At 35.1% G+C, this 57,671-nt stretch carries 55 protein-coding genes and 2 tRNA genes (1 of these 57 cut by a window edge); 30 read left to right on the top strand and 27 right to left on the bottom strand.

The window, feature by feature from the left end; genetic code table 11:
* Positions 1 to 76 precede the first annotated feature (76 nt).
* Together ACXX8U_RS10355 and ACXX8U_RS10350 are read right to left on the bottom strand one after the other, a co-directional pair.
* Positions 77 to 1,042 (bottom strand): energy transducer TonB, encoded by a 966-nt coding sequence (locus tag ACXX8U_RS10355; RefSeq protein ID WP_458565780.1) that lies wholly within the window; start codon positions 1,040 to 1,042, stop codon positions 77 to 79.
* A 1-nt stretch (position 1,043) separates the two neighbouring features.
* Positions 1,044 to 1,499 carry an XrtF-associated fRMsr-like GAF protein gene (locus ACXX8U_RS10350; RefSeq protein WP_458565779.1) on the bottom strand — a complete coding sequence of 152 codons (456 nt, stop codon included), beginning with the start codon at positions 1,497 to 1,499 and terminating at the stop codon, positions 1,044 to 1,046.
* Between the two features lie 76 nt (positions 1,500 to 1,575).
* Between ACXX8U_RS10350 and xrtF the strand changes: the two genes are divergently transcribed.
* The 3 genes from xrtF to ACXX8U_RS10335 all read left to right on the top strand — a co-directional run bounded on the left by xrtF (position 1,576) and on the right by ACXX8U_RS10335 (position 3,349).
* Complete coding sequence (xrtF, locus tag ACXX8U_RS10345) at positions 1,576 to 2,112, top strand: exosortase family protein XrtF (RefSeq protein ID WP_458565778.1); 537 nt, start codon at positions 1,576 to 1,578, stop codon at positions 2,110 to 2,112.
* The gene (locus tag ACXX8U_RS10340; protein ID WP_458565777.1) at positions 2,102 to 2,545 is read left to right on the top strand and encodes an exosortase F system-associated membrane protein; all 444 of its coding nucleotides are present in this window, start codon (positions 2,102 to 2,104) and stop codon (positions 2,543 to 2,545) included. Before xrtF ends, ACXX8U_RS10340 begins: the two co-directional genes overlap by 11 nt.
* A 129-nt stretch (positions 2,546 to 2,674) precedes the next feature.
* Entirely contained in the window at positions 2,675 to 3,349 is a 675-nt protein-coding gene (locus ACXX8U_RS10335; RefSeq protein WP_210787759.1) for a DedA family protein, read from the top strand.
* Positions 3,350 to 3,418: 69 nt separating this feature from the next.
* On the opposite strand, the gene groL is transcribed toward ACXX8U_RS10335, so the two are convergent.
* The 7 genes from groL to miaB form a co-directional block, all read right to left on the bottom strand.
* Positions 3,419 to 5,050 (bottom strand): chaperonin GroEL, encoded by a 1,632-nt coding sequence (groL, locus tag ACXX8U_RS10330; protein ID WP_458565776.1) that lies wholly within the window; start codon positions 5,048 to 5,050, stop codon positions 3,419 to 3,421.
* Positions 5,051 to 5,129: 79 nt separating this feature from the next.
* Positions 5,130 to 5,405, bottom strand: coding sequence for a co-chaperone GroES (locus tag ACXX8U_RS10325; RefSeq protein WP_007137725.1), 276 nt, complete (start codon positions 5,403 to 5,405; stop codon positions 5,130 to 5,132).
* 138 nt (positions 5,406 to 5,543) lie between these two features.
* Positions 5,544 to 5,882, bottom strand: a complete 339-nt coding sequence (secG, locus tag ACXX8U_RS10320) for a preprotein translocase subunit SecG (RefSeq protein WP_458565775.1) — start codon at positions 5,880 to 5,882, stop codon at positions 5,544 to 5,546.
* Between the two features lie 3 nt (positions 5,883 to 5,885).
* Positions 5,886 to 6,737: a tetratricopeptide repeat protein gene (locus ACXX8U_RS10315; protein WP_458565774.1), complete on the bottom strand. Its 852-nt coding sequence runs from the start codon at positions 6,735 to 6,737 to the stop codon at positions 5,886 to 5,888.
* A gap of 72 nt (positions 6,738 to 6,809) precedes the next feature.
* On the bottom strand, positions 6,810 to 7,313 hold the full coding sequence (locus ACXX8U_RS10310; RefSeq protein WP_458565773.1) for an LptE family protein: 504 nt from the start codon (positions 7,311 to 7,313) through the stop codon (positions 6,810 to 6,812).
* A gap of 37 nt (positions 7,314 to 7,350) precedes the next feature.
* Positions 7,351 to 8,607, bottom strand: a complete 1,257-nt coding sequence (locus ACXX8U_RS10305; RefSeq protein WP_458565772.1) for a sigma-54 interaction domain-containing protein — start codon at positions 8,605 to 8,607, stop codon at positions 7,351 to 7,353.
* An 81-nt stretch (positions 8,608 to 8,688) separates the two neighbouring features.
* Positions 8,689 to 10,134: a tRNA (N6-isopentenyl adenosine(37)-C2)-methylthiotransferase MiaB gene (gene miaB / locus ACXX8U_RS10300; RefSeq protein WP_458565771.1), complete on the bottom strand. Its 1,446-nt coding sequence runs from the start codon at positions 10,132 to 10,134 to the stop codon at positions 8,689 to 8,691.
* A gap of 459 nt (positions 10,135 to 10,593) precedes the next feature.
* Here miaB and topA point away from each other — a divergent pair, with 459 nt between their 5' ends.
* The 7 genes from topA to ACXX8U_RS10265 all read left to right on the top strand — a co-directional run bounded on the left by topA (position 10,594) and on the right by ACXX8U_RS10265 (position 20,154).
* A complete protein-coding gene (topA, locus tag ACXX8U_RS10295; protein WP_458565770.1) occupies positions 10,594 to 13,122 on the top strand; it encodes a type I DNA topoisomerase in 2,529 nt (842 codons plus the stop codon).
* 3 nt (positions 13,123 to 13,125) lie between these two features.
* The gene (locus tag ACXX8U_RS10290; RefSeq protein ID WP_458565769.1) at positions 13,126 to 14,277 is read left to right on the top strand and encodes a formimidoylglutamase; all 1,152 of its coding nucleotides are present in this window, start codon (positions 13,126 to 13,128) and stop codon (positions 14,275 to 14,277) included.
* Positions 14,278 to 14,404: 127 nt separating this feature from the next.
* Complete coding sequence (porK, locus tag ACXX8U_RS10285) at positions 14,405 to 15,811, top strand: T9SS ring complex lipoprotein PorK/GldK (protein ID WP_458565768.1); 1,407 nt, start codon at positions 14,405 to 14,407, stop codon at positions 15,809 to 15,811.
* A gap of 36 nt (positions 15,812 to 15,847) precedes the next feature.
* Positions 15,848 to 16,495 carry a type IX secretion system motor protein PorL/GldL gene (gene porL, locus ACXX8U_RS10280; RefSeq protein WP_458565767.1) on the top strand — a complete coding sequence of 216 codons (648 nt, stop codon included), beginning with the start codon at positions 15,848 to 15,850 and terminating at the stop codon, positions 16,493 to 16,495.
* A 44-nt stretch (positions 16,496 to 16,539) separates the two neighbouring features.
* Complete coding sequence (gene porM / locus ACXX8U_RS10275) at positions 16,540 to 18,081, top strand: type IX secretion system motor protein PorM/GldM (RefSeq protein ID WP_458565766.1); 1,542 nt, start codon at positions 16,540 to 16,542, stop codon at positions 18,079 to 18,081.
* A 47-nt stretch (positions 18,082 to 18,128) separates the two neighbouring features.
* Positions 18,129 to 19,019, top strand: a complete 891-nt coding sequence (gene porN, locus ACXX8U_RS10270) for a type IX secretion system ring subunit PorN/GldN (RefSeq protein ID WP_458565765.1) — start codon at positions 18,129 to 18,131, stop codon at positions 19,017 to 19,019.
* An 85-nt stretch (positions 19,020 to 19,104) separates the two neighbouring features.
* Positions 19,105 to 20,154: an NAD(P)/FAD-dependent oxidoreductase gene (locus ACXX8U_RS10265; RefSeq protein WP_458565764.1), complete on the top strand. Its 1,050-nt coding sequence runs from the start codon at positions 19,105 to 19,107 to the stop codon at positions 20,152 to 20,154.
* A 4-nt stretch (positions 20,155 to 20,158) separates the two neighbouring features.
* Here the strand turns inward: ACXX8U_RS10265 and ACXX8U_RS10260 are convergent, their stop codons facing one another.
* Positions 20,159 to 20,542, bottom strand: coding sequence for a DUF983 domain-containing protein (locus ACXX8U_RS10260; RefSeq protein ID WP_166133386.1), 384 nt, complete (start codon positions 20,540 to 20,542; stop codon positions 20,159 to 20,161).
* 85 nt (positions 20,543 to 20,627) lie between these two features.
* Here ACXX8U_RS10260 and ACXX8U_RS10255 point away from each other — a divergent pair, with 85 nt between their 5' ends.
* Positions 20,628 to 22,535, top strand: coding sequence for an ABC-F family ATP-binding cassette domain-containing protein (locus ACXX8U_RS10255; protein WP_458565763.1), 1,908 nt, complete (start codon positions 20,628 to 20,630; stop codon positions 22,533 to 22,535).
* Between the two features lie 31 nt (positions 22,536 to 22,566).
* On the opposite strand, the gene ACXX8U_RS10250 is transcribed toward ACXX8U_RS10255, so the two are convergent.
* Positions 22,567 to 23,535, bottom strand: a complete 969-nt coding sequence (locus tag ACXX8U_RS10250) for an App1 family protein phosphatidate phosphatase (RefSeq protein WP_458565762.1) — start codon at positions 23,533 to 23,535, stop codon at positions 22,567 to 22,569.
* Between the two features lie 54 nt (positions 23,536 to 23,589).
* On the opposite strand from ACXX8U_RS10250, the gene ACXX8U_RS10245 reads away from it, so the two are divergent.
* Positions 23,590 to 24,483 (top strand): diacylglycerol/lipid kinase family protein, encoded by an 894-nt coding sequence (locus tag ACXX8U_RS10245; protein ID WP_458565761.1) that lies wholly within the window; start codon positions 23,590 to 23,592, stop codon positions 24,481 to 24,483.
* On the opposite strand, the gene ACXX8U_RS10240 is transcribed toward ACXX8U_RS10245, so the two are convergent.
* Entirely contained in the window at positions 24,476 to 25,624 is a 1,149-nt protein-coding gene (locus ACXX8U_RS10240; protein ID WP_458565760.1) for an 8-amino-7-oxononanoate synthase, read from the bottom strand. The two genes, ACXX8U_RS10245 and ACXX8U_RS10240, sit on opposite strands and share 8 nt — an antisense overlap.
* Before the next feature lie 98 nt (positions 25,625 to 25,722).
* Between ACXX8U_RS10240 and ACXX8U_RS10235 the strand changes: the two genes are divergently transcribed.
* On the top strand, positions 25,723 to 26,001 hold the full coding sequence (locus tag ACXX8U_RS10235; protein WP_458565759.1) for a 4a-hydroxytetrahydrobiopterin dehydratase: 279 nt from the start codon (positions 25,723 to 25,725) through the stop codon (positions 25,999 to 26,001).
* A 40-nt stretch (positions 26,002 to 26,041) separates the two neighbouring features.
* On the opposite strand, the gene ACXX8U_RS10230 is transcribed toward ACXX8U_RS10235, so the two are convergent.
* A complete protein-coding gene (locus ACXX8U_RS10230) occupies positions 26,042 to 26,524 on the bottom strand; it encodes a DUF1761 domain-containing protein (protein WP_458565758.1) in 483 nt (160 codons plus the stop codon).
* Positions 26,525 to 26,700: 176 nt separating this feature from the next.
* Here ACXX8U_RS10230 and ACXX8U_RS10225 point away from each other — a divergent pair, with 176 nt between their 5' ends.
* The 6 genes from ACXX8U_RS10225 to ACXX8U_RS10200 all read left to right on the top strand — a co-directional run bounded on the left by ACXX8U_RS10225 (position 26,701) and on the right by ACXX8U_RS10200 (position 35,595).
* Positions 26,701 to 27,555, top strand: a complete 855-nt coding sequence (locus tag ACXX8U_RS10225) for a leucine-rich repeat domain-containing protein (RefSeq protein WP_458565757.1) — start codon at positions 26,701 to 26,703, stop codon at positions 27,553 to 27,555.
* Between the two features lie 306 nt (positions 27,556 to 27,861).
* The gene (locus ACXX8U_RS10220) at positions 27,862 to 28,896 is read left to right on the top strand and encodes a LacI family DNA-binding transcriptional regulator (RefSeq protein WP_458565756.1); all 1,035 of its coding nucleotides are present in this window, start codon (positions 27,862 to 27,864) and stop codon (positions 28,894 to 28,896) included.
* Positions 28,897 to 29,863: 967 nt separating this feature from the next.
* Positions 29,864 to 30,379, top strand: coding sequence for a cupin domain-containing protein (locus tag ACXX8U_RS10215; protein WP_458565755.1), 516 nt, complete (start codon positions 29,864 to 29,866; stop codon positions 30,377 to 30,379).
* Positions 30,380 to 31,162: 783 nt separating this feature from the next.
* Positions 31,163 to 33,469 (top strand): GH92 family glycosyl hydrolase, encoded by a 2,307-nt coding sequence (locus ACXX8U_RS10210; protein WP_458565754.1) that lies wholly within the window; start codon positions 31,163 to 31,165, stop codon positions 33,467 to 33,469.
* A 193-nt stretch (positions 33,470 to 33,662) separates the two neighbouring features.
* Entirely contained in the window at positions 33,663 to 34,514 is an 852-nt protein-coding gene (locus tag ACXX8U_RS10205) for an alpha/beta hydrolase (protein ID WP_458565753.1), read from the top strand.
* An 886-nt stretch (positions 34,515 to 35,400) separates the two neighbouring features.
* On the top strand, positions 35,401 to 35,595 hold the full coding sequence (locus ACXX8U_RS10200) for a hypothetical protein (RefSeq protein ID WP_458565752.1): 195 nt from the start codon (positions 35,401 to 35,403) through the stop codon (positions 35,593 to 35,595).
* A gap of 414 nt (positions 35,596 to 36,009) precedes the next feature.
* On the opposite strand, the gene ACXX8U_RS10195 is transcribed toward ACXX8U_RS10200, so the two are convergent.
* The 6 genes from ACXX8U_RS10195 to ACXX8U_RS10170 form a co-directional block, all read right to left on the bottom strand.
* Positions 36,010 to 36,579, bottom strand: a complete 570-nt coding sequence (locus ACXX8U_RS10195; protein WP_458565751.1) for a hypothetical protein — start codon at positions 36,577 to 36,579, stop codon at positions 36,010 to 36,012.
* On the bottom strand, positions 36,566 to 37,060 hold the full coding sequence (locus ACXX8U_RS10190; protein WP_458565750.1) for an RNA polymerase sigma factor: 495 nt from the start codon (positions 37,058 to 37,060) through the stop codon (positions 36,566 to 36,568). Before ACXX8U_RS10190 ends, ACXX8U_RS10195 begins: the two co-directional genes overlap by 14 nt.
* A gap of 1 nt (position 37,061) precedes the next feature.
* Positions 37,062 to 37,898 carry an alpha/beta fold hydrolase gene (locus ACXX8U_RS10185; protein WP_458565749.1) on the bottom strand — a complete coding sequence of 279 codons (837 nt, stop codon included), beginning with the start codon at positions 37,896 to 37,898 and terminating at the stop codon, positions 37,062 to 37,064.
* Between the two features lie 521 nt (positions 37,899 to 38,419).
* On the bottom strand, positions 38,420 to 38,671 hold the full coding sequence (locus tag ACXX8U_RS10180) for a GIY-YIG nuclease family protein (RefSeq protein WP_236362830.1): 252 nt from the start codon (positions 38,669 to 38,671) through the stop codon (positions 38,420 to 38,422).
* Between the two features lie 192 nt (positions 38,672 to 38,863).
* Positions 38,864 to 38,936 (bottom strand) — tRNA-Met (locus ACXX8U_RS10175).
* A gap of 226 nt (positions 38,937 to 39,162) precedes the next feature.
* A tRNA-Met gene (locus ACXX8U_RS10170) sits at positions 39,163 to 39,235 on the bottom strand.
* Between the two features lie 201 nt (positions 39,236 to 39,436).
* On the opposite strand from ACXX8U_RS10170, the gene era reads away from it, so the two are divergent.
* From era to ACXX8U_RS10135, 7 genes are all read left to right on the top strand, one after another.
* Positions 39,437 to 40,318: a GTPase Era gene (era, locus tag ACXX8U_RS10165; RefSeq protein WP_144889172.1), complete on the top strand. Its 882-nt coding sequence runs from the start codon at positions 39,437 to 39,439 to the stop codon at positions 40,316 to 40,318.
* 117 nt (positions 40,319 to 40,435) lie between these two features.
* Positions 40,436 to 40,984, top strand: coding sequence for a hypothetical protein (locus ACXX8U_RS10160; RefSeq protein ID WP_458565748.1), 549 nt, complete (start codon positions 40,436 to 40,438; stop codon positions 40,982 to 40,984).
* 400 nt (positions 40,985 to 41,384) lie between these two features.
* The gene (locus tag ACXX8U_RS10155) at positions 41,385 to 41,933 is read left to right on the top strand and encodes a DUF2975 domain-containing protein (RefSeq protein WP_458565747.1); all 549 of its coding nucleotides are present in this window, start codon (positions 41,385 to 41,387) and stop codon (positions 41,931 to 41,933) included.
* 3 nt (positions 41,934 to 41,936) lie between these two features.
* Positions 41,937 to 42,146, top strand: a complete 210-nt coding sequence (locus ACXX8U_RS10150; protein WP_086453359.1) for a helix-turn-helix domain-containing protein — start codon at positions 41,937 to 41,939, stop codon at positions 42,144 to 42,146.
* Positions 42,147 to 42,316: 170 nt separating this feature from the next.
* Positions 42,317 to 43,627, top strand: coding sequence for a ribosome biogenesis GTPase Der (der, locus tag ACXX8U_RS10145; protein ID WP_086453366.1), 1,311 nt, complete (start codon positions 42,317 to 42,319; stop codon positions 43,625 to 43,627).
* A 311-nt stretch (positions 43,628 to 43,938) separates the two neighbouring features.
* On the top strand, positions 43,939 to 44,886 hold the full coding sequence (locus ACXX8U_RS10140; protein ID WP_458565746.1) for an SDH family Clp fold serine proteinase: 948 nt from the start codon (positions 43,939 to 43,941) through the stop codon (positions 44,884 to 44,886).
* A gap of 160 nt (positions 44,887 to 45,046) precedes the next feature.
* On the top strand, positions 45,047 to 45,823 hold the full coding sequence (locus tag ACXX8U_RS10135; RefSeq protein ID WP_458565745.1) for a toll/interleukin-1 receptor domain-containing protein: 777 nt from the start codon (positions 45,047 to 45,049) through the stop codon (positions 45,821 to 45,823).
* Between the two features lie 165 nt (positions 45,824 to 45,988).
* Here the strand turns inward: ACXX8U_RS10135 and ACXX8U_RS10130 are convergent, their stop codons facing one another.
* The 7 genes from ACXX8U_RS10130 to ACXX8U_RS10100 form a co-directional block, all read right to left on the bottom strand.
* Entirely contained in the window at positions 45,989 to 46,735 is a 747-nt protein-coding gene (locus tag ACXX8U_RS10130; RefSeq protein WP_458565744.1) for a DUF2490 domain-containing protein, read from the bottom strand.
* Between the two features lie 130 nt (positions 46,736 to 46,865).
* Positions 46,866 to 47,279, bottom strand: coding sequence for an RrF2 family transcriptional regulator (locus tag ACXX8U_RS10125; protein ID WP_458565743.1), 414 nt, complete (start codon positions 47,277 to 47,279; stop codon positions 46,866 to 46,868).
* A 102-nt stretch (positions 47,280 to 47,381) separates the two neighbouring features.
* Positions 47,382 to 48,188, bottom strand: a complete 807-nt coding sequence (locus tag ACXX8U_RS10120; protein ID WP_458565742.1) for a TPM domain-containing protein — start codon at positions 48,186 to 48,188, stop codon at positions 47,382 to 47,384.
* Positions 48,188 to 48,625 carry a TPM domain-containing protein gene (locus ACXX8U_RS10115; RefSeq protein WP_458565741.1) on the bottom strand — a complete coding sequence of 146 codons (438 nt, stop codon included), beginning with the start codon at positions 48,623 to 48,625 and terminating at the stop codon, positions 48,188 to 48,190. Before ACXX8U_RS10115 ends, ACXX8U_RS10120 begins: the two co-directional genes overlap by 1 nt.
* A gap of 82 nt (positions 48,626 to 48,707) precedes the next feature.
* Positions 48,708 to 49,289, bottom strand: coding sequence for a LemA family protein (locus tag ACXX8U_RS10110; RefSeq protein ID WP_458565740.1), 582 nt, complete (start codon positions 49,287 to 49,289; stop codon positions 48,708 to 48,710).
* Positions 49,290 to 49,344: 55 nt separating this feature from the next.
* On the bottom strand, positions 49,345 to 49,677 hold the full coding sequence (locus ACXX8U_RS10105; RefSeq protein ID WP_306263506.1) for a MerR family transcriptional regulator: 333 nt from the start codon (positions 49,675 to 49,677) through the stop codon (positions 49,345 to 49,347).
* A 146-nt stretch (positions 49,678 to 49,823) separates the two neighbouring features.
* Positions 49,824 to 50,801: a M23 family metallopeptidase gene (locus ACXX8U_RS10100; protein WP_458565739.1), complete on the bottom strand. Its 978-nt coding sequence runs from the start codon at positions 50,799 to 50,801 to the stop codon at positions 49,824 to 49,826.
* 339 nt (positions 50,802 to 51,140) lie between these two features.
* On the opposite strand from ACXX8U_RS10100, the gene alaS reads away from it, so the two are divergent.
* From alaS to ACXX8U_RS10080, 4 genes are all read left to right on the top strand, one after another.
* Positions 51,141 to 53,777 (top strand): alanine--tRNA ligase, encoded by a 2,637-nt coding sequence (gene alaS / locus ACXX8U_RS10095; RefSeq protein ID WP_458565738.1) that lies wholly within the window; start codon positions 51,141 to 51,143, stop codon positions 53,775 to 53,777.
* A gap of 116 nt (positions 53,778 to 53,893) precedes the next feature.
* The gene (locus ACXX8U_RS10090; protein WP_458565737.1) at positions 53,894 to 54,661 is read left to right on the top strand and encodes a hypothetical protein; all 768 of its coding nucleotides are present in this window, start codon (positions 53,894 to 53,896) and stop codon (positions 54,659 to 54,661) included.
* 94 nt (positions 54,662 to 54,755) lie between these two features.
* Entirely contained in the window at positions 54,756 to 55,706 is a 951-nt protein-coding gene (locus ACXX8U_RS10085) for a GSCFA domain-containing protein (protein ID WP_458565736.1), read from the top strand.
* A 2-nt stretch (positions 55,707 to 55,708) separates the two neighbouring features.
* Positions 55,709 to 56,329, top strand: coding sequence for a DUF4230 domain-containing protein (locus tag ACXX8U_RS10080; protein WP_458565735.1), 621 nt, complete (start codon positions 55,709 to 55,711; stop codon positions 56,327 to 56,329).
* 209 nt (positions 56,330 to 56,538) lie between these two features.
* Here the strand turns inward: ACXX8U_RS10080 and ACXX8U_RS10075 are convergent, their stop codons facing one another.
* Positions 56,539 to 57,671, bottom strand: the 3' portion of a protein-coding gene (locus ACXX8U_RS10075) for an aromatic amino acid hydroxylase (RefSeq protein WP_458566403.1). 625 nt of this gene lie beyond the right edge of the window; only the last 1,133 of its 1,758 coding nucleotides appear in the window; its start codon lies off the right edge, out of view — the gene reads right to left on this strand; its stop codon occupies positions 56,539 to 56,541.

Genomic DNA, 57,671 nt, shown 5'->3' with positions numbered 1-57,671 from the left:
GTAGACGGGTGCAAAAGTAAAAAATAATTATGAATAAGGAAACATTAATCGGTATTTATTTTGAGGTTTTTGTAAATTATCTAGAGCTTTGTAGTGCAATAGGCAGGGAGTACAGTACTCTAACATTCTGCCCTCTTTGCATACCTGGTTTCCATTTTCCGTAACTCTTAACGACTCTAATTCCTTCTTGGTCTAAAACATCGTTCAATGATTTGAGGATTTTCACTTCGCCCAAGTCACCATTTTTCTCTACAACAAACGAGATGTATATTTTTCCTTTTACTCTGTCGTAAGCTCTAGGGATTTGGAAGTTTTTCCCGATATGTTGGTAGAAATCTTTCATACCAGTTAATGGTTCTGGTTTAACTTCTAATTGGGTATAGGAATATTCATTATTGTCTTGATCTGTGCTCACTCCTGAAATTAACTCGCCGTCTCTATATTCTTCAGTATAGCCATAAATAGTGATAAAGGTTCCTGTCCAAGAACCTTCTTTCAGTCCATTTTTATACATTCCTTTTTCAGTCCCGAACTTAAAAGTTTTTTCAGAAGTACCATTGCCATTTACAACGGTTTGCTTGCCGTTTTCCAGCCAGTAGTTTTTAAGTTTTTGTAACGTCGAAAAACCATCTTCTGATTCAAAATATTCTGATTCAGATTCCTTTGTACCGTTTTCGTACCAAAGTTCTTCATTTCCAACTAATCTACCTTTTAAGTAGTTGGTAATGCTTTTCTTATTCCCGTTTTCGTAATAATTAATAAACTCTCCAGATTTGCTTTCAATATTAGCAGTGAGTGCTTGACCTGACATTGCTATAGCTCCGGATTTATAATACTCTTTAAAACTATACATATTCGTGGTCGTATCGAAAGATTCAATCACACGATAGTACAAGTGATTATCGTAGTTTGTTTCTACACCAAGTGAGTCAAGATATATTTTTTTACCGACTGATTCTTGACTAAAACCAAATATAGGTAGTAGAATTAAACACCAAAAAATAAGTTTTGAGTAATTATAGGCTTGCTTCTTATTTTTCATGCTAAAATAATGTTGCAATCTCTTGATTTACAAACTCTAAAAATCGTTCATCTTCCTCAGTGAAAGGATCTATTACGTGGCTATCAATATCAATTTGGCCAATATTTTGTCCATTTACAAAAAGGGGTACAACAATTTCTGATTTTACGGTAAAGCTACAAGCAATATAATTGTCTTGAGCGCTTACATCGGGCACCACAAAATTTGCATTTGACTCGGCAACTTGTCCGCAAATTCCTTTTCCGAAAGGGATTACAGTGTGATCTGTTTCGGCACCTACGTAAGGTCCTAAATGAAGCGTTTTTGCCTCGTGATTGGCAAAATAAAATCCTACCCAATTGTAATACGAGATAGATTCGTTTAACAATTGACAGATAGACAAAAGTTTTTCGTCTCTACTTTGAATTGTATTTTGGGTAATTTCGGTAACTTTAGGTTGTAATTCTTGAAAGGTCATGTTTTATTGATTTTATTTTACAAAAGTATTTAAAGACGGTTTTATATTTTGTATAAATTTGTTAAAAAAAATCAAGTTGAAAAAATATTATTACGAATACAAACCATTTTTGCTTTTTTTGGGTTCTTTTTTTCTGAGTTATATTGTTTTGACAGCTTTGTATCAATACTATTTATCTGGATTTGAATCGAATAAAGTGGATGGGATTACCAAAATGGTCAGCAATCATACGGCTTGGGTTCTGGATTGTTTTACTATTAATTCTTTCGTGACTGAAAGTCCAAAACATGCTTACATGAAACTCATGTATCAAAATCACTACGTTGCTAGGATTGTCGAAGGTTGTAATGCAGTGAGTGTTCTTATTTTGTTTGCCTCATTTGTAATTTCCTTTTCTGGTCGCTGGGCTATTACAATTGGGTATGTTTTGTGTGGTTGTGTTTTAATTTATATCTTAAACGTACTTCGCATTGCAGCCTTGAGCGCTTTAATTTTTTATTATCCAGAGCATGAGCCTTTTCTGCATGGAGTCATTTTTCCATTGTCTATTTATGGTGTGGTATTTATATTATGGTTAATTTGGGTTCGTAAATATTCAAGTTATGCTGCGTAAACTACTTCAAAATAAATCGCGTTTTTTCTTTTTGATTGTTCTTGTTGTACTTTTAATTGCGGTACGTGCTTTTGAGAATCAAATGTTTTATGATCCACTTTTAGATTTTTTTAAAAACGATTTTGAAGAATCAGCACTTCCTGTTTTAAATAAAGGTAAATTATTCTTTGGCTTATTTTTTAGGTATTCTTTGAATACTCTTTTTTCGCTGGCAATCATTTTTGTTTTATATCGGGACAAAGCTCTTATTAAGTTTGCATCACTTTTGTATTTGTGCTTTTTTGTGGTGTTAATTGTTGCGTTCTATGTTGTGCTATTGAATGATTTACCAAATCAAAATTGGTATCTTTTCTACATCAGAAGATTTATAATTCAGCCTCTTTTTTTGCTTTTGTTTTTGGCCGGTTTGTACTATCAAAAGAAAGCAAAGTAAATTCATTTTGGGTATTATCGGTGTTTTTTACAACCGTTAATAAAACTTTAAAATAAAACAATAAATTGTTCTTGATGTTTATTATATGTACTTTCACGCGCAAATAATTGTAGTACAAAAAAACTTAGAATGAACAATTTTGATTGGAAGAATTTAATAGACCCACTTTTTTATATCCATTTTGATGTCAACGGGATTAAGTTGGGAATTTATATCGTTTTATTTATTGTGTTTGCCGAAACGGGCCTCTTTGCAGGTTTCTTTTTACCAGGAGATAGTTTGTTGTTTTTGGCAGGAATTTACAGTCGCGAATTAATTGAAAATATCGTTTTTATTGATCATGATTTCTTAAATGTGGTCTTGTTAGCTACATTGGTAGCATTAGCTGGTATTTTAGGAAACGTAGTTGGGTATTGGTTTGGGTCAAAAAGCGGATATTATTTGTACAACAAGCAAGATAGTTTTTGGTTCAAAAGAAAGTATTTAGTTCAGTCTAAAGATTTTTTCGAGAAGTATGGTGGCAAGGCGATTATTTTTGCTCGTTTTCTACCAATTTTTAGAACTTTTGCACCAATAGTCGCTGGTATTGTTTCTATGAACAAGCAAAAATTTATGTTTTATAATGTCTTGAGTTCATTTATTTGGTCTTTCACTTTGATATTCGCAGGACACTACTTGTATGGTTTTCTATTAAAGAATTATCAAGTTGATTTGAAAGAACACATTGAATTAATTGTTTTGTCACTCGTAGGAATTACAATACTACCGGTTATTTATAAGTTCAGTAAAAAATCAAAAGAGTAAAAAAATAGTTATACAAAAAAGCCCCAATTTAATTTGGGGCTTTTTTTATGTTTAGTAATGAACAGGAAATTACATCATTCCTGGCATTCCACCGCCCATTGGCATTCCGCCTCCAGCGTTTTCCTCTTTGATGTCAATTAGTGCACATTCTGTTGTTAAGATCATTCCAGCTACAGATGCTGCATTTTCTAATGCTACACGAGTTACTTTCTTCGGATCAATAATTCCAGCAGCAAGCATATCTACATATTGATCTGTTTTAGCGTTGTATCCAAAATCACCAGCGCCTTCAGCAACTTTCGCTACTACAACAGATCCTTCAAGACCTGCGTTTTCAACGATAGTTCTTAATGGAGCTTCTACTGCACGAGAAACAATTTGAATTCCTGTAGCTTCATCAGCATTATCAGCAGTAAGTGCAGCAAGAACATTTTTAGCTCTTAATAATGCTACACCACCTCCAGCAACAATACCTTCTTCAACAGCAGCACGAGTTGCGTGTAATGCATCGTCTACGCGGTCTTTTTTCTCTTTCATCTCTACTTCAGAGGCAGCACCAACATAAAGAACAGCAACGCCACCAGCTAATTTAGCCAAACGCTCTTGTAGTTTTTCTTTGTCATAATCAGAAGTAGTAGCTTCCATTTGACCTTTAATTTGGTTCACACGATTTTTGATCATGTCCGCATCTCCAGCACCGCTTACAATGGTAGTATTGTCTTTGTCGATAGTTACTTTTTTAGAAGTTCCTAACATTTCAATTGTAGTGTTTTCTAAAGTGTAACCTCTCTCTTCAGAAATTACTGTTCCTCCAGTTAAAATTGCAATATCTTCTAGCATTGCCTTTCTTCTGTCTCCAAATCCAGGTGCTTTTACAGCAGCAATTTTTAATGCTCCTCTTAATTTGTTTACCACTAATGTTGATAAAGCTTCGCCATCAACATCTTCAGCAATAATTAATAATGGCTTACCTGATTGCGCTACTGGCTCAAGTACTGGCAATAATTCTTTTAAAGAAGAAACTTTTTTGTCATATAATAAGATGAATGGATTTTCTAATTCAACTTCCATTTTCTCAGAGTTGGTAACAAAGTACGGAGATAAGTAACCTCTGTCAAATTGCATTCCTTCAACTACATCTACAAATGTATCTGTACCTTTTGCTTCTTCTACTGTGATCACTCCTTCTTTTCCTACTTTTGCGAAAGCAGTGGCGATTAATTCACCAATAACCTCGTCATTATTAGCAGAGATAGAAGCAATTTGTTTGATTTTTTCAGAGTCGCTACCTACTACTTTAGCTTGCTGCGCTAAGTCAGCCACAATAGCCTCAACTGCTTTGTCAATACCGCGTTTCAAATCCATTGGGTTAGCTCCGGCAGCTACGTTTTTTAATCCTTCTTTTACGATTGCTTGCGCTAAAACGGTTGCAGTTGTAGTTCCATCACCAGCTAAGTCATTGGTTTTTGATGCTACTTCTTTTACCATTTGAGCTCCCATATTTTCTAAAGGATCTTTTAATTCGATTTCTTTAGCAACGGTAACACCATCTTTGGTTACGTTCGGACCTCCAAAAGCTTTTCCAATAATTACATTACGTCCTTTTGGTCCTAATGTTACTTTTACAGCATTTGCTAATGCGTCAACTCCACGTTTTAATCCGTCACGTGCTTCAATATCAAATTTTATATCTTTTGCCATTTTTAATTTAGTTTAAAGTTTTAAGTTATTTTAGTTTTAAATATGTTGCAGGGATTTAACTTGTAACCTGAAACAAAATTTAGATTATCGCAAGAATATCATCTTCGCGCATGATCAAATAATCTTTTCCTTCTAATTTTAATTCTGTCCCAGCGTATTTTCCGTAAAGTACAGAATCTCCAATCTTTACGGTCATTGTGTGTTCTTTAGTTCCATTTCCTACAGCAACAACAGTCCCTTTTTGAGGCTTTTCTTTGGCTGTATCTGGTATGAAAATTCCTGATGCAGTTTTTGTTTCTGCGGCAACAGGTTCGATAAGAACTCTGTCTGAAAGTGGTTTAATGTTTAATGCCATGATTTATGTTTTTAAATTATTTATTTTGGAATGCTCAGTAACTTTCAGAAATTATGCCATGGTATTAAAACTGACATAATTTCTTAAAAAAAATGCCAGCTTTGACAGGCTGGCATTTTGTATTGTGTATCGAAAAAATTATTTAGCTGGATTTGTAGCAGCTGGAGCGTTTTGTGCTGGTACAGCTGGAGCTGGAACCGCAGATGCTGGCGTATTTTCAATGATTTTAGAATCTGTATCACTTAATGATCCTGTGAAACTTAAGCTTGAAAGTAAAATAAGCGCAATTAAAATAGCAGAAAGTGTCCAAGTACTTTTGTCTAAGAAATCAGTTGTTTTTTGTACTCCACCTAACATTTGTGAACCACCAACATTAGATGATAATCCGCCACCTTTTGGGTTTTGTACCATGATTACTACGATTAATAGGAAACAAACTATAGTTATTAAAACTAAAAAAATTGAAAATGTGCTCATTGTTTAATTATTATTATGTTGTAAAATCTTAATATCCGATATGCGGTCCGCAAAGAAACTACTTTTTTCTGGATATTTCAAAATTAATATTTCATAAGCTTGTATCGCTTTTTGATATTTTTTTTGCTCCAAATAAACTCGCGCTAAGGTCTCTGTCATTAATGCTGAATGATCTGCTGTAGGAAGTTCAATATTCACAGCTGGACTCGTGTTATGCTTTACCGGAGAAATTTTAGGGCTAGTTTCAATGAACTTATCTATTATGGCTAATTTTTTTAATTTTTCGGGATCAGGCGCAGGTTCTTCTGGAATACTTTGCTCAATTTCGTCTCTTTTGATAGGCTCCGTTCTTGAAAGTTGTAACCATTCTTGAAACGAATGTTGCTCTTGTTTTGAAAATTCTAATGGACTTCCAATTTCGAGCTTTTCAATAATGGTTGCTTTTTGCTCTTTGGGTTCGGGAGATGAAGCTTCTTTAATTGAGGTTAAGATTGATCTTTCAACAGGACTCAAAACTGGTGTCGTAATTTCAGGCTGCTTTATTTCTTCACTATCAATAACATTAATGTCTAAGATGGCTTGGAGTTTCTTTTCATACAGGCGTTTGTGTATGGCGACAAAATTTTCGGAAGTGATAAAATCAAAAAGTACCGAACGATCTGTGGTGTGGGCGGCCGTTACTTTTAAAGCGCCATTATATTTAAAGCTGTTTTGACTGTATAGCCCTTTTAGCTGAATGGCTTTCGCACTTTGAAAATAAGGATACGATGCAATCACGTCATCTAACGCTGTGGTTTGCTTCTCAAGGATAGCATCCGGCTTGGTTATTAAATAGGTAAAGTCAGCTAATTCCATTTTTTTTAAATCAAGTTGTATGCTAAGATACAGCTAGTTGGACAAATAATTGTGAGTACTGGTTTGAATTACTTACCATTTAGCCAGCGACTCGTTAAAGATGTCTTGGGTAATACGGTCGAATATTTCTTCTAAAGCAGAATTGAGTGGTGCACCTGTTAATTGTTGTTCAGCAGGATAATCAAAGAAAAAGCTAAACGATTTTTCAAAATCATCTGTTTCTTTTTTCTTGTTTGTAAAACGAACATTTACACGAACGGTCAAGCGGTTTTGTGCAGCTCTTTGGTCAGCCGTGGCAGTCATTGGACTAATTCTGTAATCCACAATTTCACCTTCGTAGGTTAAGTCGGCACCATTCGTTACAAGGTTTAAATTCGTTTGATTCTGAATCAAATCTTGTAATTTTAAGGTAAATGTTCTGTCAATTCCTGGTTCAATTAATTCTGCATTATTTTGAAAAAATCCTACTTGAAAGGTTTTGGCGTCAATGTTACCTGTTCCTGTAAAATTATAAACAGAGCAGCTATTGGTGCTTGCAATCAATATGGCTAAAAAAAAATATTTTATAAATTTCATGTTCTTGAAAGTAATTGGTGAAAATTTAATCTGTTTTTTACAAATCAAATTGCTTAATTTTTCGATATAAAGTGCGCTCCGAAATTCCTAATTCATCAGCAGCAGCTTTTCGTTTTCCTTTATTTTTTTCTAACGATTTTTTTATCATTTCAATTTCCTTTTGCTCCAAGCGTAGGGTTTCTTCTTCCTCGACTGTTTCTGCAAATAGATAATTATCATCGTTTTCTTGATACAATTCTTCTGCAGAAGGCGTAGTGATTAAACCGGTTCTTGGTTCTTCTTCAAAATCTATTTCGCTATCGGTGTCTTTGGTTCCGTAGATTTTCTTGATCAAATGTTGATTCGTTTCTTGGACTTTGGTACTTCCGTTTTGAATTAGTTCAAGGGTGAGTTTTTTGAGATCATTCAAATCGCTTTTCATATCAAAAAGTACTTTGTACAAAATTTCCCTTTCGGTCGAAAAATCGTTTTCACTTTTTTTATCCTTGATTACCGATGGCAAATTACTTCCTTGCTCGGGTAAATACGATTGCAAAGTTGCTGCAGAAATATCACGATTGGTTTCAAGAACTGAAATTTGTTCCGCTACGTTACGCAATTGTCTAATGTTACCGCTCCATCTGAATTTTTGCAGTAACAGCACCGCATTTTCATCTAGTTTTAACGGAGGCATTTTGTATTTGTGTGCAAAATCAGCAACAAATTTTCGGAATAACAAATGAATATCGTCCTTGCGCTCTCGCAAAGGCGGTAAAGTAATGTCTACGGTACTCAAACGATAGTACAAATCTTCTCTAAAGTTTCCTTTTTCGATGGCATCAAACAAATTTACATTGGTGGCAGCCACAATTCGAACATCAGTTTTTTGTACTTGGGATGATCCTACCTTTATAAACTCACCATTTTCAAGCACACGCAATAAGCGTACTTGGGTGGTAAGAGGCAATTCGCCCACTTCGTCAAGAAAAATAGTTCCGCCATCAGCTACCTCAAAATAACCTTCACGTGTGCTTGTAGCACCTGTAAAAGCGCCTTTTTCGTGACCAAATAATTCACTATCAATAGTTCCTTCCGGAATAGCTCCACAGTTTACAGCAATATATTTGCCGTGTTTTCTATGTGATAAGGAGTGAATAATACGAGGCATATTCTCTTTACCAACTCCGCTTTCGCCGGCAACCAATACGGTGATGTCAGTAGGAGCAACCTGAATGGCTTTTTCTATGGCGCGATTGAGCTTGGGATCGTTCCCTATAATCTCAAAGCGCTGTTTTATATTTTGAACTGATTCCATTTGATTTTTGTTTAAAGTTTTTTTGTTTCAAGTTTCAAGCTATCGAGAGAACTTTAAACCTGAAACTTGAAACTAACTTTTCTAATTCATTTCAGAATATCCAACTGCTTCCCCTTTTAAGGTTCCGCTTGTGCAACTTGTAATTTTTACATTAACAAAATCTCCAATCTTGTAATTCTCTTTTGGGAAAACCACTGTAATGCTTTGTGAGTTTCTGCCTGAGAATTCTTCAGTTGATTTTTTAGAAACTTTTTCGACCAAAACTTCTACAATCTGACCGATAAATTCCTCTGAACGAAACCAAGCATGTTTTTGCTGTAAGTCGACAATTTCTTGTAGTCTACGAGCTTTTGTTTCTTCGGGTACATCATCTTCCATTTTTCTTCCGGCAAGTGTTCCCGGACGTTCAGAGTACGAGTACATATAACCAAAATTATATTTCACATAGTCCATTAACGCCAATGTATCTTGATGGTCTTGTTCAGTCTCTGTTGGGAAACCTGCAATCATATCTTGCGAAATTGCGCAGTTTGGAATTACAGTTCTGATTTTATCAATCAAAGTCATGTATTCCTCACGCGTATGCAAACGATTCATTTCTTTTAGAATACGATTACTTCCTGATTGTACTGGTAAGTGAATGTGTTTGCAAATATTTGGGTATTTAGCAATTACTTGTAAAATACTTTCGTGCATGTCCTGCGGGTTCGAGGTTGAAAATCGAATGCGCATTTTAGGAAAAGCAACCGCAACCATTTCAAGCAATTGATCAAAGTCGATCGCAGTAGCTTTTTGCATTTCGCTAGCATTAGCAAAATCCTTTTTCAAGCCGCCACCGTACCACAAATAACTGTCAACATTTTGACCTAACAAAGTAATTTCTTTGTAACCGTTATTCCACAAGTCTTGAATTTCACTCAAGATACTTTGTGGTTCACGGCTGCGTTCGCGACCGCGGGTAAAAGGAACCACACAAAAAGTGCACATATTATCACATCCTCGAGTAATAGAAACCAAAGCAGTTATTCCATTAGTCATTAAACGAACAGGCGATATGTCGCCATAAGTTTCATCCTTTGATAAAATTACATTGATGGCATCACGACCTTCTTCAACTTCGGCTAATAAATTAGGTAAATCTTTATAGGCATCTGGACCAACTACCATGTCAACGATTTTCTCTTCGTCTAAAAATTTTTCTTTCAAACGCTCTGCCATACAACCTAAAACACCAACTTTCATTTTTGGATTAATGCGTTTTACGGCATTGTATTTTTCCAATCTTTTTCGGATGGTTTGTTCTGCTTTGTCGCGAATAGAACATGTATTTATTAAAACTAAATCGGCTTCCTCCAATACTTGGGTAGTATTGTATCCATTTCCGGATAAAATAGAAGCTACAATTTCGCTATCTGAAAAGTTCATAGCGCAACCATAACTCTCGATAAATAGTTTTTTAGTGTTTTCGGGTTTATTTTCTAAAACGAGACTTTCGCCTTGTTTGCTTTCTTCAATTATCTTTTCCATTCCATTTTTTCAAAGTACAAAGATAGAATAATTTGAGTAAATATGACAAGATGTCAGCCTACAAATTAACAATGTTTTGCGTTTTATAATCCAATGCTTCTAGGGTAAATGAAGTTGTTGAAAAAGCCTTGGTTTTGCTCTACTTTTTACTTTGCATGGCGAAATAAGAAATTCTGTTTTATGCCATTACTAAAAATTGGTCGATGGTTATTTTTATAACTAGGGTTAGTGTTTTGCAAGAGCGGCAACAAATGTTACTATTTAAAATGAACCTTAAAAGACTTATTTTCGTAAAACAAGAGGCGGAATTTATTTATTTTCGAAGTGTTTTCCGAGAGATATAAAACAAGGGGTTTCGCTACAAATAATCAATTCAAGTAGGTTTTATTCTATTTTAAAAATCGGCAAAAGCCCGATATATAAAAAAAACTTCTACTTTTGTCCCAGAAAAATAGAGCAATGGCAAAGAATTTAGTTATCGTAGAGTCTCCTGCAAAGGCAAAAACAATCGAAAAATTTCTTGGAAGTGATTATCAGGTAGAGTCCAGTTATGGACATATTGCCGATTTGCCTTCACGAGAAATAGGAGTAGATGTGGAGCAAGGTTTTAAACCAAAGTATGAGGTTTCTGCAGATAAAAAAGCATTGGTTACCAAATTGAGAGGTTTGGCTAAAAAAGCAGAAATGGTATGGCTAGCGAGCGATGAGGATCGCGAGGGTGAGGCTATTTCTTGGCACTTAGCCGAAGAGCTAAATTTGGATATCAAAAAAACCAAACGTATTGTTTTTCATGAGATTACAAAAACGGCCATTTTAAAAGCGATTGACAATCCACGTGAGATTGATTATAATTTAGTAAACGCACAACAAGCCAGACGTGTACTTGACCGATTGGTTGGTTACGAATTATCGCCTGTTTTGTGGAGAAAAATTAAAGGAGGTTTGTCTGCTGGTCGTGTACAATCGGTTTCGGTTCGATTAATTGTTGAACGCGAGCGCGACATTCAAAACTTTAATGCAGTAGCAACTTATTCAGTTGTAGCTGAATTTACTAACGAAGCCGGAAAAGCATTCAAAGCTAAGTTGCCTAAAAATTTTAATACCAAACAAGAAGCAGAAGCTTTTTTAAAAAATAACGTAGGTTCACAATATAAAGTAGGGGAGTTAGAAACAAAACCTACCAAAAAGTCGCCTACGGGTCCGTTTACCACTTCAACTTTACAACAAGAAGCAGCAAGAAAATTGTATTTACCAGTAGGTATTACCATGCAGCTAGCACAACGTTTGTATGAAGCGGGATTAATAACCTATATGAGAACGGATAGCGTTAATTTATCAAAAGAGGCGATGGAAGCAGCTCAGGCTGAAATCATCAAATCCTACGGTAAGGAGTTCTCAAAACCAAGAACTTTCACCAATAAAAGCAAAGGAGCTCAGGAAGCTCACGAGGCTATTCGACCAACGGATATGTCGCGTCATACGGTAGATATTGATCGAGATCAAGCCCGTTTGTACGATTTGATTTGGAAACGAACGCTTGCCTCACAAATGAGTGATGCGCAACTTGAGCGCACCAATGTAAAAATTGAAGCTAATAATCACAGCGAGGTATTCACAGCTTCTGGAGAGGTGTTGCTTTTTGAAGGATTTTTAAAAGTCTATTTAGAAGGCCATGATGATGACGAAGAGGAGCAAGAAGGCATGTTGCCAGCCATGAAAGTGAACGAAAAGTTACAAAATAATTATATCTCCGCTACTGAGCGTTACTCTAGACCTCCAGCTCGTTTCACGGAAGCTTCGTTGGTAAAAAAATTAGAGGAACTTGGTATTGGTAGACCATCTACGTATGCACCAACCATTTCTACTATTATCAACAGAAATTATGTTGAAAAAGGAAATCTTGATGGGCAAGAACGTAAGTATACGCAACTTACTTTGCAAGAAGGAACGGTTGCTGAAAAAATACTAAAAGAAAATACAGGCTCTGATAAAGGAAAATTAGTTCCAACTGATATTGGAACCATTGTTACCGATTTCTTGGTTAAGAATTTTGGAAACATTCTCGATTACAATTTTACTGCCAAAGTAGAGCAAGATTTTGATGAAATAGCCGAAGGAAATATCGTTTGGACGAAAATGATGCAAGAGTTTTACGATCAATTTCATCCAACGGTGAAAGATGTAGAAGCTAATGCAGAACGCGAAAGTGGCGAACGTATTCTAGGAACTGATCCTAAAACAGGTAAACCAGTTTCGGTACGTTTGGGTAAATTTGGCCCAATGGCTCAAATTGGTGCTGCTGATGATGAAGACAAGAAGTTCGCAAGCTTGATGAACGACCAAAATATTGGTAACATCACGCTGGAAGAAACTTTAAACTTGTTCTTATTACCAAAAAACTTAGGTGTTTATAAGGATGAAGAAGTAGAGGTCAGTAATGGCCGTTACGGTCCATACATTCGTCATGGCGCAGCTTTCGTATCTTTGCCAAAAGGCGAAAACCCATTGGATGTTGATTTTGAACGTGCCAAAGAATTAATTGATGAAAAAGCCCTTGCAGATGCTCCAATTGCAGTATACAAAGGCGAAGGTGTTCAAAAAGGTGTGGGTCGATTTGGTGCTTTTATCAAATGGAATGGCCTTTTTATCAATGTGAGCAAGAAATATGATTTTGATAATTTATCTCAAAACGATATTGAAGCCTTGATTGAAGATAAGTTACAAAAAAATATAGATAAAGTACTTCACAATTGGGAAGAAGAAGGGATTTTGGTTGAAAAAGCAAGATGGGGACGCTCTGTTATTACTAAAGGAAAGATAAAAATTGAATTAAGTAAGGATGTTGATGCTTCAAAATTGACTTTGGCCGAAGTACAAGAGATGATCGCAAAGAAAACTCCAGCCAAAAAAGTAGCGGCGAAAAAAGCGCCCGCCAAAAAAGCAACAGCAAAAAAAACAGCGGTAAAAAAGCCAGTAGCAAAAAAATAGAAAATGGAATTTGATTTTTTGAAACCCATAGACTCAGATGTTCTTGATTTTATAGGTAATCTCAAGGCGCAGCAATTAGGGAGTAAGGTTGTTTTACATACCAACGATCAATTTCCGGATTTAGATCAAGTTCAAATTGCCATTTTTGGTGTTTTGGATAATCGAGGCGATCGTAATGCTATTTCTGAGGTAGATGTCAATTCAATTAGGGAACAATTTTATAGTTTGTTTCCGGGAAATTGGGACGCTTCTATCGCTGATTTGGGAGATATTCCCGCAGGAAGTAATGTTTCTGATACTTATTTTGCAGTGAAGCAAATTGCTGCTGAATTAATTAAAAAAAGAATAATACCTATTGTTCTTGGCGGCTCTCAGGACATCACCTATTCTTTGTATCGTGCTTATGATACTTTAGAGCAAATGGTAAATTTGGTTGCCGTTGATGCTAAATTTGATTTCGGTACAGATGAAGAAGATCTTTCTGCTACTTCGTACTTGACCAAAATGATTGTAGAGGAACCTAATAATTTGTTTAATTATTGCAACATCGGATATCAAACTTATTTCAACTCGCAAGAAGAAATTGATTTGATCGAAAAATTGTATTTTGACGCCTACCGATTAGGTGAGGTTTCTAATAATATTGCAATTGCAGAACCTGTTTTTAGAGATGCCGATATGGTTAGCATTGACCTGAATTCGGTTAAATCTTCTGATTCTGGAAATACAATTCGTTTTCAGCCAAATGGTTTTAATGGTAAAGAAATTTGCGCATTAAGCAGGTATGCAGGAATAAGTGACAAAGTATCTTCATTTGGCATCTATAATCATAACAATACTGCTGCCGAAGCAGTACTTGCAGCCCAAGTCGTTTGGTACTTTATCGAAGGGTTTCATTACCGTTCACATGAATATCCGTTTGGGAGCAAAGACAATTATTTGAAATATATTGTTCCTTTAGAAGAGGAGGAACTGGTTTTTTATAAAAGCGATAAAACAGACCGTTGGTGGATAGAAATTCCATTTATTTCAAATGTTAATAATAAATTAAAAAGAAACACGTTATTACCGTGTTCCTACGATGAATACCTACTTGCTTGCAACCAAGAACTGCCTGAAAGGTGGTGGAAAGCACAAAGAAAAAACATCGTTTAGAGCCTTTTAGGACATATTTATGATTTTTTTATAAAAAACAGTTTGTTTGCTACAAAAAAATTGTTTTTGTAAAAAATAATAAATAGGTTTACACACTTAAAAATAATGATTAGATAACCAAATTTATATGAAGAAGTTCATAGCTTTCACAGCGATTATAGCCCTTTTAGTTGGCTGTGGTAAAACAAGCGACAGAGGAGAATTAGTTGGTGTTAATGGAGGGAAATGGCATCCTGAAAAACCTTATGGGATGACTTTGGTGCCAGGAGGATCTTTTATTATGGGTAAATCAGATGCTGATTTAGCAAATGTTGAAGATGCGCCTACCAAGACTGTTACTGTGCGTTCTTTCTATATGGATGAAACGGAAATCACGAATAAAGAATACAGACAGTTTGTAGAGTGGGTTAAAGATTCTACAATGAGAGTTCGTTTAGCTATTATGGCTGATATGAATGGTCAAACAGCAACTGCAAGTACTGGAAGAGGCAAAAATGCTGGGAGCATTGGTGATTTCGCATTCAATGATTCAGATCCTGCAAAAATGACTGCATACGACAAATATATGTATGATAACTATTACAGTATTGGCACAGAGGATGATCAGTACGCTGGTAGAAAATTAAACAGAAAAGTGAAGTTAATTAAGGATACCAAATTATATCCAGATGAATATTACACTGAGGTGATGGATTCTATGTACTTGCCAATCGAAGAATCATATAACGGTTTACGTACCATAGATGTAAATAAATTGAAGTTCCGCTATTCTTGGATGGATATTCAAGCTGCAGCCAAAGCTAAAGTTGGTAGAAGAAAAGATTTCATCAAAACAGAAACAATTAAGGTGTATCCAGATACTACCGTTTGGATCAAAGATTTTGCTTATTCATACAATGAACCAATGCATAACGACTACTTCTGGCACAAAGCCTATGGAGAGTACCCTGTAGTTGGTGTTACTTGGACGCAAGCAAAAGCTTTTTGTGCATGGAGAACTTTGAACAAAAACACATACATAAAATCAAAGAAAAAAGGGCAAGATTTAATCAATTCATTCCGTTTGCCTACAGAGGCTGAGTGGGAGTATTCAGCTAGAGGAGGTCTGGAATCAGCTACATATCCTTGGGGAGGTCCTTACACGAAAAATGATAGAGGATGTTTCTTAGCTAATTTCAAGCCAAACCGTGGTGATTATGCAGCAGATGAAGCTTTATACACAGTAGAAGCCAAATCGTATGAGCCAAACGGATATAATTTATACAATATGGCTGGAAACGTTTCCGAATGGACGGATTCAGCATACGATCCAAACGCTTATGAGTATGTATCTACAATGAACCCAAACGTTTTAGATGCATCCAACAAACGTAAAGTATTACGTGGCGGATCTTGGAAAGATGTTGCTTATTTCCTACAAGTAAGCACAAGGGATTACGAATACGCTGATTCAGCAAGAAGTTATATTGGTTTTAGAACAGTACAAGACTACATGGGACTTCAAACAACTGGAACAGGAAAAAAGAAAAAATAACAAAAACCCAATCTATTAAATTTTAAAACTATTATTATGGCATTACTAGGTAAAAAAGCAATGAACTTCGCTTACGGTATGGGAGCGGCAGTTGTAATCATCGGAGCATTATTTAAAATCACACATATTGAATTCGGTCCTATAACGGGTAACTTGATGTTGACAATTGGACTAGTTGTTGAAGCTGCAATTTTTGCACTTTCAGCTTTCGAACCAGTTGATGATGAATACAAATGGGAAAACGTTTACCCTGAGTTAGTAGGTGGAACGGCAAAACCAGCTGCTAAAAAAACAGAACCAGCAGCGGATACGCAAGGTCTTCTATCTCAAAAATTAGATGCTATGTTGAAAGATGCTAAAATTGACGGTGAGTTAATGGCAAGTTTAGGAAACAGTATCAAAAATTTTGAATCAGCAGCAAAAGGAATTGCTCCTACTGTAGATTCTATTGCTTCTACAAAAAAGTATAGTGAAGAGTTAAGTTTAGCAGCTACTCAAATGGAGTCTCTAAATAGCTTGTACAAAGTACAATTAGAAAGTGCTTCAAAAAATGCACAAATTAATGAGGAAGTTGCAGCAAACAATTTGAAATTGAAAGAGCAAATGCAGTCTTTAACTTCTAATTTATCTTCTTTAAATAGTGTATACGGTGGAATGCTTTCTGCTATGAACAATAAGGGATAATTAGTCAATCGACACATTAACAACAAACTAATTATTTAGAAAATATGGCAGGAGGAAAACTAACCCCTAGACAGAAGATGATTAACCTAATGTATTTGGTTTTCATCGCTATGTTGGCATTAAACATGTCCAAAGAAGTGTTATCTGCTTTTGGATTAATGAATGAAAAATTTGAAGGATCAAATACAGCAGCAGAACAATCTAATGCTCAAATGTTATTGAGTTTAGATGCTAAAGCTGCAGAAGCAGGTGGAGAGTTTAAAGACGCTGCTGCAACTGCTCACAAAGTAGAGACACTTACTAAGAATTTCTACGACTATATTGCAGGTTTAAAAACGGAAGTTTTAACAGGTACTGAAACAAATCCAGATACAGGTAAATTACCTTATGAGGAAATGGATAAAGGAGACAACTTAGATAATTCTTGGTTTAGTCCTGCAGGATATTCTGCAAAAGGTAACGAAGTCGTTAAAACTATTGAGCAGTATAAAAATGATGTTAAGGCAGCTTTAGGTGGAAACAAAAAATTAGCTCCAATTTTAAGTGAAGTAGAGTCAAAATTTGATCTTGCTCCAGTTAAAAACAAAGACGGAATAGCAATAGCATATTTAGATTACCATTTTAAAGGCTTTCCAGCTGTAGCATCGTTAGCAAAGTTATCGGCTTGGCAAAATGATGTTAAAAAAGTAGAAACGGATGTTTATAATACTTTGTTAGGAAAAGCGGCTGTTGCTGCTGCTTCTTATAGTAACTATCAAGCGATTGTTGTTTTAGACAAGAGTGCTTACTTTCAAGGAGAACAAGTTACAGGAAAAGTAGTTTTAGGTCGTTATGACGAAAACACAAAACCAACTTCTTTTTCTGGTCCTGGAAAAATCGTTAACGGACAAGCTGTAATTTCGATGACTGCTGGAAGTGTTGGTGAGCAATCAATCAACGGTAAATTTACTTTCTTAGAAGACGGAAAGAACATTCCATTACCTTTTCAAGGCAAGTATGTTGTGGTTCCTAGACCTAACTCTGCTACTATCTCAGCAGACAAAATGAATGTTGTTTATAGAGGAGTTGTAAACCCAATTTCTATTTCTTTTGCAGGAATTGCGGATAACAATGTTAATGCTTCTGCACCAGGATTGACTAAAGTAGGAAACGGAAAATACAACATGAGCCCACAAGCTGGTAACGAAGTTGTAATCAATGTTTCTGGAAAAATGGCTGATGGTAAAGTAGCGTCTGATAAACGTGTGTTTAGAATCAAAGGTATTCCTGGTCCAACTGGTACTATCCGTGGAGAAATGGGAGTTGTTAAAGGTCCTAAATCAAGTTTAGAAATTTCTACTGTTGGAGCTAAGCTTGTTGATTTTGACTTTGAAGTAGGATTGAGTGTGGTTGGTTTCAACTTAAAAGTTACTGGTCAACCTACCGTAGTTGTTCAAGGAAACAAATTAAACGCACAATGTAAAGCTGTTTTATCAAAAGCTGGACGTGGAGATCAGGTTACAATCTCTGAGATCAAAACAAAATTAGAAGGAGCGGGTAGCTACTTGTTGCCAAGAACTGCACCTGTAATTTATGAAATACAATAATACAACGGTTGCATAAACCAAAGTCAATATTTTATTAGGACAATATTATGAATGTAAGAAATCTTTTTATCGCTATAGTCTCTCTTTCTTGGAGCATTAGTTCCGTAGGGCAGTCGAATTTGCTTAATGCAAAAACTCCAGACCAAATTGGACTAAAAACCGCTGCGCAGTTGGATTCAGATAACGATAAACCACTAGCATACGGTTATGTACATGATCGTGATGTTTTAATGGGTAAAACAACATGGGAAATTATTGATTTAAGTGAAAAGATTAACTTCGCGTTATACTTTCCTATTGATACAGCGAATATTGGTTCTGATAGAAGGTCTTTGTATGATGTTTTGACTAAGGCCATGAAAAATGGTCAGATCACAGAAGTATATACCGATAGCTATTTCAATACTAAAAAATCTCTGCAAGACATTCAGGGTTCCTTAACGCGTATTGATACAACCGATGCGGGTAGAGAGCAATTAAATGCTGGTAATAGAATTTCCGATGAGTATATTATTAGACAAGATTTATCTGCGCAAGATGTAACGCAATACAAAATTAAAGGGTACTGGTATTTTGATAAACGTCAAAGTGAGTTGAAGTATCGTTTGCTGGGTATTTGTCCTGTTACGCCTGATGTATACACAATGAACAGTGATGAAAAAGATTATATTGAGTTGTTTTGGGTATTTTTCCCAGCGGCGCGGGAAGTTTTACATAATGCAAAAGCTTTTAATGACAAAAATTCAGCTATGCCAATTTCGTTCGATCAAATCTTAAACTCACGCCGTTTTAACAGTTTGATTTATAAGGAAGAAAACGTTTATGGAGATCGTGCAATTGAAGAGTATATGAAAGACAATGCTCAAAATCAGTTGTTAGAATCTGAAAGAGTAAAAGATAAGATTAGAAATTTTGAATCGGATATGTGGAACTACTAGTTTCTATAAGATGAAAACAGATAAAACTCTTACCCATGTGGTAGGAGTTTTTTTTGTTTACTAGTGATATTTAAACTGATTTTATATGATTGATTATTTAATAGTTGGTGCTGGCTTGGGTGGACTTTCTTTTGCAGAATGGGCACTTGAAAACAATAAGAGCATTTGTGTAGTGGATAATAGTTCTCAAAATTCTTCCAGAGTAGCCGGTGGTTTGTACAATCCAGTTATTTTAAAGCGGTTCAGTGAAGTTTGGAATGCAAAGGAGCAACTTGAGCATATGAACGCTTTTTACAATAGAATTGAAAAACGATTATCTTTTCAATTTGATTTTAAAAGGCCTATTTTGAGAAAATTTTTCTCTATTGAAGAGCAAAATAATTGGTTTGCTGCTTCAGATAAGGTAAATCTGTCTCCTTTTTTATCGACAACAATAGTTCATGATACGTTTGATGGTATTGAATCTCCTTATGGCTACGGTCAAGTTTTACATACAGGTTATGTTGATACCGCTTTGTTACTTCAGAAATTTAGGGCTTTCCTTTCTGGATCAGGTCAATATCTAGAAAATGATTTTGACTATGATGCTTTGCAACTAACATCCGATGGGGTATGTTATAAAGATATCATCGCTAAACATATTATTTTTGCCGAAGGCTATGGTTTGCATGCTAATCCGTATTTTAATTCACTTCCGCTTGACGGTACCAAAGGCGAACTTTTTATTATCGAAGCACCAGGTTTAAAGTTGGATGTTATTGTCAACACTAGCGTTTTTATTTTACCGCTCGGACAAAACCGTTTTAAAGTAGGAGCTACTTATAACTGGAAAGATAAAACCAATGATACTAGTGAAGAGGGCAAGCAAGAATTGATTGATCGAATACAAGAAATTATCAACTGTGATTTTAAAATAATATCTCATTTTGCAGGAATCAGACCTACTGTTAGAGATAGAAGACCGCTAATTGGAACCCACCAAATACATCGTCAATTACACGTTTTAAATGGTTTAGGAACTAGAGGCGTTATGTTGGGTCCGTCAATGGCTAAGGCCTTGTATGATTTTATCGAGTTTGAAATTGCCTTAGACCCAAGTATTGACTGTTGGCGATTTGAAAAGCGTAAAAAGTAGGGATTTATTTTTTGTTTTGATTAGGGTCATACGAAACAAACATATTGATATAAATGTTTCGAGCCCAGCGTAAAACAAACGGAAATAGTGCTGTTAGTGCAATGATTATAACAACAAATGCCTCTTTTAAATTTGATTTAAAGAAGAAAAAAGAAATGACAAACGCTGCAATACCAATAGCGACATTTAATCCGTAGCTTACGTACATGGCTCCGTAAAAAAAGGATGGCTCTATTTGATATCTCAATCCACAATGACTGCAATTGTCATGCATTTTTAAAACTTGGGTTAAATGCCATGGGTTTTTTTGTAAATACATGCTCTCATTGTGACATTTAGGACAAGTTCCTGTTAAAATGCTATATAATTTGGATCCTTTTTTTAACATTTGCAAAAAATTTAATTTTCCTGATTTTAGTCCTACCAGAAGATAGGCAAATTTAATAAATCACAGAGGAATAAAATCACAATACATGCTTAATATACATAATTTATCGGTTTCTTTTGGTGGCTCTTATTTATTTGAAGAAGTTACTTTTAGACTCGGTGCAGGAGATAGGGTTGGATTAGTTGGAAAAAATGGTGCGGGAAAATCAACCATGTTGAAAATGTTAGCACGTGACTTTGCTCCAGACTCGGGTGTGATATCTCAGGAGAAAGATATCAAAATGGGTTTTTTACGACAAGACATTGATTTTGAGCGTGGACGTACTGTTTTAGAAGAAGCCTACGAAGCGTTTACAGAGATAAAAGCGGTTGAGAAAAAGTTAGCAGAAATCAACCATCTTTTGGTAACAAGAACGGATTACGAAAGCGACGAATACAGCCAAATTATCGAAGATCTTTCTGATTATACGCATCGATTTGAAGTTTTAGGCGGGTACAATTATGTAGGCGACACCGAAAAAATTCTTTTGGGTCTTGGTTTTAAACGAGAAGTTTTTGACAATCAAACTGAAACGTTTTCAGGCGGTTGGAGAATGCGTATTGAGTTGGCCAAATTATTACTGCAATCGAATGACGTTTTATTACTCGATGAGCCTACGAATCACTTAGATATTGAAAGTATCATTTGGTTAGAAAGCTTTTTACGTAATTATCCTGGAGTAGTTGTGATTGTTTCGCACGATAAAATGTTTTTGGATAACGTAACTAACAGAACTATTGAAATTTCATTAGGAAAAGCATACGATTTTAATAAACCGTATTCGCAATATTTAGAGTTGCGTCATGAAATTAGAGAGAAGCAATTAGCAACTCAAAAAAATCAAGCCAAGAAAATTGAAGAGACAGAAAAATTAATCGAAAAGTTTCGCGCCAAAGCATCGAAAGCATCAATGGCACAATCTTTAATCAAAAAATTGGATAAGGTTGAGCGTATTGAGGTAGATGAAGATGATAATTCAGTGATGAATATTTCTTTTCCAGTTTCAAAAGAACCAGGAAGAGTGGTTATTGAGGCTGAAGATGTGACTAAAAGTTATGGCGATACAACGATTTTAAAAGATATAAGTTTACTTGTAGAACGTGGAAGTAAAATTGCTTTTGTGGGACAAAATGGTCAAGGAAAATCGACTTTTATCAAAGCAATTGTTGATGAATTTGAATATCAAGGCTCTATAAAGCTCGGTCATAATGTGCAATTGGGATATTTTGCGCAAAATCAAGCCGAATATTTAGATGGAGAGAAAACCTTGTTACAAACTATGGAGGACGCAGCTGTAGATACCAATCGTATGAAAGTACGAGATATGCTTGGGTCCTTCTTGTTTCGTGGTGATGATGTAGAGAAAAAAGTAAAAGTACTTTCGGGAGGTGAGCGTAACCGTTTAGCATTGTGTAAATTATTGTTACAGCCCATCAACGTTTTGTTAATGGATGAGCCTACCAATCACTTGGATATTAAATCTAAAAATGTTTTAAAAGCAGCCTTGCAAAAATTTGGTGGAACGCTACTTCTAGTTTCTCACGATAGGGACTTTTTACAAGGGATGTCGAATATTGTTTACGAATTCAAAGACCAAAAAATCAAAGAATACTTAGGCGATATCAACTATTTCTTAGAGCAGCGCAACTTAGAAAACATGCGTGAAGTGGAGAAAAAGGACGCGAATAAAACAGCTGCGCCTAAAGAGAGCAATAAAGCTTCGTACGAAGACCAAAAGAAAGGTAAAGCTTTGCAGAACAAACTCAGTAAGGTTGAAAGTCAAATCAAACAATTAGAGCGAGACATTCAAAATGATGATAAAATGCTAACATCCAATTATGACAAACATATTGAGGATGCTAAGTTCTTTACCGCTTACAATAAAAAGAAAGCAGATTTAGACCAACTTTTGTTAGATTGGGAAATCATTCAAGAGGAAATTGATAATTTATAATTCAAGAAAGAGCTTTAAAAAGGCTCTTTTTTTATGAAATAACGCCAATAGATTTCGAATGCGCAATGGCTTCACTACTGTCTTTAAAATAGCAAATACGAACATTTAATGATGCGATATTCTCGAGGGTTGTCTCTATTTTCTTTTTTGGAGAAGGGCCGGTTTGTCTAATGTAAACGGCTTTTACGGTTACTGGGAATATTTTACAAATTGCTTCGTATAAAAAAGCATCTTGCTGTGAATCATCACCAAGCAAAACATATTCAAGGTTAGGATAAAACTCAAGGATATGTTTGATTTTTTCAAATTTATGATTGTGATTGCCTCTCCCTGTCGAAAAGAAATCCAAAAGACTGGTTTTGATATCCTTAAGTAACAAAACTGCTTTGGGTAACTGATGCATTTCAGTAAACTTGGTTATAAACCGATATAGATTCCACTCGCTACTTGAGACATAAAAAAACACGTTGTATTCTTCGCTTTGCGATCGACCGGCTGTACTAAGCGCCTGGTAATGGGTTACAACATCATCGTATACTGTGCGTTTATTGATGTTTTTAAAAAGTAGTTCGTAGAGTTTTTTTAACGGATTAAAAGTGTGCGATACTAAAAAAGTATCATCAATATCAGATATTATTCCAAGATTGCCTTTGTGAGGTCGAATAAAGGAGCCTTTTTCCCAAATACTTTTTTGTTTGTAGGGAGTGCTTACTTTGTATTCGTTCCAACCGTACTGCATTTCTGTATCCATTGGTATACAAAACTTAAAGTAGCCATCGTCTAATGTTTTAGTATGTATGTTTAGGCCTTTGTATTGCAAATAGACATCGGCATTGGATAAAGTTTTTATTTGAAAAAGCTTGATGATAGAGCTGGCATTTTTTAGATTCTTCTTTTGGAAATTATATTCTTCGACGGAAGAGGGTTTAAAAACATGTCCCATCACAATCAATTCTTGGTCATTTGCATAGCCGCGATATAATTTTAGAATTGGTTTCATATATTTTGGTACTTTTGATAGGGTCAAATTAGAGATTTTTAAGTAATAAACATAATGAAAGTGGAAAAGAATATATTGCTAGTCGTAAATCCTATTTCAGGTGATATTGACAAGGTAGAAATTACAACCTTAGTTTCTGAATTTGCCGCAAATCTAGGAGTGAATCTTGAGGTGTATACCACAACTGGAGAAGATGATATTGAAAACATCAAAACCTTGTATGACAAATCTCTTTTCGAACGCATACTAGTTGCCGGTGGAGATGGTACAATTAAGATGGTGGCAGAGGCAATGGAGGAGCATGATGTTATCTTGGGTATTTTGCCAGCAGGTTCTGCAAATGGTTTGGCAGTCGATTTAAATTTACCATCTACTATCGAAGAGAATCTTGAAATTGCATTTTCTAACGAGGCGAAAGCCATTGACATGATTGAGATAAACGGTAAAAAAAGCATTCATTTGAGTGATATTGGTTTGAATGCTGATTTAGTGAAAAATTATGAAAACGGAAGTATTCGAGGTAAAATAGGATACATGTTGCAAACCGTTTCGACACTAATTGATTTAGAGCCTCCTTTTTTTGCAACCATTAGAGGAGATTTTCCGACTGTTGCTTGTGAGGCGCGCATGATTGTTATTGCCAATTCGCAAAAATATGGAACAGGTGTAACGATTAATCCATTGGGACTAATGGATGATGGATTGTTTGAACTCGTTATTTTAAAAAATATGGATCTAGTGCTTTTTGGTAAAATTATCACCGGAAACATGCCAATAGATGATGAAGATATTGAGATTATTTCGGCAAAAAAAGCAACAATAACGACTCAACAACCAGTTAATTTTCAAATTGATGGCGAATATTGTGGGAAGCAAACTAAGCTCGATATTGCTATTTTACACCAACAAATAAAAGTTGCAGTTCCTGTTTTTGATAATACTATTTAAAAGGATTTCGCTCTTGCCAAATAGTTTCAGGTTCTAAATAGGGAAACAATAAGGGCATGAATCGATTAATCAAAGGGTTGCTATGTCGCATCAAACCTTGCATTTCAACAGGAATAGCACCAACTGAGCTTTTAATTTCGAGCGCCGTTCTGGCAAAAACAATTTCGTTAAATCCTTTGTTGATTGAATAGGCAATCATATCGTATAACATATTCAAATACAACATTTTTTCTCGTTGTAGCAAATCATCGTAACCCAAAAAATAGGTTTCCATAGTGTTGCCGTTTTTTAATAAAGTGTTAAACCCAATTAAGTTATCATCAATAAAGTATCCGTAAAATAAAAACTGATCTCTGAGAATTTCTTTTAGCTTTTTGAAATGATTTTTGGCTAGAAAAAAGGTGTTAAAAGGAGCATTTTCCGCAACGTGTAAATACAATTCGTAAATACGCTCTTCAAAGTGAATGATATCTTCTAAATGTAATTTTCGTTTTTCTATTCCTGCTGCTTTTTTGCGAGCTCTTTTATATTGGTCTCTGTATTTTTTTGACAAAGCATCAATGTAGTCTTGCTCTTTTTTCCAGGATTCTTTAATAAAAAATAACATGGAAGGCTGGGTGCTAAATCGATAGTAATTTTTATGTGAAGGGAGTTCAAAATCATTAATCTCCTTCTTCTCAAAATCCTTGTAAGTACTGATGTGTACTTTTTTTCCTGATGACTTATATTTTTTTTCTAATGCTTTACTCGCTTGCTGAATGCATTGCAAAGCTGTGTCTTTAGGAGTATCATTGGCGAAAGCCATAGCATTTTGACCAGTAAGCATATTGTTACCAATAACTAATACGTGGGCTCCAAAATTTTTAAAGGCAAAGTTACGGATGTTTGTTTTCAATGATTTATCGCGAGCTCCGTAGGATGGTACTTGGTTTAAATCTAAAAATTGAGCAAGTGCAATTCCTTTTAATTGGTTTTCCTGATAAATTCCAATAAAATGGCAATCCATATTTCCGGGTGCTGATTCCTCTAATATTTGAAGGTAATTACGAGTAAGAAAAAGATTGGTCACAGCAATAGCATCCCACTCTAGAGGAAGTGCAATAGCTGAAGTAAATAATTGAAATGAAAACGATGAGGTCAATCGGCTTTTTTAATTTTGCTCAAAATTAAGTAATAATCTTAATGTTTTTTATCTTCTTGATTAAATAGCTATCTTTATGATGATAAAAAGATAAAAAAATGAAAAAATTAACTCCAGATGTCCTTCAGTCTGCATTAGAAAAGCTTAATGGTTGGGAATTGAATAACGATCGTATTTGCAAAGACTTTATTTTTTCTGATTTTAGACAAGCGTTTGCTTTTATGGTTCAAGTGGCGCTGCTGTGTGAAAAACAGAATCATCATCCTGATTGGTCAAATACTTATAATAAAGTTTCAATTGCCTTAACAACTCACGATCTTAATGGAGTTACTGATTTAGACCTGCAAATTGCACAAGCAATTGAAACAATAAAGTAATAAAATTTAATATTTTAAAGATAGCTACAAACAGTATCGATTATTGCCAAGCGCAAATAATGCCACCCATTATCATGAATGATACTATCCAATATCCGCTGACAACAGCTATATAAGTAAAACTACGTTTTTCGTGTAAAGCGGTCGTGCCTATTATGGGTAAAACCAAGAAAAGTCCCGATAAGAAGCCATGAAGAGCGCCATGCTTAAAAGTTCGAAAGGCTGTTCCGTAATCATCCATAAAATCTCCATAAGATGGTTTAGCTACTGCTGGGTCACCACCAATCATTCCTAATGCACCAAATTGATGAATAGTAAGTGATTGCATTAAAAAACTAATCATTAGTGCATAAATAATTGACACACCAAATAAAACAAAGAAATTAGTTTGTTGAAGTTGCCCCAATGTTAGTCCTGTTTCTTTCATCCATCGTGTACCAAAAACTCTTGGGTGGTACCAAATAGATCCTACCGCAAATGTTGATAAAGCGGCTACAAGTAGCGCTAAAAAATTGATTTCCATAATTTTAGTTTTTAAGTTGTTAAAACAAATATAGTAAAAGCAATTGAGACTATTTTGCGAACAACTTGTAAGGTATATCAGTAAAAAATTTGATAAACAATGTCGTTCGTCGATTTTATTTGCTGGTAAACCCGTTTAAGTGTACATTTACATCGTTAAATCAAACATTTTAGCGCATGAAAACTAAAACTACTCTATTGCTTACATTATTTTGTGCATTTTCAATGCTAGCTGCCGTTTCTCCAAGCGAAAAAGAAGCACTTGTGAAATTGTATGAGTCTACTAATGGTAAACAATGGAAAGTAAAATGGGATTTAACAGCTCCAGTTTCTACATGGTTTGGAGTAAAGTTGTTTAATGATAAAGTGGTAGCAATTCAATTGGCAGATAACAATTTGATTGGAGAATTACCAGCTGAGATCAGTAATCTGGAAAGTTTACAAGAGTTAGATTTACATAAAAATCAAATTTCAGGTAGTATTCCTGCCGCTGTAGGAGAGCTAAAACAAATGCAATTATTGAATCTTTCTTTCAACAAACTGCAAGGGTCAATTCCAAATGCAATTTGTGAATTAAATAATTTAAAGAAATTAGAATTGTACATGAATGGTTTGTCGGGTGAATTGCCTGAAGCTATTGGTGCTTTAAGTCAATTAGAGGTGCTTTCTCTTTTTAATAATGAATTAGAAGGTGAGATACCAGCATCACTATACGAAATCAAAAACCTAAAAGCGTTGTTGTTAAATAGTAACCGTTTAGTTGGTGCTTTAGACAGAAAAGTTGAGCAATTAACAGCATTAGAAAATTTAAGTTTGTTTGATAATAAAATGGTCGGTCAAGTTCCTTTTGAATTGGAAAAATTGAATAATTTGAAAGAAATGAATATTTCTTATAACCGTTTTAATGGTTTAGTTTCAAGAAATCTAGCTGTTTTAGATACTTTAAACATGACTATGTTAAATGATAAAGGTGTAGCAACTTTATTAGAGTTGAGTACCTCTCGTAATACTGCAATCGCAGCCGAAGATTAACATTAGCAATAGAAATCATATTTAGTTGTTTTTAATAAACGTAGTACGTTACAACCTGCAAAGTAAAATTTGCAGGTTTTTTTTGCTGTTGCATTTCTTACTTTGACCAAATATATTCACTTTGTAAATCGTTTCATCTCCCTCATGTCACTTTATTGCTTCAATGATCTATTACAGGCAGATTTGAAAAATAAATAGAGTGCAACTTGTCTCGCTCAATCTCTGTTAAAAATACTTTTATTATCTTTGGTGCTTACCATTTGGTAATCAAGATGTAGTATATTGTCCGTTTTTAATGCAGTTGTCATGATGAAAAAAAAACCTGTTTCGATTAAATCCATAGCTGAACATCTTAAAATTTCAGTGACAACGGTTTCTTTCGTCTTGAATGGAAAAGGGAAGGAGAAACACATTTCTGATTTACTTATTCAGAAAGTATTGAATTACGCCAAAGAGGTAAATTATACACCAAATCAAATAGCGCAAAGTCTTCGTACCGGAAAATCAAATATTTTAGTGTTCATGGTTGAAGATATTTCGAATAGCTTTTTCTCTAAGTTAGCTCGTATAATCGAGGATATTGCATACAGTAAAGGCTATAAAGTTATTTTTTGTAGCAACGAAAACAATGATGAAAAATCGATCGAGCTTATTCGTCTTTTTAAATTCAGACAAGTAGACGGTTTTATCATTGTGCCATCTCCCGGAATTAAAAGTGTAATTCAAGAATTGATCGACGAAAATATACCAGTAGTTTTGCTTGATCGTTATTTTTCTGACTTAGATTGTAACAGCGTTGTGGTGGATAATGAACAAGCTACGTACAATGCAATTCAACATTTAATCGATAATAACTTTAAGAGTATTGGTTTTATTACAACAGATTCTACTCAAACCCAAATGACTGATCGTCGTGGAGGTTATGAAAGAGCGATTACTGAGGCTGGTTTAGTGTCCAATATATTAGTGATACCGTACGTTGAATCAAGCGCAGGAACATCAAGGGAATCGATTAAAAAATTTATTATTGAAGTCGAAAATAGAGACGCTGTATTTTTTGCTACTAACTATTTAGCTCAAACAGGATTAAAAGTACTTAAGAAAAATGCACCTCATTTAATTACTAAATTGGGGATGTTTACTTTTGATGATAATGAATTTTTCAAAATTCATACACCTACCATTTCAGCTGTTTCTCAGCCCATGGTCGAAATAAGTACCGAAGTAATGAAAATACTTTTACCATTGTTGCAGCGCAAAGAGGCTAATGAAAACCCTAAACGAATTGTGCTACAAGGAAAATTGAAAATTAGAGAGTCCTCTTTGGCAGCCTCTAACTAGCAACTAGGTTCACGCTTTAAACCTTATATTTAGCTCTTTTTATTTTTACTATCCTTTATCCTGTACGTAAAGAACAGTACAATCTATTTTTTTTAATCCTGCCTAACGGTTATAGACAACTGTTTTACATCTTGATATTTCACTTGTATTTAAAAAATATTTTTTTTGTCTGATAAACCATAGGTTATAACATTTTTTGAATTCAATCTTTTAAGATTCAAGTATTAGCCGTGTTACCAATTGGAGTTGCATTTTCATTATCAAATAACAATTGTCTTTTTTGAATGAAATATAAATTAAGAAGCTGGATAATGTTTTTTTGGCAGAAGAATTCCGAAAAATCTATATTTACCACAGTTATCTATTCGATTTTTAAATGATGCGAGTTACTTTGTAGTCGATAGAATACTGACTACTTATAAAAACACTAATGATGTTTTTAAGATTTGTGCCAAAAACATAATGGACCAATTATGGCGCTGTAATTTAAATGATACTCTGCCAATAGCTAAAGCCGTTACAATTCCGAAAACAGGACTTTAGCAGTATAAAGAATTAAAAGATAGTGCAGTAAATAATTATTTTCACCTTGACGGTTTATTTAGGAATAGGAAAAGGGAATAGGGTTATAGCTACAAGCAGGAATAACGGAATTGGCAGAACTGAGTAATGAAGCGGCTCAAAAGATGTGTCAAAAATTTACACTCAATTTAAGTTTATTTTTAACGCCTTTTCTGCGTAATTTTGCCGAAGTATATCAGTGTCGATAGGAAATTTACAAATAGTGAATGAATATTTCTGACTGCTTTAAAACAATAATTTGCTAATTTGGGATTAAAGATGCCTTTAGCAATTTTAGAAAACGCCGAAGCAACTGATATATTGGAGGCAGCTTATTTTTACAATGAGGTTTTTTGAAAAAAAATAAAGGAGGAACTGCCTCATTTTTAATTTAATTATTTAAAAAATGCAATTACAGTTATCAAAGGATTTAGATAAATCAGTTGTTTTTGATGAGATCAGAAATCAATTAGAAACGGCAAACTACACTATCGAAAATGAAGATCAAACTAGGCCTTGGGGTGGTTTTTTTGTGATTAATGAAGAGGTTACGAATGCTTTTGCGGCAAATTTTTTTCCTAATCTTGATTCAGAGTTAGAAGATGTTGCAGCAAAGCGTAGCCCAAAAATTTTGGTAGTAGCTCCGTCATGTAGACTTTCTTGGCAGTATCATTTCAGAAGGTCTGAAGTGTGGAAAGTAGTCAACGGACCTGTAGGTGTAAAAATAAGTGACACCGATGAAGAAGGAGATTTGAAAGTACTCGAAACGGGTGATTTTATCAAAATGAATACGGGAGAACGTCATCGATTGATAGGTTTGAATACTTGGGGTGTTGTAGCCGAAATTTGGCAGCATACTGATCCTGATCATCCTTCAGACGAAGAGGATATTGTCAGGTTGCAGGATGATTTTGGTAGATAATTTTCAGGATGATTCTTTTCAACAAAGGAAGCCAAATACAAAAAAAAAAGTAAAGTCTAAAAGGTTTATTGCAAATGCAATAGACCTTTTTTTATAGAATTTAGTCAGGGTATTTTAACGAATATTTTTAGGTATCGCAATCAAAGATTTGTTTTTTTGGTAGATAAACGCAGAAAAAGTATTTTTCTAAAATTTTATTTGGTTTATTGTAATCCGTTCATTTTTTTTAGACTTAAATAACTTTTATAGTCATTTGCTCGGTGAATTGAGTAATTCAATTGCTTTTTTGAATATCTACGTAATTATTCCTCCTTCGTTTATTTTTTTGGCTTGCTAACAATGAAATGTTTTTTACGTTCTATGGCTTTTTTAATGAATAATTTTTCAAAATTTTGATGTTCCTCAATCCAAATCTTATGAAGCCATTTTGAAAGAGAAATTTAGCAAAAAATATTTTTTAAACTAAAACGTATTAGTATTTTTGTGAATAAGGAATCTAATATCGCCTTTATTTTCTTTCAGTTTACCAAAATCCATGTTAAAAATTACTGTTTGGTGGGCCAACAGTCTAGATTAGTGAAATTGTATATAAGCAAACAACTTAAAAATAAATGTAACTACAATCATCTAAAGTTGGTTTTGCAGGAGCAGTTTGAACACAAACAACAGATTTAGATTTAGAAGGAAACTGTTTTATAGGTTATTTTCGAAAGCTTGGTAAAAGATATTTTTAGAAATTCCGAAGTCAGAAAAGGAATAATTAACGCAATTAATAATTAAGTTTTGAGTGTAAAAATAAATAGAATTCGGTTCGTGTTTTTGAGTCTGTTTTTCATAGTTTCAGGTAAAGCGCAAGAACTGATGGTTACAGAAGTTAGGCAAGCCGTTGATTGGGTGAACCCGCTAATTGGTACCGATTCAGATTACGGAATTTCGAATGGGAACACCTATCCCGCCATAGCAATGCCATGGGGAATGAACTTTTGGACACCACAAACGGGAAAAATGGGCGATGGTTGGGCATATACCTATAAAGCAAACCGCATTAAAGGTTTTAAGCAAACCCATCAACCTTCTCCGTGGATGAACGATTACGGTCAGTTTTCGATAATGCCTATCACCGGTGAGCTAAAATTTAAGGAAGAGGAACGCCAAAGTTGGTTTTCACATAAAGCAGAAACTGTAACACCATACTACTATAGTGTGTATTTGGCTGATCATAACGTTACAACCGAGATTACACCTACTGAAAGAGCCGCTCGTTTTCGGTTCACTTTTCCTGAAACCAATAAAGCTTACATAGTTATTGATGCCTTTGACAAAGGATCTTATGTGAAAATAATTCCTTCTGAAAGAAAAATTATTGGCTATACCACAAAAAACAGTGGTGGTGTGCCTCAAAATTTTAAAAATTATTTTGTGCTTGTTTTTGATAAAGATTTTGAGACAAACGCAACTTTTAATGGCGATGTTTTAGAAAATGCTTTAGAAATGCAAGCCAACCATGCCGGAGTAGTTGTCGGTTTTAAAACTAAAAATGGCGAAATAGTGAATGCTCAAGTAGCCTCTTCTTTTATTAGTTTTGAACAAGCGGAACTGAATTTAAATGAAATCGGTACCGATACTTTTGACCAACTAAAAGCCAAAGGAAAAGCCATTTGGAACAAAGAGCTAAACCGTATAAAAGTAGAAGGTGGAACGACTGACCAAATGGGAACTTTTTATTCCTCATTGTATCGCTCGCTTCTTTTTCCAAGAAAATTCTATGAGTTTGACAAAAACAAAAATGTAGTTCATTACAGCCCTTACAACGGTCAAGTACTACCTGGTTATATGTTTGTTGACACTGGGTTTTGGGATACTTTTAGGGCTTTATACCCATTTTTAAACTTGATGTATCCTGATCTGAATGCTAAGATGCAAGAAGGCTTATCGAATGCTTATAAAGAAAGCGGTTGGTTACCAGAATGGTCAAGTCCTGGTTTACGCGATATCATGGTGGGTAATAATTCGGCTTCTATTGTATCTGAGGCGTATTTAAAGAGCGGAAAAAATTCAAAATACGACATCGAAAATTTATACAAAGCTTTAATTCATGGCGCCAATAATGCAGGTCCTTTGAGAGCTGTAGGTAGAGCGGGAGTAGATTATTACAATACTTTGGGGTATGTGCCACAAGACGCAGTTGATGAAAGTGCAGCTCGAACTCTGGAATATGCTTACGATGATTTTGCGATTTATCAATTGGCGAAAGCCTTGAAAAAGCCAAAATCCGAAATCGATTTGTATAAAAAACGAAGTTTAAATTATAAAAATCTCTTTGATCCTTCTTATAATTTAATGCGACCAAAAAACAAGGATGGTAAATTTATTACGCCTTTTGATCCCTTTCTGTGGTTTAATGGTTTTACCGAAGGGAACAGCTGGCATTACTCGTGGTCCGTTTTTCATGATGTGCAAGGTTTGATGGATTTAATGGGCGGACAAAAAATATTTGTATCGCAGTTAGATAAAGTTTTTTCTGCTCCACCTGTTTTTGCAACGGGCAATTTTAAAGGAGGTGTAATCCATGAAATGAGAGAAATGCAAATTGCTAATATGGGACAATATGCTCACGGAAATCAACCCATTCAGCACATGATTTATTTGTACAATTACGCCAATGAGCCATGGAAAACGCAGTACTGGGCGCGTGAAACGATGAACAGAATGTATCACGCCACTCCCGATGGGTACTGTGGTGACGAGGATAATGGGCAAACCTCGGCTTGGTATGTTTTTTCGGCTCTCGGATTTTATCCTGTGACTCCAGCATCTGATCAATATGTTTTGGGGGCTCCATTGTTTAAAAAGGCAACTATTCAGCTAGAAAACGGTAAGACAATTCAAATTAATGCTCCAGCAAATACTGTTGATAATAGGTACATCCAATCATTGCAATTCAATGGTAAATCTTATTCTAAAAACTGGATCAGTCATTCTGAGTTAATGAAAGGTGCTACTTTAAAAATTGAAATGTCGGCTACACCTAATCTGAAAAGAGGTATTAAAAAAGAAGACGTTCCCTTTTCACTAACTAACGAAAACTAAAGGTAATTTTACTATTACAGTTGGGATCAATATTGGATTGTGGTTTCTATTTATTATTTTGTTTATAAAAAATGATCAGTGCAAACAATTCAAATTAGTCTTTAGATAAGTTGTAATAATAATCAAGATTTTTTAGGTAGTATTAAATTGCCAGGGTACACGTTTTACTTAATTTTAGAGCTACAAAATAAATATGCTACCTTACGACATGATTAAAAAACAAATTTTCGCAATCTTTTTCCTTTTTACAGTCTCCATTTTATGGGCTCAAAAAACAGAATACGCTACGGTTAGTAACGTTTCTTATTATGATATTACTAACTCAAAGACCGATGAGTACATAAAAGAGCGCTGCGTTTTGGATGTTTATTATCCAAAAAATAATAAAGGTTTCGCTTCGGTAATTTGGTTTCATGGTGGCGGACTTTCAGGCGGAAACAAAGAGCTCCCGGACGGACTAAAAGACAAAGGTTTTGCAGTGATTTCTGTTAATTATCGGTTGTCACCAAAGGTAAAAGTCGAAAAATGTATTGAAGATGCTGCTGCTGCGGTAGCATGGACGTTTCAAAATATCGAAAAGTACGGTGGAAATAAGTCGTTAATTTTTGTATCTGGACACTCCGCAGGTGGTTACTTGGCCCTGATGGTTGGTATGGATAAAAAATGGTTGCAGGCAAAAAATACCGATGCGAATACAATTGCAGGTTTAATTCCGTTAAGTCCGCAAGTAATTACTCATTATGAATTGCGTAAAGAACGCGGAATTCCAGACACCCAACCTGTCGTTGACGCATTTGCTCCCTTGTATCATGTGCGTGCTGATGCACCACCGTTATTACTCATTACGGGCGATAGAGAGCTAGAAATGTTAGGACGTTATGAAGAGAATGCTTATTTCATGCGAATGATGAAAGTTGTTGGTCATAAAGCTACAACGCTCTATGAAATTCAAGGTTTCGGGCATAATATGGTAGAGCCTGCTTTGCCATTATTGGTCAATCAAGTGAGGAAAATAACCGCTGAGAAATTGAAATTTTCAAAGTAATTTTTAGTATTTAAAAATAGTATTTTCAATTTTTAAAAATACCTCCGCTCTCTAAAGGTTGTCTTATCAAAAGCTATGCGAATGTCACTCCCAATCTGCACTAAGCATCATTAAATCTAATGTAACCGTAGATTCACGGATTAAATAATGAAATAATCTGCGAATTTGCGGTGAGAAAATATTTTAATTGGCACGAAGTCGGAGACATTCGCGAAGTAAGGTCTTTCGAATTACTCTTTTCAAAAGCTATGCGAACGTCTCTGACTTCGCATGCGGAAACTGAGTTAAATCTTAAATAACCGCAGATTCGCAGATTAAATTATATCATAATCTGCGAATTTGCGTTGAAAAAATATTTTAAATGGTGCGCAGTCGGAGACATTCGCGAAGTAATGCCTCTCAAATTGGTCTCTACAATCTGAGCCAATCTTCATTAAAACTAAGATAAACAAAAAAAGCTTCAGAGATTTCTCTAAAACTTTCCTAGTAGTGAGAATAGTACTCGAATCTGTGTCCATCGTGGTGGATATGAGCCCGACGCGCTGCCTACTCCTCTATCCCGCGTTGTTTCGGGTGCAACGGTAGTTATAAATTTGATAAATACAATTTTATTTTTCTAAAATCTCTGGTGATTATTTAAACTATTGTTAATAAAGCGGTTGTGTTTTTATTGAATGTCTTTTGGTAAAGAAAATCATATAACAATAAACTATTATTGTGTAACTACAATTAGTGAACTTGAAGCATCTTTGTAAAGCGCTATGCAAAAATTAAAAGTTAAGTTTTGGGAGCGTTTTTACTCAATAGACTATTTAATATTGGTGGTGAAAGACCACAAGTATAATTTCTATTTTGTTGATTTTACTAATTTGAAATAAATAAGATTATGAATTTAAAGAGAATTTTTGGAGGAATGTTAACTGTTCTTGGAATTGCAGGTTTAGTCTATACTGCCATTGTTTTCACCAATACATCAGGTGAAACAAAAGATATTAAGTCGTTAATTGTATATGGTGTTTTAGGATTTGTCTTTTTTTTGACCGGAATTGGTTTGGTAAAAAACACCAAGGATGAAGCTTAGCATTAATTTGACTTCTAAATTCTGGTATTTTAGACTTTACGGGCACGTTTCAAAATTTTAAAGTTTGATAGGCAATTACGGTGAGGGAATATTTTGTATTTCCTTGTTTTAGCTCCGCTCTCCAAAGATTGTCTTGTTAAAAGCTATGCGAACGTCTCCGACTTCGCATGCGGAGTTGAGCTTTAAAAAATCAAAGATAACCGCAGATTAAATATTATCATAATCTGCGAATTTGCGGTAAAAAAATATTTTAAATGGCGCGAAGTCGGAGACATTCGCGAAGCAAGGTCTTTCAAATTGGTCTCCACATTCTTAGCCAATCTTTATTATATCCAAGATAAACAAAAAAAGCTTCATATTTCTCTGAAGCTTTTCTAGTAGCGGTAAATGGTGAAATAGCTACCAATTTTTTTTTTACGAAATGTTTTTCAAGAAGTGTAAAAGTTTTATTTCCTTTTGAATGAATCTTATCATAAAAAATGCAAATAGAAATAAAAAAATATATCCGCTTAATAAAATGTAAAGGTAAAAGCCTCTTGAGAAAATATTTTTAAAGACAGGTAAAAGCAATGTAAATCCAGCAGTATACGTGAGGTAAATAATAGGAGTAAGGATGTAATGTATTTTTTTTCTCCAAGTATAAAACTGATGTGCTAGTTTACTGTATTCTATTAATGTGAGATCAGTATTTAAATTGGCTAGCTTTTTTACACTGATCCATTCTAAGGCTACGCGGCTCACAAGCATGACAATCATAATGCACAAGCCGATACTAAACTGTATGTTTCTGTAAGCACCTGACCAGATATAATAGGAGATTAATATTATAGAAGTCAAGCTCAAAATTACTTTGGTCCACAAATGACTACGTTTAATTTTTTTAGTATGTGACTCTGCTTTTTTTATAATTTCGGCCGCAGTTGGTTGTGATTCAGATGCTGTCTGCTGGTCCCAGATATTTTGTAATTCTTCAAATGTTTTCATTTTGTACACATTGAGTTAAACTTTTTTTGATTCTATGAATTTTAACACGAAGGGTTTCTTCGGTTATCCCGATTACTTCTGATATTTCCTGATATTCTAAACCGTCTAAAGTCATCAGGATGATCATCTTGTTCGTTTCTTCCAATTTTTGTATGCATTGATACATTTGTCTAAGCTGCTCATCTTTTTCGCTCGAATAAGTTTCTGCAACAATCTGAGGCAGAATATCGGTCCTAAATTCTTTCTTGGTAGATGATTTTCTCAAATAAAGAAGACAAGTGTTTACTGCAATTCTGTAAATCCAAGTGCTGATACTTGATTCATTTCTAAAAGTGTCTAATTTCTCCCAGACTTTGATGAAGATTTCCTGAGTTGCATCAGAGGCCAATGCTGTATCACCACAAAAATAACCTTTGCACAAACGAAACACTTTATTGTAATGCTTGTAATAAATCTCGTCGAATAGTTCTTTTTTAGCCACCTTATTTTAATTCAAGTTTTACTTTATTCATAAACCATTCTGGTTGATCGTACATAACAAAATGAGCGGAGTTTGCTGCATACTCCATTTTAACAGAAGGCAGGTTTTCATATTGGGCTTTATAGGTGTTTTGTACTGTGGTAAGATCTGGATTTGAAGCAGCTAAAATTACAACAGGAATTTTAATTTTAGACATTTCTTTGCGCAGGTCTAAATTAAGCATGTCAATATAACCGTGAACGTAAGTTTTTCTATCTACAAGGCGCATCCATTCATTGATTGTTTTTTGTTTTTCTTTGTTCATACACATAAAAGAAGTTGACTGCGAATTCATTCCGTCAAACGCTTTTTGGTCCATAGTCATCATCATTTTACTTTGCGGATTGTCGTATGGAATAATTTCTCCTTTGTAGTTAGGTATCATTAAAGCGGCAGTTGCGGGTAAAGCATCAACGATAATTAATTTTTTGAACAAATTAGTTTCCTGAGAGGCTAACCACAAACTTAAAGTACCTCCTAAACTATGACCAATTAATGTAGCATTCTTAAGTTTTTTTGTTTTTACATAGGAAATTACATGATCTTTGATGGTTGCCAACCAAGGAGTTTCAATCGGAGGGACATTCCCAAATCCCGCAAAAGTAAAAATATGGCATTCGTTATTTTTAGAAAGTTCCGCCACTGTTTCATTCCAAACTTCACCGGTACAACCAAAACCAGGAAATAATAAAACTGGAGCTCCTTTTCCTTTTACCTCTACTTTGAAGGCAGTTTGAGCAAAAACAGATTTTGAGACCAAAAGGAAAAATGCAATAATTAAAATAGATTTCGTTTTCATAAGATGTATTTTTTTAGAGTTTACCTTTTGATACAGTACTATATTAATTGTTACCTCAAAAAAGCATTTTTTTTAATTTTTTTTTTTTCGAGAATCAATTTTTGGGTTTAAGGTTCAGTAAATGATAGTGATTGAGGTTTTTTTAAAAGCAAAAAACACCAGCTTTTTCAAATGGTGTTTTCTCAATAGTTCCCGCTCTCTCAGAAAAGTATCTTTACAAAGCTGTGCGAATGTCTCCGACTTCGCACCCGCAATATGGATAAGCTTTATTAAATCTATGATAACCGCAGATTCACAGATTAAATAATATCATAATTTGCGAATTTGCGGTAAAAAAATATTTTAAATGGTGCGAAGTCGGAGACATTCGCGAGGTAAGGTAGTTCAATTTGGTCTCTACAATCTGAATAAAGCTAAGATAAACAAAAAAGCTTTAGATTTCTCTGAAGCTTTTCTAGTAGTCCGCCGTGGCGGAGATTCGAACCTGTGTCCGCCGCGGCGGATAAGAGCCCGACGAGTTTTTATTTTAGAATTAAGTTTTTAATAAACTCTCTTCCAATTCCTGACTTTAAATATTTTTCTCTTTTCATGGCTTCAGCTTTAGAAGAGAAAAATTCAACATAAATTACAGTCCAAGGTCTAAATTTCAAGGTGTGTCCTTTGGTGCCTAAAACGTTATGTGATTTGAATCGCTCAATGAGGTTCGATGTAAATCCAGTATAATTTTTATTGAATTTTTCAGAATATAAAATGTAAACTACAAATTCATCCATGATAGAAAGTTTTTAAAAACAAAAAAAAACATCAGCTTTCTCTGAATTTTTTTTGAGTCTGTCGTTGGAATGACTCGAACCTGTGTCCGCCGCGGCGGATATGAGCCCTCCTAATTAGTGTCTACAATCCGAGCCAATTTTTAAATCTAAGATAAACAAAAAAAGCTTCAGATTTCTCTGAAGCTTTTATAGTAGCGGGAACAGGACTCGAACCTGTGACCTTCGGGTTATGAGCCCGACGAGCTGCCTACTGCTCTATCCCGCGATGTGCGTTTGTACTTTCGATAAGATTATTTTCTTTGAACCTGTGTCCGCCGCGGCGGATATGAGCCCGACGAGCTGCCTACTGCTCTATCCCGCGATGTGCGTTTGTACTTTCAATAAGATTACTTTTTTTGAACCTGAGTCCGCCGCGGCGGATATGAGCCCGACGAGCTGCCTACTGCTCTATCCCGCGATGTGCGTTATGTAATCTCAATAAGGCTACTTAGTAGCGGGAACAGGACTCGAACCTGTGACCTTCGGGTTATGAGCCCGACGAGCTGCCTACTGCTCTATCCCGCGATATATTTTTAATCAATGTTTCAGAACCTGTGTCCGCCGTGGCGGATATGAAACCCTACGAAAGCTTTACTGCTCTATCCCACGTTGTTTCGGGTGCAAATGTACAACGAATTTCTGTATTTCCAATTAAATTTTTAAAAAATGTTTTATTTCATCTATTCACTTGATATGACTACCTTTGTGGCATAAATTATAGTAGAAATGTCACATAAAGCAGGTTTTGTAAACATCATCGGGAATCCAAATGTTGGTAAATCAACATTAATGAATGCCTTTGTTGGAGAGCGATTATCAATTATTACTTCAAAAGCACAAACAACTCGTCATAGAATTCTAGGAATTGTAAACGGTGAAGATTTTCAAATGATCTTATCGGATACGCCAGGAATCATTAAGCCAGCCTACGAAATGCAGGAATCGATGATGAACTTCGTGAAATCGGCTTTTGAAGATGCTGATGTGTTGATTTACATGGTCGAGATAGGGGAGCAGGAACTTAAGGATGAAGCATTTTTTAATAAAATTATCCACTCGAAAATTCCAGTTTTGCTATTACTTAACAAAATTGACAATTCGAACCAAGAACAATTAGAGCAACAAGTGGCTTTTTGGACAGAAAAAGTTCCGAATGCTGAAATATATCCAATATCAGCTTTGCAAAATTTTAATGTTCCTGAGGTTTTTCAAAGAATCATTACACTTTTGCCAGAGTCACCAGCCTATTACCCAAAAGATCAACTGACGGATAAGCCAGAGCGTTTTTTTGTGAATGAAACCATTCGTGAAAAAATCTTGCTGAATTACAGCAAAGAGATTCCGTACGCAGTTGAAATTGTTACCGAAGAATTTTTTGAAGACGACAATATCATTCGCATTCGTTCATTGATTATGGTGGAACGCGAAACTCAAAAAGGAATTGTGATAGGTCATAAAGGTGCCGCTTTAAAAAAGGTAGGAACAGAGGCCCGTGAAGATTTAGAGAAATTCTTTGGAAAACAAATTCACATTGAGCTTTACGTAAAAGTGAACAAAAACTGGAGAAGTAATGCGAATATGTTGAAGCGTTTTGGGTATAATCAATAGTTAGGAGTGAGAAGTGAATGGTGATTAGTGAATAGTGAAATGTGAATTGATTTTAGCTTTTTAGTATTCAGTTAAATACAATGTCTTAAAGGTATTTTCGAAAAGAATAGAACATTTATGAAACTTAAAATTCACTTGTTTACTTTACTAATTGGTCTTCTTTTTTTAGGGACTTATTTTCTTAGTGATTTTATTTCGAGATATTTATCGATATTTTACTTGATACCTCCTGCTTTCTTTGGTTTTTGTTCAATTAGTTTTTTCGTGTTGGCAATCTTAAAGAAAAATAGATTGGGGATTTTCATTGGAGTTGTAATATTTGGAATATTTTTAAGCTCTGAATTACTGAATTCTGAAATTTTAAAGAGCAAAAGAATATTAGAAGCAACTCTAATTGATGACCAAAGTGCTATGCGTTTGACGCTTAGAGATGACAAAAAATTTGAAATGGAATCCTCAAATTTATTAAGTGAGAAAATTTATAAAGGAAACTATCAGCTTATTGGTAACAAAATAATATTCAAGGATAAGCGCGATGATAACAATTTTATTCCTGATACAGTTTCAATTATAGGAGATAAAATAATAATTCGGTTTGATAAAAATGGTCAGCCAATTACAGACTTCGCAAGATACTTCGACATAAAAAAAAATGAAATAAAATAAATTAAGTTAATCAGCAACAATGGGTTCGCCCTTTAGGTTATTGGTAATTTAGCTTAGCTGCAAAATAAATCGTAGTTTAAAAACTCAAGCTTACCACAGCTGCAAAACATTGAAATCAGTACTAGAGTTAGTCTCTTGTACTGATTTTTTTTTTAGCCCAGAGCGAAAAGGAAACCCCGGAGCGAAAAAAGGATGGTGTTGCTGCGCGTGTAGAGCGACCAAAGGAAGCTCCTGCACGGGCTTTGCAACAGCTCCTTGAGGCGCGAGGAGTTGTATTGTAGCGCTGGAAAAGCTCCTGAAGATTTTAAAAGCGATAAATATATTTTGATAGATGATGTTTTTTTATTGTTTATCAATAAATATTGATATATTTGTACTTTAATTTTAAATACTTTGTATCATGTCTAGAAAAACCAATTTTGTTTTTAAAGTACTGCAGGTGGTATCTTGGATTATTTTTGTGGGGCTTTGCATCCAGGCGGGTGGCTTTATTTTTAACACTGTTTTTACGTTGCTGCTCAATCCTGCTGGGGCAAGTAAGTTTTGGACAGAGGTTGATTTGGAAGCTTTGTATTACTTCAACCAGTCGCATTATGTGACTTTGACTGTTTTATTGTGTATTGTTGCGGTGTTGAAAGCGGTCTTGTTTTGTACTATTGTACTTGTTTTTCACAATAAAAAAATTGATTTGGCACAGCCGTTTAATGATTCTCTGAAAAAATTTATCGATTTGGTGGCTAGTATTTCTTTTGGAATTGGGCTATTTTCTTTGTGGGGAGCAGGCTTTACAAAGAATTTGATTGCAGACGGAATACAAATGCCTAATGTTGCCGATTTAAGTTTTGGAGGTGGTGATGTGTGGTGGTTTACCAGTGTAATTTTATTGGTAATTGGGCAAATTATAAAAAAGGGAATCGAAATGCAGCAAGAAAACGAACTAACCATTTAAGTTATGGCAATAATTGTAAACCTAGATGTGATGATGGCCAAGCGCAAGATGTCATTGAACGAGCTTTCGGAGAAGGTAGATTTAACCTTGTCAAATTTATCAATATTAAAAACAGGAAAGGCTAAGGCGGTTCGGTTTAGTACGTTGGAAGCAATTTGTAAAGCCTTAGATTGCCAGCCGGGCGATATTTTAGAATATTCGAAGAACGAATAAATACAAAGGGCAGTGGTGTCGTTGTGAGTTTTGTTTTGAAGATGAGTCGGTTAGGTTTTGCTAATGTGGCTAATATTCGAAAAAAATTGATAATCACGCTTTTAAACACTACCTTTGCCACCCGAAACGGAAAAATAAGGTTTCGGAAAAACGAATTTTCAAATTATATTATGAATAACATTGTTGCGATAGTAGGAAGACCTAATGTGGGGAAATCGACCCTTTTTAATAGGCTGATACAAAGAAGAGAAGCTATTGTAGATTCAGTATCTGGGGTGACCCGCGATAGAAACTATGGTAAAAGCGAGTGGAACGGAAAAGAATTTTCTGTAATTGATACCGGAGGATACATAAAAGGTTCTGATGACGTGTTTGAGGGCGAGATCCGCAAGCAAGTAGAACTGGCTATTGATGAGGCCGATGTAATCATTTTTGTGGTTGATGTTGAGGAAGGCATTACGCCTATGGACGATGTTGTAGCGCGCTTGTTGCGTAAAGTGACTAAGCCCGTTTTGCTAGCGGTAAACAAGGTAGACAACGCCATGCGTGAGAAAGATGCCTTGGAGTTTTACAACTTAGGTTTAGGAGATTATTTTACATTTGCGAGTATATCAGGTAGTGGAACAGGAGATTTATTAGATGCTTTAATTGATGCTTTCCCGGTAAAACCAGAACCTGTTCAAGAGGAAGTGGTATTGCCACGTTTTGCAGTAGTTGGGCGACCAAATGCGGGTAAATCAAGTTTTATCAATGCCTTGATTGGTAAAGAACGTTTTATGGTAACAGACATTGCGGGTACTACGCGTGATGCTATTGATACGAAGTTTGACCGTTTTGGTTTTGAATTTAACTTGGTAGATACGGCGGGAATTCGTCGAAAGGCTAAGGTAAAAGAGGATTTAGAATTTTACTCGGTAATGCGTTCTGTACGTGCTATTGAACACGCTGATATTTGTATCCTTGTTATTGACGCTACCCGTGGATTTGAAGGACAAGACCAAAGTATTTTTTGGTTGGCCGAAAAAAACCGCAAAGGTGTTGTAATCTTGGTAAACAAATGGGATTTGGTTGAAAAAGATACCATGTCAACCCGCGATTACGAAGAGAAAATCAAAAAAGAATTAATGCCGTTTACAGATGTGCCAATTCTTTTTGTTTCGGCTTTGACCAAACAGCGTTTGCTAAAAGCATTAGAAGCTACGGTAAAAGTATACGAAAACAGACAGCAGCGTATTGCGACTTCTAAATTTAACGAATTCATGCTTAAGGTAATTGAGGCCTATCCGCCACCAGCTACCAAAGGAAAATATGTAAAAATTAAATATTGCATGCAGTTGCCTACACAAACGCCTCAGTTTGTATTTTTTGCCAACATGCCACAATATGTTAAGGAACCGTACAAACGTTACCTTGAAAATAAAATTAGAGAAAATTGGGATTTTTCAGGAGTGCCAATCGATATTTATATTAGAGAGAAATAAAACTAGAAAACCACTTTGTAACGAAGTGGTTTTTTTGTTAATACAAATGTCCAAAGTCCAAGATTTGATTCTTGGGCTTTTTTTGTAGTATTTGTTTCCTATTAACGGATTTATTAACCGTTTGTAGATTTTTTGTTTTTACTGTAATTGTTGTAGTTATATTCGTAGAAATAAGAGCTAATGTAATGGCATGAAACTATCTATATTAGGATAGATTGAATTTGTTTGATAGTGAATATTTATTATTGGCCAGTAATCCTATAAAAAAACGAAAGAATTCGAAACGAAAATAATCATAAAATTAACTAATAATGGCAAAAGAAGAATCTAAAACTGAAGTAGAAAAAGTAGAAGAAACTAAAACCGAAATAAATAAGTTTGATGTGTTACGATTATTATTCAGTGCTTACGGTGAAGATGGTAATGAAAAATTAATTGCAAAGTTTCAGGAAAACTTTAAGTTACTATTAAATCAAGAAATTAAGAAATTAAATATATCAAGTAAGTACAACGTTGTGATTTTATATGATGATAGTACAATGCTTAAAAGTGACGCCGATAAAATCTATAGTGCAGTTACAACTTTTGACAAAAAGAAACCAGTATTAATGGTTTTATTGTCCGGTGGAGGAGTTCCTGGTTCGGCATATTTAATTGGTAAATTATGTCGGGAATATTCAAATAATAAATTTGTTATTGCTGTTCCAAGATATGCAAAATCAGCAGCAACACTTTTGTGTTGTGCTGCTAATGAAATTCATATGGGAAGTTTAAGTGAACTTGGACCAATTGACCCTCAAATAAATAATTTACCAACTCTTGGGCTAAAAAATTCAATTGAGCATATTGCTCAATTAGTTTCTGAAAACCCAAAATCATCGGAAATGTTTGCTAAATATTTAAGTATGTCAATTGAACCAGTTCAAATTGGCTATTATGAAAGAGTTGCAGAGTCGGCTATGCAGTATGCTGTAAACTTATTAAATACTCACAAGGAAAATCTTCCAAGAAATGCAGAAATAATTGCAAACGAATTAGTGTACAAATATAAAGACCACGGATTTGTAATTGACAAAACAGAAGCAATAAATATTTTGGGAACAGAAATAATAAAACATAATACAGATGAATACGAACTAGGAAATATGGTTTATGAATTTTTGGAATACTATTCTAAAATGGCAAGTTATACAAATCATAATTTTTATTTTATTGGCGGAGTAAATTCAGAACCAACTTTAACAAAAAGAAGAAAATAACTGATACCAACACACGCACCAAACAAGCTAGATATTTGGATTAATTTGAAGATGGTTTTGTATTTGGAAATTTAGCAAATCCTAAAAATGGGCTTAATTTAATACCAAACCCGCAGTGGTGCCAGAGCGCTAGCCGCAATTTTAACCAAAAAAACAGAAAATGATATTTATAAGTCACAATCATACGGACAAAATAATAATAGAACCAATTGCCTTAAAACTCGCAGATATTTTCGGAAAAGAAAATGTTTTTTATGACTCTTGGTCAATGCAACCAGGAGACGGACTTATTGATAAGATGAATGATGGATTAGAAAAGTGCACTCATTTTTTTTTCTTTGTTTCTAAAAACAGTATTGGCAGCAATATGGTGAAAATGGAATGGCAGAACGCCGTTTATAAAGCATCTAAAGGAAAATGTAAGGTTATACCTGTAAGACTTGATGCTACATCAATGCCTTCCATTCTGTCTCAAAGTCTGTATATAGACTTATATTCTAACGGGATTGATACTTCAGTTGGACAAATGGTAAATGTCATTCAAGGAAATTCAACTTTTAGTGTAAACACAAATACGTTCTCAAATCTTTCATTTAAAATAGAAAGTCAAACCGAAACAAAAATTACAATCAAAATCTTTGCAAGCCATTACCTTGAACCAATATCAAGTTTTCTAATTTTAGTGAAAAATAACGAAAATGAATTAAACTTTTCTTTACCGACAGAGGGTATGTTCAATGGTGGGTTTAATAATGATGTGAAACTTAATAATGGTAATGTAGTTAATGCTGAAGCAATGAAAGCTGCAAGAGGAATTACTCCTACAATGCCACTTACTATAGAAATTAGTAAGGAAAAAGAAGTTGACTTTAAATTTATTGGTATATTACATCAAACCTCAGAAGAAAATTATTCTGCAATACCTCAGAGACCATAAAAAAAACTCTGCCTGACAGCCACTACAAAGGATTTGGGCATTTGGCTTAATAGAAAAATAGGTTTTATATTTGGAATATTTAGTAAATGCGAAAATAAGGCTTAATTTAGTTCCAAATCTGCTATATCACGAGAACAATAATCCCGAAGAAATTCGGGATTTTTTTTAGGATTTGTTTTTCCAATTCAAACGATGAAAAACACTCAATCGGATAATATCACGATCAAAAAAGTCAACACCGCTTGGTCGTCTTTGATAACTGTTGAGGTAGCCTAACTCATACGAAAAATGGTTGCTGGCTTGAAAATGTAAAGCTGCGTAAATTCTGTTTTGGTCAAAGGTATTTTTACGATTAGATTTGCCGGCATTGAACATGATTTCATCAGAGAGAATGGCTTTTATAGCTTGGTTTTCTTTTTTCCAAAAGGTATAATCTCCCTGCAGACGGTATCTAAAACGCCATGAAAAAGTACTTCCGGGTAGCAATCCTGAGGAATTCGCGTTCTGAATAAAACGTTCTTCCACTTGAAAACGCTGATTGATTACTGTTTTTTTGCCGCTGATTCTCCAAGTCAAATCTTGTTGGCCGCGGTATTCAGGAATTCTAAAGTCGGGATTGATTTCAGGTATTTGCGTAGTAACCGAAAAATGAGCAAATCCAGCACCTGTTTCCAGATGGCTGTTTATTCTGTAACGTCCTTGCACACGCAACACATAAACGTTTTGCTGAATGGGTTTTGTGAAAACTCTATTGTCAATTTCAGAATGCAAAGACCATTTTTCACTCAACAGCAATTGGTTGTAATAGCGCGTCCAAACAATACTTTGATGGTCTACTTTTTTTACGGTTTGTGCATTTGACGTAGCAGAGCAAATAAGGAGTAGCAGGAATAATTTTTTAAATTTAATCATCAAAAAAATATAGATAACAAGTGAGGAAATACAGGACCAATTCTCTTTTTGCTAGAGTAGTTGGAATAGCTATTAAAAATGCAAATATATATAAATTCTATAAAACTAGTCGAGTTTATAAAATATTTTTTTAACGATGTATTAACGAAGCAATAGTGATGCCTTGCATCGCTTTGAGTGTTTCCTCACGAATGACAATTAGCCCGTGACGTAAGGCGCATGTAGCTTCATCAGTACAATCAGAACAGCGTTCGTAAAAATTTAAAGAGGCGCAGGGTAGTAAAGCGATTGCACCATCAAAAAGCCGATGAATATCAGCTAAGGTGATTTCGTTTTTAGATTTTAAAAGGTAATAGCCACCAAGTTTTCCTTGTTTGCTGCCTACAAAATGCCCGCGTTTGAGGTCAAGGAGTATTTGCTCCAAGAACTTTTTCGGAATCGAAGCTGCGTCAGCAATTTCAAGAGTTCGAGACACGTGTGTCTCCTCTTGTTGTGCTAAATACAAAAGTGCTTTTAAAGCATATTTGGCTTTTTGTGAAAGCATGAAAATCTAATTTTAAATAAACACTCTTATTTATGCAAGGCATAAAATAAGAGTGTTTTAATTATAAAGGGAATTATTTTAATCTTAAAAATGCTGTAGCGTTTACCAACCTCCGCTAGATCCTCCGCCAGAGAAACCGCCTCCGCCAAAACCTCCACCGAAGCCGCCGCCTCCAAAGCCTCCGCCTGAAGAACCACCAAATCCACCTCCGCCACCACGGCCTAGGTTGCTTAAAATGATCACATCGAGTAGGGAAGAGCCAATGCCTCCGCCACCGTTGTTGCCATTATTGCGATTGCCTTTATTACGCGATGCTATGACTAGTAAAACAATCACGATTACAATGATGGGCCCAACAGGAAAGCCTTTGCCCGATTTTTTTTCAACGCGTTTGCCTTTGTATTTTCCTTTAAAAACGTCAATTAAGGCATCCGTTCCTTTATCTAAACCGTTGTAAAAACTTCCGGCTTTAAATTCGGGAACAATAATATTTCGAATAATTTCACCACCTAAACCAGCAGTTAATCGGTCCTCTAATCCATATCCTGGATTTATAGCAATTCGTTTTTCGGCTTTAGCCAAAAGAACAATTACGCCATTATCATCTTGTGCTGAGCCACCTATTCCCCAAGTTTGTGCCCACTTGGTAGCGAGTAAGCTCACATCTTCACCCTTTAAACTTTCAATGATAATGACAACAATTTGCGTAGTGGTCGAATCAGAATATCGGATGAGTTTTTGCTCTAATTGTGCTTTTTCGGTGCTGCTCAAAACATTAGCATAATCGTATACGGATGTTTGGAAATCTGGTTTAGCCGGAATAGTAAATTGAGCATTTGCTGCAAAACATATTAGTAAGAAACTAATAAAACAAAGTGTGGTTAAGATATTTTTTGGATATAGCTTCATTATCCTTTTGAGATTTCGTTTGATAATTCGTTTGTATCGCCTTCTTGCCAAGGAAAGTAGCGTTGTAATTGTTCGCCAGCGCGGTGAATGCCATCAATTAAGCCTTGTTTGAAATCGCCTTTTTTGAAATGTGCCACCATGATGTCACGCGTACAGTCCCAAAAATCATCTGGAACCACTTCGTTGATGCCTTGATCGCCACAAATAACAAAATTGCGATCTTCTACTGCCAAATAAATCAATACGCCGTTTTTCAATTCGGTTGCATCCATTTTCAACTCATGAAAAACTTCCATAGCGCGGTCGTATGGATCTTGATCAGTAGTTTTTTCAATATGAACTCGAATTTCTCCTGAGGTATTTTTTTCAGCACTGCAAATGGCTGCTACTACTTCTTGCTCTTCGGCACTGCTCAACAAATCTTCTACTTTTGACATAAGAAAGGGATTGAATTACAAATAACGATTTTTAACTGCAAGATTGCAATCAAAAATCGTTATTCAAAATTAAAAATAGGATTTAGAATTTTACTTCAACAGGTTTTTCAGCACCTGCAACAGCTTTAAAGGCAGCTTTCTCTTTATAGTCAGATAGAAACAATTTTCTAGGATTTTTCAAGACATAATTATTGTATACTTCCACTGATTCGTTGAAACGAGTTCTAGCTGTTAAAATTTGATTTTCTGTACTAGCCAATTCATCTTGCAATTTCATGAAGTTAGAATTTGCTTTCAATTCAGGGTAGCGTTCTACAGAAACTAATAATCTAGATAATGAGCTGCTCACACCGCTTTGCGCTGAGTTAAAAGCTGCTAATTGTTCTGGGCTCACGTTAGCTGGGTCAATTGTTACAGAAGTAGCTTTGGCACGAGCTTCAATAACAGCTGTTAGGGTTTCTTTTTCAAAATCAGCGGCGCCTTTTACTGTATTTACCAAGTTGCCAATTAAATCATTTCGTCTTTGGTACGAAGTCTCCACGTTACCCCATTCTTTTTTAACTGCTTGATCAACTACAACAGCTCCGTTAGTTACATTGATGTAGTATAAAATGACAGCTACAACTAATCCTCCAATGATAATCCAAGGCAAAAATCTTCTCATGTTTGTTTAATTTAATGTTTATTTGTTTTAATTGTTTGGTGCTCCTAGCGTTACGCTAAAGTTCGTTTTTAATATTAGTTAATTGATTTCTAATTGCTTCTAGTTTTTTAATGATTTCGAATTTATCTAAGGTTTTCTTTTGACCTTCTTTTAGATGAATCTTCGCTCCTTCAAGTGTAAAACCTCTTTCTTTTACCAAATGATAAATCAATTGCAAATTGGTAATATCCTCAGGCGTAAACATTCTATTGCCCTTTGCATTTTTCTTGGGTTTTAAAATATCAAATTCACTGTCCCAAAACCGAATGAGCGATGCATTTACATCAAATGCTTTGGCCACTTCGCCAATGCTGTAATATCTTTTTCCCTCTTGTAAATCTATGTGCATTTTGGTTATCAGTTTTAAGTGCCTAGGTACTTAATTTTTTAATTTTTGCTTATTCTCTAAAACTTGTCTATTCATTATCTAATCACCAAGGACTAACCACTAAGGACCAATCACTAAGGACTACTCACTAAGGACTAAATCAGACTTTAATCCAACGACTGATTCTCTTGATTCGCTAACTGCGCAATAACCACATATTCAACCGCCGAAATATTTCCGTAATAAAAATTAAGCGGGTTCACTACTTTATTATCCTTATGAACTTCGTAATGCAAATGTGGCGCCTCTGAACGTCCTGTGCTGCCAACATACCCAATAATATCGCCTCTTTTTACGCGTTTTCCAGCTCTAGTGTTGTATTTGCTCAAATGTGCGTATAAAGTTTCATATCCAAATCCGTGCCGAATTACAATATGATTGCCGTAACCCGAGGCAGTATTATCTGCTTTTGCCACAACTCCATCGCCAGTAGCATAAATGGGAGTGCCTGATTTTGCTGTAAAATCCATTCCTTCATGCATTTTTCGCGCTTTCGTAAAAGGATCTGTTCGGTACCCAAAACCAGATGCCATGTGTTTTAAATTCTCGTTTCGCACCGGTTGAATGGCAGGAATGGCTGACAAAAAATCACTTTTCGCATCGGCAAGCTTCAAAATGACATCCAAAGATTTTGATTGTATGGCAAGTTGTTTACTCAAAACATCTACTTTTTTGGTAGTTGATTTTACCAACTCTGAATTGTCAAATCCGGCAAGTAATTGGTAACGATTAGCATCCTTAAAACCCGCTTTCCTGATCGAATCTGGAATCGAAGCTTTGTTAAAATACACGCGGTACAAATTATTATCTCTGTCCTCAATTGCGGCAACAACATCGCTCATCTCATCCAAGCGTTCGTTTAAAATCGCATAATTTAGTTTTAAATTTTCAATTTCACGAGCTTGCAAACGGTCTTTTGGCGTTTCAAAATAAGGAGTGTTCAATAATACAACAAAACTCAAAAAACCAAACAAAGCTGCAGCAACTACAAAAAGCAATGCAACACCTATTTTTTGCCTTTTTTTAGTTTTTATTTTTCTATAGGCTAGATTTTCAGAATCGTAATAATATTTTACTTTCGACATATTTTAAAATACCCTATTTTTGCGCTTTGTAAAGGGTTAGTCGAACAAATTTAAGAAATGTTTCATTCGATACCGCCTTTTTTCAGGAATTAATAATACAATGTGCCCAATCCAGCTATCCGCTGCAAGGTTGTTTCATGAAATTGTTTTTTCTATTGCCCTTGCAGGAGCTTCCGTTGGTCGCTCTGCTAGTTCAAGAAAAAATAAATTTCATTTCACAACGCTTTTCGCTACTATCTGGGGCAAAAGGAACAAAAAGATTTAATGATTAAAAAATTGAAAAATTCAATTCTAAATAATCTTTAAATTGTTAATTCTTTAAATTTTTAAATTAAAAAAATGACATCACAACAAGTACGCAAGCAGTTTTTAGAGTTTTTCGCATCCAAAGGGCATTTAATTGTGCCTTCGGCGCCCATCGTTTTAAAAGACGATCCTACCTTGATGTTCAATAACTCAGGAATGGCCCAATTTAAAGAATATTTTTTGGGTAACGGAACTCCAAAAAGCAACCGAATTGCCGATACTCAAAAATGTCTGCGCGTTTCAGGAAAACACAACGACTTGGAGGATGTAGGTTTTGATACCTACCACCACACTATGTTCGAAATGTTAGGAAACTGGTCTTTTGGTGATTATTTCAAAAAAGAAGCTATCAATTGGGCTTGGCAACTTTTGACGGAAGTGTACAAAATTCCGAAAGAAAATTTATACGTTTCTGTTTTCGAAGGAAGCAAGGAAGACAATGTGCCTTTTGACCAAGAAGCTTGGGATATCTGGAAAGAATTGATTGATGAAGACCGCATCATTCTTGGAAATAAAAAAGACAATTTCTGGGAAATGGGCGATCAAGGACCATGCGGACCTTGTTCTGAAATTCATGTTGATTTACGTACCGATGCTGAAAAAGCTTTGGTTTCAGGAAAAAGTTTGGTGAATAATGACCACCCACAAGTGGTTGAAATCTGGAACAATGTATTCATGGAGTTCAACCGTAAAGCCGATGGATCTCTTGAAAAACTTCCAGCGCAGCACGTAGATACCGGAATGGGATTTGAGCGTTTGTGTATGGCGTTGCAAGGCAAAACATCTAATTATGACACGGATGTTTTTACACCACTTATCGAAAAAGTAGAACAAATTACAGGCTTAAAATACACATCTGATGAAGTGAAAAACATTTCAGAGGAACAGAATAAAACTAATATTGCTATTCGTGTTGTTGTAGATCACGTGCGTGCGGTTGGCTTTGCTATTGCTGACGGACAATTACCATCAAACACAGGAGCTGGTTACGTAATTCGTAGAATTTTGCGTCGTGCTATTCGTTACGGATTTACATTTTTAGATACCAAAGAACCTTTCATCAATAAACTAGTTGCTGTTTTGGCTGACCAAATGGGAGAGTTTTTCCCAGAGATTAAAGCACAACAACTATTGGTTACGAACGTAATTCGCGAGGAAGAAGCTTCGTTTTTACGAACTCTTGATCAAGGATTGCAATTGTTAGACAAAGTGGTTGCTGAAACATCAGGAAATGAAGTTTCAGGAGCAAAAGCTTTCGAATTGTACGATACTTTTGGTTTTCCAAAAGACTTAACGGCTTTGATTTTAAAAGAAAAAGGAATGTCTTTCAATGAAGCTGAATTTGATGCTTCTATGCAAGAACAAAAAAATCGTTCGCGTGCTGCATCTGAGGTTTCAACCGAAGATTGGACTGTGTTGATCCCTGGAAATGTAGAAACATTCGTAGGTTACGACCAAACAGAAAACGAAGTAAAAATCACTCGTATTCGTAAAGTAGATTCTAAAAAAGATGGTGTTTTATACCAAATAGTTTTAGACAACACACCATTTTATCCAGAAGGTGGAGGACAAGTGGGTGATAAAGGAACATTAGTTTCTGCAAACCAAACGATTGATATCATCGATACGAAAAAGGAAAATAATTTGATTTTACATTTTGCTAAGCAACTTCCAGAAAATATTGAAGCTAGATTTGTAGCTAAGGTAAATACCGATTTAAGAAGTTCAATCTCTAAGAATCACTCAGCTACGCACTTGATGCATTTGGCTTTAAGAAGTCTTTTAGGAACGCACGTTGAGCAAAAAGGTTCGTTAGTAAATCCTAACTATTTGCGTTTTGACTTTTCGCATTTCTCTAAAGTTTCAGATGAGGAATTACGTCAAGTAGAAGCAAGTGTGAACGCTCAAATTGAAGCCCAATTACAATTAGTAGAACACCGTAATATTCCAATTCAAAAAGCTTTAGACAAAGGTGCAATGGCTCTGTTTGGAGAAAAATATGGCGATTCAGTTCGAATGATAGAATTTGGCGAAAGCAAAGAATTGTGTGGTGGAATTCACGTAAAAAACACCGCCGAAATCTGGCATTTCAAAATCATTTCTGAAGGAGCAGTTGCTGCAGGAATTCGTCGTATTGAGGCAATAACAGGTGATGCGGTGAAAAATTTCTACCAAAATCAAGAAAATACTTTGGCGGAAATCAAAGAAACTTTGAAAAATCCACAAGACGTTTTGAAATCGGTAGCTTCATTGCAAGACGATAATGCCAAGCTGAAAAAACAAATCGAGCAATTGCTAAAAGAAAAAATCGACGGATTAAAGAATGTTTTGGTTGCTGATTTTCAAGAGGTAAATGGGATTAACTTTTTGGCAAAACAAGTGGATTTATCAATGAGTTCTACTAAAGATTTGGCGCAAGCTATTGGAACTACTAAGCCAAATTCATTTGTGTTTTTAGCTTCAATCGAAGAAGGTTTACCAAATATTCATTGCTACATTTCAAAAGAATTGGTTGCTGAAAAAGGCTTGAATGCTGGAACGGTAATTAGAGAATTAGGAAAATTAATAGACGGAAATGGTGGTGGACAACCATTTTTTGCTTCTGGAAAAGGTAAAAATGCAAACGGAATTGCTGCTTCACTTGATCAAGTTGTTGCCTTTGTACAATAAGACAAAGAGATAAAATTTTTTAAATGTGAGCTATTTTTCGTAACTTTGTCATCATGTTGCACTGTGATTAAAGTAGTTAATTAATTATTTACCTGCAGTTGCACCTTTTATACTCAATGAAAAAAACAAAAATAGTACCCGTTATTGGTTTGTTGTTGTTACTTTTTGCCTCTTGTAGTCAAGATAAAAACAACAGTACCAAACTAGTAAGTAAAATTGTTGAGACAAACGCCGACGGTAAGACTGTAATCACCGCTTTTTCTTACAAGGGAGATCACTTGGTAAGTACTAACAGCGAGTTGATGCGTGTTGATTATACTTATGATGATAGTTTGATTTCGCAAATTAAAAGAATGGATAAGAAAACCAATAAAATTGCGGTATTTAAATATACCTACGTGAAAGGTAAATTATCTCTCGTTGAATCGTCTGACAGACTGATAGTGCGCTATCAATATAATCCTGATGGGACAATTGCCTACGAAGGCTTTCAGCTTGAAAATCAAAAAGAAAAACGTTTGTACTCAGGAGTCCTAACTGTGAAAACTTCGAATGTTCTCACCGACAAGAAAAATTTTGTTGTTGATGAAAACGGAGCAAAATCCACAACATCGATTTCATACGATTACGACCAAGCAAAAAATCCTTGGAACGCTATTGCAGGATTTACTAATTTGTTAGACCATACTTCGGTTATTTCTGCCAACAACGGCATTATGATGGTTGTTGAAAACGCGACTCTTTCTGCAGACGAGAGCGTAACCTCTTCGGCTAAAATGTACCGTTGTACTATGAAATATGATGACGACAATTATCTTATTGAACAAATTTTTGAAGATGCGCCTGATGGTCGAGGATACGTAAAAGCGACCTATTTTTATTAAGATAAATTTTTTTTTAAAGCCCTTTTCGATTCATTAGAAAAGGGCTTTTTTTGTACCCTGAATACAAAAGCAATACAAGTTTAAATTTTTTTCTATGCAGTTTACAACACCAATTCCCATTCAGAAGAGTGAATTTCCTATAGATTACAACTCTAAAGTCATGTCAATAGGTTCTTGTTTTGCTGTAAATATGGCTGAAAAATTAGACTATTTTAAATTTCAAAATAGCTGTAATCCATTTGGAATTCTCTTTCATCCATTAGCAATTGAAAAACTTATCGAGTATGCTGTTTCTGAAAAGGAATTTACTGATAACGATGTCTTTTTTCACAACGAACGCTGGCATTGTTTCGATGCGCATTCTGATTTGAGTACTCCAAGTAAAGACGATTTATTGGCTACACTAAATGCAATTCTTGTGTCAGTGCACGAATACATCATGCAAGCAAGCCATTGTATTATCACTTATGGGACTTCATGGGTGTATCGCAACACCGAAAGCCAAAAAATTGTAGCAAATTGTCATAAAGTACCTCAAAAACAATTTCAGAAAGAATTGCTAACTGTTGCTACAATACAAGAAAGTATCAGGAATACAGTGAGTTTAATTCGTACTCTAAACCCGGATTGCAAGCTTATATTTACAGTTTCACCAGTTCGACACATTAAAGATGGTTTTGTTGAAAACCAAAGGAGCAAAGCCAATATAATTAGCGCGCTTCATGAGACTTTTGACTTTCAACTTTCGACTGTAACTTATTTCCCTTCGTATGAAATCATGATGGACGAACTGCGAGATTATCGTTTTTACGCCGATGATATGTTGCATCCCAATCAAACAGCCATTAATTATATCTGGAAACGGTTTGTAGATGCCGTCATTTCAGAAAAAGCTTGGTCAACAATGGATGAGGTAGAAAGTATTCAAAAAAGCCTTGCTCACAAGCCATTCAACCCCGAATCAGAAAGTCATTTGAAATTTCAAGCCAAAGTCAGAGAAAAAATAACTATATTAGAATCTCAATACTCATTCATGAAATTTTAATTATGCTCAAAAGAATATTAATCGGAATCGCAGCTGCTCTAATCATATTTTTGCTATTTAAATTCTGCGACTTCAAGAAAAACGAAGATCAAGATATAACGTATAACACCAACCTTATTCAGCAACAAATTTTAAATGTTGGGAAATTGGTAGTTACCGAAGGGCATTTTTCTGAGGTGATTACTTATAAAAACCAACAGAAATATTTGATGGACATGCTTTCTTTTGAGAAAAAAGCCTTGGTTGTGGTTAATGCAGATGTTACTGTGGCTTACGATTTGCACCTTATGAAATACGATATTGATTCCATTAACAAAATCATTACGATTGTTCAAATTCCAAAGGAAGAAATAAAAATCAGCCCCGATATTCAATTTTATGATGTCGAACAAAGTAAATTAAATCCTTTCACGGGTGACGATTATAATAAAATCAACAAGTCAGTAAAAGCCAATTTGGCCAAAAAAATTGAAAAATCGTCCTTAAAAGCTAACGCACAAAACCGCTTAATTAGTGAGTTATCCAAGTTATTGATTACCACAAGTCAGTTGGGCTGGACATTGAAATATGACGGTCAAGTAATTGAAACCGAAAAAGATTTTGGGCAGAAAATAAAAATGTAAAGCAAAGAAAAACCGCAAATTCGCAGATTTTTAGAATTACTTTAAAATCTGCGAATCTGCGGTTAAATTTTTATTGAACTGTTTTCTCCCACAAAATTCATCTCTATCTTGTTTGATACAAATCTGCGAATTTGCGGTCAAATTTTTTTCAAACACTTTCCGCCACCAAATCCACATCTCTTAAATCTGCGAATTTGCGGTTAATTACCTTAAGCTTTCGTTTTGTCAAAAATCAAGTCTAAGCCACCAGCAATCAAATGAGCTACTTCAGGTCTTTTACTTTGCAATTGCTCTAAATACACCATGATTTCCTGAGCCAATTGCGGTTCATTTCTTTCTTGCAGCAATTCAGTGATTTCAACAGCCAATAACCAATCGTTTGGATGGTTGTTTTGCAACTTCTCAAAAATGGGAGCCAAAGAAGTTTGTGTATCTTTTGTAGTTCTAATATTTCGAACAGTTTGGTACAATATTTCCAAATCATCGCGCTCAGCAGATTGTTTTGCTTTGATTGTTTTGCTCGATGGCAAATGCGTAATCAAATCAAAACTATTCACATCAGCAGGTCCTGAAAAAGCAGAGGTTATCTTTTTTCCAACTGCCATATCATAAACGCCCCATTCAGGTTGAAACAATACTTTAGCACCATGCGTCACCGTACAGTTTTTAAAACGAATCAAAGTAATTTCGCCCTGTAAGTTTCTAGATCCAGTAATAATTTCACCAGTAACTTTAATACCGCCCTCAAAATCTAATGTAACTGTTTTCGATTCTAAAATATCGTAAGCATTCAAGTCTTTCGGACTCATGTCTTCAATAGCCAAGTTGATGCCTTCTAATTTTCCAATTGGGCTACCAAAACCTTCAGGATGCGTTAAAGTGCCGTGTCCTACTAGTTCTTTTTCGCGGTAAGCCAGTGCCGTTTTCCCCGTTGTTTGTAAGTAAATTGGTTTTCCATCGTGTTCAATAACCGAACTGAAAACACCTGAAATCTGTAAGCCAGTACTCAATTCAACTGTACCCAATGCTTTCGAATCAATAAGTTTTTTAATCCCCGACAAGCCACCAGTTCGCAACGCCATTTTATTGGCAAATTCTTCTAAAACCAAATTCAAATAAGCAAAAGTTGGAGTTACATACAACTGCGGTTGCAGTTTAGTAATGTCAAAACTCTGGTTCGCTGCCGAAATATCGTAAGGTATTTTTTTTACCGCTGGAGTCATACAATGTGCGCTTTCGCCAATTGAGGAGAGTAGTCCCGCACCGTAAATTTTCGGGTCTTCTACGGTGCCAATCAAGCCGTATTCTACTGTCCACCAATGCAAGTTTCTAATTTGAGCCA

Source organism: Flavobacterium sp. GNP001 (assembly GCF_054343775.1).
This window is presented reverse-complemented; position numbering and strand designations above follow the sequence as displayed.

Excerpts from the sequence above, each read along its gene's own strand:
- secG (WP_458565775.1), bottom strand. The coding sequence starts at position 5,882 with ATGAGCACATTTTCAATTTTTTTAGTTTTAATAACTATAGTTTGTTTC.
- ACXX8U_RS10220 (WP_458565756.1), top strand. The coding sequence starts at position 27,862 with ATGATGAAAAAAAAACCTGTTTCGATTAAATCCATAGCTGAACATCTT.
- ACXX8U_RS10315 (WP_458565774.1), bottom strand. The coding sequence starts at position 6,737 with ATGGAATTAGCTGACTTTACCTATTTAATAACCAAGCCGGATGCTATC.
- ACXX8U_RS10120 (WP_458565742.1), bottom strand. The coding sequence starts at position 48,188 with ATGAAGCTATATCCAAAAAATATCTTAACCACACTTTGTTTTATTAGT.
- ACXX8U_RS10350 (WP_458565779.1), bottom strand. The coding sequence starts at position 1,499 with ATGACCTTTCAAGAATTACAACCTAAAGTTACCGAAATTACCCAAAAT.
- ACXX8U_RS10225 (WP_458565757.1), top strand. The coding sequence starts at position 26,701 with ATGAAAACTAAAACTACTCTATTGCTTACATTATTTTGTGCATTTTCA.
- alaS (WP_458565738.1), top strand. The coding sequence starts at position 51,141 with ATGACATCACAACAAGTACGCAAGCAGTTTTTAGAGTTTTTCGCATCC.
- porK (WP_458565768.1), top strand. The coding sequence starts at position 14,405 with ATGAAGAAGTTCATAGCTTTCACAGCGATTATAGCCCTTTTAGTTGGC.
- ACXX8U_RS10235 (WP_458565759.1), top strand. The coding sequence starts at position 25,723 with ATGAAAAAATTAACTCCAGATGTCCTTCAGTCTGCATTAGAAAAGCTT.
- ACXX8U_RS10340 (WP_458565777.1), top strand. The coding sequence starts at position 2,102 with ATGCTGCGTAAACTACTTCAAAATAAATCGCGTTTTTTCTTTTTGATT.
- ACXX8U_RS10135 (WP_458565745.1), top strand. The coding sequence starts at position 45,047 with ATGATATTTATAAGTCACAATCATACGGACAAAATAATAATAGAACCA.
- ACXX8U_RS10140 (WP_458565746.1), top strand. The coding sequence starts at position 43,939 with ATGGCAAAAGAAGAATCTAAAACTGAAGTAGAAAAAGTAGAAGAAACT.
- ACXX8U_RS10255 (WP_458565763.1), top strand. The coding sequence starts at position 20,628 with ATGCTTAATATACATAATTTATCGGTTTCTTTTGGTGGCTCTTATTTA.
- era (WP_144889172.1), top strand. The coding sequence starts at position 39,437 with ATGTCACATAAAGCAGGTTTTGTAAACATCATCGGGAATCCAAATGTT.
- ACXX8U_RS10335 (WP_210787759.1), top strand. The coding sequence starts at position 2,675 with ATGAACAATTTTGATTGGAAGAATTTAATAGACCCACTTTTTTATATC.
- ACXX8U_RS10205 (WP_458565753.1), top strand. The coding sequence starts at position 33,663 with ATGCTACCTTACGACATGATTAAAAAACAAATTTTCGCAATCTTTTTC.
- ACXX8U_RS10325 (WP_007137725.1), bottom strand. The coding sequence starts at position 5,405 with ATGGCATTAAACATTAAACCACTTTCAGACAGAGTTCTTATCGAACCT.
- groL (WP_458565776.1), bottom strand. The coding sequence starts at position 5,050 with ATGGCAAAAGATATAAAATTTGATATTGAAGCACGTGACGGATTAAAA.
- ACXX8U_RS10100 (WP_458565739.1), bottom strand. The coding sequence starts at position 50,801 with ATGTCGAAAGTAAAATATTATTACGATTCTGAAAATCTAGCCTATAGA.
- ACXX8U_RS10355 (WP_458565780.1), bottom strand. The coding sequence starts at position 1,042 with ATGAAAAATAAGAAGCAAGCCTATAATTACTCAAAACTTATTTTTTGG.
- ACXX8U_RS10230 (WP_458565758.1), bottom strand. The coding sequence starts at position 26,524 with ATGGAAATCAATTTTTTAGCGCTACTTGTAGCCGCTTTATCAACATTT.
- ACXX8U_RS10185 (WP_458565749.1), bottom strand. The coding sequence starts at position 37,898 with ATGAAAACGAAATCTATTTTAATTATTGCATTTTTCCTTTTGGTCTCA.
- der (WP_086453366.1), top strand. The coding sequence starts at position 42,317 with ATGAATAACATTGTTGCGATAGTAGGAAGACCTAATGTGGGGAAATCG.
- ACXX8U_RS10160 (WP_458565748.1), top strand. The coding sequence starts at position 40,436 with ATGAAACTTAAAATTCACTTGTTTACTTTACTAATTGGTCTTCTTTTT.
- ACXX8U_RS10200 (WP_458565752.1), top strand. The coding sequence starts at position 35,401 with ATGAATTTAAAGAGAATTTTTGGAGGAATGTTAACTGTTCTTGGAATT.
- ACXX8U_RS10180 (WP_236362830.1), bottom strand. The coding sequence starts at position 38,671 with ATGGATGAATTTGTAGTTTACATTTTATATTCTGAAAAATTCAATAAA.
- porM (WP_458565766.1), top strand. The coding sequence starts at position 16,540 with ATGGCAGGAGGAAAACTAACCCCTAGACAGAAGATGATTAACCTAATG.
- ACXX8U_RS10105 (WP_306263506.1), bottom strand. The coding sequence starts at position 49,677 with ATGCACATAGATTTACAAGAGGGAAAAAGATATTACAGCATTGGCGAA.
- ACXX8U_RS10305 (WP_458565772.1), bottom strand. The coding sequence starts at position 8,607 with ATGGAATCAGTTCAAAATATAAAACAGCGCTTTGAGATTATAGGGAAC.
- miaB (WP_458565771.1), bottom strand. The coding sequence starts at position 10,134 with ATGGAAAAGATAATTGAAGAAAGCAAACAAGGCGAAAGTCTCGTTTTA.
- ACXX8U_RS10125 (WP_458565743.1), bottom strand. The coding sequence starts at position 47,279 with ATGCTTTCACAAAAAGCCAAATATGCTTTAAAAGCACTTTTGTATTTA.
- ACXX8U_RS10265 (WP_458565764.1), top strand. The coding sequence starts at position 19,105 with ATGATTGATTATTTAATAGTTGGTGCTGGCTTGGGTGGACTTTCTTTT.
- ACXX8U_RS10250 (WP_458565762.1), bottom strand. The coding sequence starts at position 23,535 with ATGAAACCAATTCTAAAATTATATCGCGGCTATGCAAATGACCAAGAA.
- ACXX8U_RS10290 (WP_458565769.1), top strand. The coding sequence starts at position 13,126 with ATGGAATTTGATTTTTTGAAACCCATAGACTCAGATGTTCTTGATTTT.
- ACXX8U_RS10195 (WP_458565751.1), bottom strand. The coding sequence starts at position 36,579 with ATGAAAACATTTGAAGAATTACAAAATATCTGGGACCAGCAGACAGCA.
- ACXX8U_RS10245 (WP_458565761.1), top strand. The coding sequence starts at position 23,590 with ATGAAAGTGGAAAAGAATATATTGCTAGTCGTAAATCCTATTTCAGGT.
- ACXX8U_RS10080 (WP_458565735.1), top strand. The coding sequence starts at position 55,709 with ATGCTCAAAAGAATATTAATCGGAATCGCAGCTGCTCTAATCATATTT.
- ACXX8U_RS10150 (WP_086453359.1), top strand. The coding sequence starts at position 41,937 with ATGGCAATAATTGTAAACCTAGATGTGATGATGGCCAAGCGCAAGATG.
- ACXX8U_RS10110 (WP_458565740.1), bottom strand. The coding sequence starts at position 49,289 with ATGAGAAGATTTTTGCCTTGGATTATCATTGGAGGATTAGTTGTAGCT.
- topA (WP_458565770.1), top strand. The coding sequence starts at position 10,594 with ATGGCAAAGAATTTAGTTATCGTAGAGTCTCCTGCAAAGGCAAAAACA.
- ACXX8U_RS10115 (WP_458565741.1), bottom strand. The coding sequence starts at position 48,625 with ATGTCAAAAGTAGAAGATTTGTTGAGCAGTGCCGAAGAGCAAGAAGTA.
- ACXX8U_RS10085 (WP_458565736.1), top strand. The coding sequence starts at position 54,756 with ATGCAGTTTACAACACCAATTCCCATTCAGAAGAGTGAATTTCCTATA.
- porN (WP_458565765.1), top strand. The coding sequence starts at position 18,129 with ATGAATGTAAGAAATCTTTTTATCGCTATAGTCTCTCTTTCTTGGAGC.
- porL (WP_458565767.1), top strand. The coding sequence starts at position 15,848 with ATGGCATTACTAGGTAAAAAAGCAATGAACTTCGCTTACGGTATGGGA.
- ACXX8U_RS10090 (WP_458565737.1), top strand. The coding sequence starts at position 53,894 with ATGAAAAAAACAAAAATAGTACCCGTTATTGGTTTGTTGTTGTTACTT.
- ACXX8U_RS10155 (WP_458565747.1), top strand. The coding sequence starts at position 41,385 with ATGTCTAGAAAAACCAATTTTGTTTTTAAAGTACTGCAGGTGGTATCT.
- ACXX8U_RS10260 (WP_166133386.1), bottom strand. The coding sequence starts at position 20,542 with ATGTTAAAAAAAGGATCCAAATTATATAGCATTTTAACAGGAACTTGT.
- ACXX8U_RS10310 (WP_458565773.1), bottom strand. The coding sequence starts at position 7,313 with ATGAAATTTATAAAATATTTTTTTTTAGCCATATTGATTGCAAGCACC.
- ACXX8U_RS10130 (WP_458565744.1), bottom strand. The coding sequence starts at position 46,735 with ATGATTAAATTTAAAAAATTATTCCTGCTACTCCTTATTTGCTCTGCT.
- ACXX8U_RS10215 (WP_458565755.1), top strand. The coding sequence starts at position 29,864 with ATGCAATTACAGTTATCAAAGGATTTAGATAAATCAGTTGTTTTTGAT.